This window comes from Agrobacterium sp. H141 (assembly GCF_057158725.1).
Genome location: NZ_CM169893.1, coordinates 1,190,857 through 1,247,139, shown reverse-complemented (window position 1 = coordinate 1,247,139; position 56,283 = coordinate 1,190,857). Strand labels below are relative to the sequence as shown.

The following is a 56,283-nucleotide window of genomic DNA, read 5'->3' as shown; positions in this document are numbered from 1 at the left end:
GTTCTCGGGCAAACCAGTCTGCCTCTTCCGACAGGTTCAGGCTCCAGACGAAGAACTCCGGATCTGTCGCCTGCAGGATGCGCCGCGCCCAGTCCCGCCTGAAGCCTCTGGCCGACAGGAAAAAGGGCATATAGCGAAATTGACGCCCGGGAAATGCCGCCTCCAGAAACGGCCGTTTCCAGCCATTCATATGAAAGGTAAAGGTGGGCACGGGCAAAAGCGGGTCATCCTTTCAGCTCATTCGGCTCGAAACCGCCGGGCGGGCGGAAAATGCCACAGATGCATGCCTGTGCCTACCACCGAATCCGCATGCAATCGCCCCGAAAAGGTCACATTCAAAAAAGGTTTCGTTAAATTTTAATCAATACTCTGATCGTGAGTATGAGGTTTTGCGATGCGTAGCGTATTTGTCGTAGCCCTTCTCGCTGTTGGTCTTGCCGGTTGCGCCACTGCACCCAGCAATACGCGCAATGCATGCGCGATCTTCGAGCAGAAGGATGGACTGTTTAATAACTGGCGCCGGGCGGCGGAAAAGACGGAGCGCGAATACGGCGTGCCGGTTCCGATTCTGATGGCCACAATGTATACCGAGTCAGGTTTCGAGCAACGGGCGCGACCGCCCCGCAAGAAACTGCTGGGCTTTATTCCGTGGAAACGACCATCGACCGCCTATGGCTATTCGCAGGCGCTGGACGGTACCTGGGAAGGGTATCAGCGCAGCACAGGTCGTTATACCGCGCGCCGTACCAATTTTGCCGATGCGATCCGTTTCATCGGCTGGTATCACCAGCAGAGCCATATCAAGAACGGCATCGACTACAACGACCCCTATAACATGTATCTGGCCTATCATTCCGGCCACAAGGGCTATGAACGTGGCGCCTGGCGCGCGCGCCCCGAGGCAACGCGCGGCGCCAAGCGCTTTACCGAAATCACCTACAATTACGCACGCCAGCTCCAGCAGTGCCCTTGAGCGGGCAGCCTGAGCTGCAGGCGGATCGATCCATGCGGATTGCCGGCACCGCCCAGGCAAAGCCTATCCCGGCGTGAACGCCGGGATAATGCGAGATCAGCCAGCGTTCTGGATGGCGGAGACTTTCCATGCGCCGCCGTTCTGGCGGGTAAAGGTCCAGACCTCGACGGAATCGCTGACACTATCGGGATTGCCGCTCACCACGGCACCACTTGTCCGGTCGATCATGTAGTCGATGCTCTCATAGCGCATGGCAACGGTGGCATAATCGGTATTGCCCTCGCTCCAGGCCTCGGAAATATCGCCCTCAACAAGCCTGACATCGCGCACCACATTCTTTTGTCCCTGGGTGGCACTGTCACTCAGTTCTTCCGCGAGATAGGACATCGCCTCTGGTGTGGTCAGCTCGCGAAGGGCCGAATAATCCTCATCGGCATAGGCTGCCTGCACATCCTTCAGCATCGCCTCGAACCGGTCGAGGTCGCCCTCGCCGACTTCAATATCCTTGATCGCCGGCGCTGAGCCGCCAAAGCCGCTGCCCATCCCGCTGCCCATCTTGGGAATGCCGAAACCGCCGCCGCTGCGCATGGCGGTATTGTCGCCACTTGCGTTGGCACGCGAACCGGCAGCGCCACCGGTCGCTGTTGCCTGCTGACCGCCAAAGCGGCGCAAAAGCCAGGAGCCCAGCATCACCAGCAGAATGATCTGCAACAGCATGCCGATAAATCCGAAACCGCCGCCAAAGCCGCTGCCGAGCAACATACCGAACAGGCCACCCATCAACAGGCCACCCAGAATGCCGCCACCCAGACCGCCGAACAGGCCATTGCGCTGAAAGCCGCTACTGTTTTGACGCGCCGCAGTGCTCTGCGGTGTCATGCTGCGCTGAATGCCGGTTGCAGCGTTCGGCGCCGTGCGCGTTACCGATGGCGAACTGAAAGTGCGCGTTCCTCGGCTGCCAAAGCTTGAAAACCCGCCGGCCCGTCTCGCCTCGGCAAAATCGACCGTTGCCATCATCACAATGAGGCCGACCGCCAAAATCGAAAACACCTTACCCAATCGCTGCATCTTTCCATCCCATATCTTTGCCTGTCCTTGGTGACAGGCTTTGGCCTCCATATGAGGATGCTGAGACCGGATTGAAAGAGGAAATAGCGAAGAGTTCGGTCAATGATTGGTGATTGTGGCTGGCCGGCGCTTATGCGCCGAGCCAGAATTTGATGATACCGCCGACAATGGCAACTGTCGCCACGCCGGCCACCCACAAGCCGACGAACCACATAAGCCGTTTGGCGGTTTGCGCGACACGACCTGTCAATGGTAGCCCTCCTCTGGATCGACCTTGCCGCGGAACACCCAGTAAGCATAGCCGGTATAGATGAGAATGATCGGCACCAACACGGCCGCACCGACCAGCAGGAATGCCAGGCTTTCATCCGGAGCGGCCGCCTCCCAGATCGTCAGCGAACCCGGCACGATATAGGGGTAAAAACTGATACCGATACCGACATAGCCCAGCACGAACAGACCGAGTGCGGCCACAAAGGGCTGCACCTGATGACCGCGTTTCAGCCCCGTCAGGATCAGGTAAAGGCAGGCCAGAACCAGGAGCGGCACGATGACGGAAAAGACAATGGTCGGATAGCCGAACCAGCGCTCCAGATAGACAGGCTTCAGGAACGGTGTCCAAAGGCTGAACACGCCCATGGCGGCAATCGTTGCAAATGTCAGCGGCAGCGCCAGACGCTTCGCCTTGTCGTGCAGATCGCCAGTCGTTTTCATCACCAGCCAGGTTGAGCCCAAAAGCGTGTAGCCGATGACCATCGCGACGCCCGTCGCAATCGAAAATGGCGTCAGCCAGTCCCACCAGCCGCCGGCATAGGCACGGTCAACGACGTGGATACCCTGAACCAGGGCCCCAAGCGCAATGCCTTGCGAAAATGCTGCCAGAAACGACCCGCCGGCAAAGGCATAGTCCCACAGGAATTTGCCGCGCTTTGTGCGCCAGCGATATTCGAAGGCAACCCCTCGAAAGATCAGTCCCAGCAGCATGGCGATGATCGGCGCGTAAAGCGCAGGCAATATGGTGGCATAGGCAAGCGGAAAGACTGCCAGCAAACCGCCACCGCCCAGCACCAGCCAGGTTTCGTTCCCGTCCCAGACAGGGGCCACCGAGTTCATCATGACGTCGCGGTCACGCTTCTGCGGAAAGAAGGGAAACAGGATGCCCACACCCAGATCGAAGCCATCGAGAATGACATAGGCCAGCACGGCAAAGGCAATCAGAGCTGCCCAGATAAATGCGAGATCAATGTCCATGATGGGCTCCGTGATGCGGTGTGGCTGGTGTGATGCCGGATGTCCGGATCGGCCCCTCGTCGAGTTCCGGCGTCGGATCTCTCGGCAGGCGTGCCATGAGACGCAGCAGGTAGAACGTGCCTGCCCCGAACACCAGGAAGTAGACGATGACAAAGGCGATCAGCGACGCGGCAACTGCCGGCGCGCCGATCGCCGACATGGATTGCGATGTCAACAGATGGCCGTAGACCGTATAGGGCTGACGCCCGACTTCTGTCGTGACCCAGCCGGCAAGCACGGCAACGAAACCGGCCGGCCCCATGACGACCGCCACCCGGTGCAGCCAGAAACTGGTGTAAAGTGTCCCTCGCGAGCGCGCCCACAAGCTCCACAACCCGACACCCAGCATGGCAAAGCCGAGCGCGACCATCACGCGGAAGGACCAGAACACGATGAACACCGGCGGCTGCAGCTCTTCGGGGATCGTGTCGAGACCGGCCAGAGGTGCATTGATGTCGTGCTTGAGGATCAGGCTCGATAGCTTGGGTATCTGGATTGCATAATCGACCCGCTTTTCCTTCTCATTGGGAATGCCGAACAGGATCAGCGGTGCGCCATCGGGATGACTTTCGAAATGGCCCTCCATGGCCATCACTTTGGCAGGCTGGTGCTCAAGCGTGTTGAGACCATGCATGTCACCGGCAAAGATCTGGATTGGCGCAACGATGGCGGCCATCCACATGGCCATGGAAAACATCTTTCCTGCCCGCAACGGAGCCGTCCGCTTCAACAGATGCAAGGCACCGACAGCGCCGACGACAAATGCGGTGGTGAGGTAGGCGGCTATGACCATGTGGACGAGGCGATAAGGGAAAGACGGATTGAAGATCACCGCCCACCAGTCGACAGGAATGAACTGGCCGACATCGTTGATGGCAAAGCCGGCCGGCGTCTGCATCCACGAATTCACAGCGAGAATCCAGGTCGCTGAAATCAGCGTGCCCAGCGCCACCATGGATGTGGCCAGGAAATGCAGACCGGCGCCGACCCGGTTGCGGCCGAACAGCATCACCCCGAGGAAGCCGGCTTCCAGGAAGAAGGCGGTCAGAACCTCATATCCCATCAATGGCCCGATCACGGGGCCTGCCTTGTCCGAAAAAACGCTCCAGTTGGTGCCGAACTGATAGGCCATGACCAGACCGGAGACGACGCCCATGCCGAACGCCACGGCAAAGATCGTCTTCCAGAAATCGAACAGTTCCAGATAGACCTTGTCCTTCTTCCACAGATACAGCCCCTCCAGCACGAACAGATAACTGGCAAGTCCGATCGAAAACGCTGGGAAGATGATGTGGAAGCTCACGGTGAACGCGAATTGCGCTCGCGCCAGTATCTCGGCGTCGAAGGTGTCAAACATGATCTGCATTTCCCGGTTGAAACCGAAGTTGAATATCTGCTTATGGAAATAGACCCAAGCGCTGCATGATCAATGCGACATTGCGTCCTTTCGCTGCGTCAGGAGCGCACAGTGCGGCCTAATGTCCCTCATGGCAACCTTAAACGAGAAGGCCCGGCGCGAACAATCCGCACCGGGCCCTGCAACTTTTAGCCGTATTGAGTGATCAGTCGACGTTGAAGACCAGCGGCTTGGCCTGGCGGATCGCCGCATTGGCCAGAAGGTCATCAAGCACATTCTGCTTCAACTTCTCGTCGACATAGAGAAGTGCGATGGCATCTCCACCTTCGGTACCGCGACCAAGCTGGAAGTTGGCGATGTTGACGCCGGCAGCACCCAGCGTCGTGCCCATGAAGCCGATCATGCCGGGAACGTCGGTATTGGCGATATAGACCATGTTGGCACCGACTTCGGCGTCCATGTTGATGCCCTTGATCTGGATGAAGCGCGGCTTGCCGTCGGAAAAGACCGTCCCGGCAACGGAACGGGTCTGGTTCTGCGTGGTGATGGTCAGCTTGATATAGCCGTCATAGACACCGGTCTTGTCGCGCTTGACCTCGGAGAGCACGATGCCCTTTTCCTTGATCATGATCGGGGCGGACACCATGTTGACGTCGGCCACCTGGTTGCGGATCAAGCCGGCCAGAAGAGCCGAGGTGAGCGCCCTCGTGTTCATGTTGGCCGTCGCACCGTCGTAGAGGATCTCGATTTCCTTGATCGGGCTTTCCGTCACCTGACCGGCAAAGGAGCCCAGAACATCGGCGAGGCGGATGAAGGGCTTCAGGATCGGCGCTTCTTCCGCCGTGATCGAGGGCATGTTGATCGCGTTGGAAACAGCACCCTTTACCAGATAGTCCGACATCTGTTCGGCAACCTGGAGCGCCACGTTTTCCTGGGCTTCCGTGGTGGCGGCACCCAGATGCGGCGTGCACACGACATTGTCGAGGCCAAACAGCGGGCTCTCTGTGGCAGGTTCGACTTCGAACACGTCGAAACCGGCACCGGCGACATGACCGGACTTCAGCGCTTCGGCAAGAGCTGCTTCATCCACCAGACCGCCACGGGCACAGTTGATGATACGTACGCCCTTCTTGGTCTTGGCCAGCGCGTCCTTGTTGAGGATGCCGCGGGTCTTGTCGGTCATGGGCACGTGAAGCGTGATGAAATCGGCTTGGGCCAACAGCTCGTCCAGCTCGACCTTGGTCACACCCATTTCTTCGGCCCGTTCCTTCGACAGGAAGGGGTCATAGGCAATGACATTCATTCTGAGGCCAATGGCCCGCGAGCAAACGATCGAACCGATATTGCCGGCACCGATCACACCGAGTGTCTTGCCGGTGATTTCGACACCCATGAACTTCGACTTTTCCCACTTGCCGGCCTGGGTGGAGGCGTCGGCGGCGGGCAACTGGCGGGCCACGGCAAACATCAGCGCAATGGCGTGTTCGGCCGTGGTGATGGAATTGCCGAAGGGCGTGTTCATGACAATGATACCGCGCTTGGAAGCGGCAGGAATATCGACATTGTCGACGCCGATACCGGCGCGGCCGATAACCTTCAGATTGGTCGCAGCCGCGATCAGCTTTTCGGTTGCCTTGGTGGCCGAACGGATCGCCAGACCATCATAATTACCGATGATCTCGGCAAGCTTTTCCTTGTCCTTGCCGAGCTTCGGCTGGAAATCGACTTCGACGCCACGGTCACGGAAGATCTGGACGGCGGTTTCCGACAGTTCGTCGGATACGAGTACGCGAGGTGCCATGGGAGGCCTCCTTCAAGAGATGAACAGGTATGATCAGGGAAAGGGACCCCGCCCTTGGGCGGAGCCGCAATAAGCCTCAGGCAGCAGCCTTGGCAAGCGTTGCCTTCTGCGCCTCGAAGGCCCAGGCAAGCCACGGCATCAGCGCTTCCATGTCGGACGTCTCGACCGTGGCGCCGGCCCAGATCCGCAAGCCCGAAGGCGCGTCACGGTAAGCGCCGATGTCGAAGGCAATGCCTTCCTTGTCGAGCGCGGAGACCATGCCCTTGGCGAAGGCCGCCTGCGCATCGTTATCGAGTGCTGCCACGTCCTTGTCGACGATGGTGAGGCAAACGGACGTATTCGAGCGCGTGGCCTCAACCTTTGCAAGATTGGCCAGCCAGTCTGTCTTGGCTGCAAAGTCGAAGATGACCTTTGCATTGGCATCGGCGCGTGCCATCAAGGCTTTGAGGCCACCGATCTGCTTGGCCCACAGCAGCGCATCGAGATAGTCTTCGACGCACAGCATCGACGGCGTATTGATGGTCTCGCCCTTGAAGATGCCTTCGATCAGCTTGCCGCCCTTGGTCATGCGGAAGATCTTCGGCATGGGCCAGGCCGGTGTGTAGCTTTCCAGCCGCTCGACGGCGCGGGGCGACAGGATCAGCATGCCGTGACCACCCTCGCCGCCCAGGACCTTCTGCCAGGAGAAGGTGACGACATCGAGCTTGGCGAAGTCGAGATCCTGCGCAAAGGCAGCAGATGTCGCGTCGCAGATGGTGAGACCCTTGCGGTCTGCCGGAATGAAGTCGGCATTGGGAACGCGCACACCGGAGGTGGTGCCGTTCCAGGTAAAGACCACGTCACGGTCGAAATCGACGGCGGAAAGGTCGGGCAGTTCGCCATAAGGCGCTTCGAACTTGCGAGCGTCGATCTTCAACTGCTTGATCACATCGGTGACCCAGCCAGCGCCGAAGCTTTCCCAGGCCAGCATATCCACACCGCGCTCGCCCAACAGCGACCAAAGCGCCATTTCGACAGCGCCGGTGTCGGAGGCAGGCACGATGCCGATGCGGTAATCCGCCGGCACGTTCAAGACTTCACGGGTAAGGTCGATGGCCTGCTGCAGCTTGGTCTTACCGATTTTGGCGCGGTGAGACCGTCCCAGTGCGGCATCGGAAAGCGCTTCGAGCGACCAACCGGGACGCTTCGAGCAAGGGCCAGAAGAAAAATTGGGATTGGCCGGACGCAATGCCGGCTTAGCGAGCTCTGTCATGATCTATCCTTCCAGATAGTTAGCCTCTCGTTGGGGAGAGGTGTCCCGCCGTCGTGAATATGCCTGTCCGAATTTTCCGTCAAGCGAATTTCACGTCGCTCTCGGAAAATCTTGTGACGCATCCGAACCGGTGAATACCGGCATCGAAGCATCAGCAAACACGATCGAGACAGATGCAGAGCCTCCTATCCCGTTGACCTCAAAACAAAAAAGGCCGCCCCGAAGGACGACCTTTCAAGATCCCGACTGGAGAGGGATTACTTGTAGACGAGTGGTTCCGGCTCAGGCGTGTAGACAGGCTGATCGCAACCGCCGAACGAGTAACGTGCGCCGGCGTGAATTTCGTGGCTGTAGAAACCCTTGTCACGACCCGGACCGCCATTCTCGGCGTAACCGAACATGCCGCCGGCCAGCGTATGACGGAAGCGATAGCCGACATCGGCCTTGACGTTGCAGGTCAGGTCGACGGAAGCACCGGCCATCAGCTGATAGGCAAAGCGCCAGTTGCCACGACCGCCATGGGTAACGGTATCATCGCAGGCACCACCGCCGTCTGGGCATGCGGTGTTGTTCAGGTTTTTCCACTTGACGTAGGAGCCGCCAAGGCCGCCACCGACATAGGGTGTAAAGTAGCCATAGGTGCCAAGATCGACATAGGCATTGGCCATCAGCGTGTAGGCGGTCAGAGACGAATAGTCTGAGGATGTACAGGCAACCGGCCCGGCACCGCACTCACCGTTTGTCGAACCGCGGAAGTCGCTCTTTGTCATGTAATCGAATGTCAGGTCGCCGCGCAGATAATTGTTCATCTGGTAACCGACACCGGCCCCGACCGTGTAGCCGTTCTTCAACTTGGCACTGCCGAAATCGACAAGGTTGCTATTGCTCCCCTGGAAATATTCAGCGCCCCGCAAATCGTTGAACGAATAGCCAAGATCGCCGCGCAGATACCAGCCAGAGGCTTCGCTGACGGTGACTTCCGGTGCATCGATAAATGGTGCAGGCTCCGGCTGATAAACGTCGGCCGCAAAAGCGGACGTGCTTGCAAATAATACGGCGGCTGCACCGAAAAGGCTCATCTTCATGATTTGAAACTCCAAAATCCGTTGTGATCCCGGCCGCCCCAACAGAAGGCGCTGTTATGATCCGTCATGGATAATAGAAGGGAAAGGTTAAGTAGCGCTTAACCACGTATCTTTACCAAGTTTCATCCCGCGGGGCCGGGTCTGACATCAACGAAATCAAGTGACTATACTGATTTCGAGTACAAAAAATGCCCCGAAACGGGGCACTTGAAAGTAATCGCAACTGAGTAGAAACACCCGACCCAGGTTCGTGATGTGGCGCTATTGCTATTCCGCCGCCTGCGCCATCTGGCCAAGGCCCGAGAACAACTCGACCGAATGGAGCCGCGCCTTCACATCGTGGATCGGCATCGAGACGATGACCTCGTCGGCTTCCGTCTCGGCGAGGAAGCTGGATAGCGTCTTGCGCGCCGTCTCGGGCGAACCGATGATGGCATAGCGAAGCGTGTGCTCCACACCCATCCGCTCCATCGGCGTCCCCAGCTCATCGACATTGTCGACCGGGCGCGGGAACGGCACACGAACATCTCGCCGCAGGTTGAGGAATTGCTGGGTGAGCGAGGTGGACAGATACCGAGCCTCTTCATCGCTATCGGCGAGCACCGCCATGACACCCGCCATGACCTTCGGCTTTTGCAACCGTTCCGACGGCTGAAAGCGATCGCGATAAATGGCAATCGCATCCATCAGAGAATCCGGTGCGAAATGCGAGGCAAAGGCGTATGGCAGCCCGAGTGCCGCTGCCAGATGAGCGCTGTAGTGGCTTGAGCCCAAAAGCCAGACAGGCACATGACTGCCCGTGCCGGGATAGGCGCGGATCGGTTGCTCCGGATCGGCATCTCCCATCAGGATCTGCAATTCCATGATATCGCGCGGGAAGTTCTCCGCGCCGGCCTCCAGATTGCGTCTCAACGCCATGGCAGTGCGCATATCTGTGCCCGGCGCCCTGCCGACCCCAAGATCGACACGTCCGGGATAGAGCGCGGCAAGCGTGCCGAACTGTTCGGCGATCACCATGGGTGAATGATTGGGCAGCATGATGCCGCCGGAGCCGATGCGGATCGTCTTGGTGGCAGCTCCGACATGACCGATCAGCACAGAGGTCGCGGCACTGGCAATTCCCGGCATGCCGTGATGCTCGGCAAGCCAGAAGCGGTTGTAGCCACAGGCTTCTGCCTTCTGCGCCATCAGGCGGGTGGCCTCCAATGCTTCCGACACCGTCTGTCCGTCGCAAATCGGGGATAGGTCAAGAATGGAAAACGGAACCATGGGGAACGTCACTTTCGGGCTTTGATGATCTTTTCACTCATATAGGCGCTGATCTGCCCAGTGCCAGCGGTGCGGTAAAATCGAATTGCCGCCTTCACAGTTTTGTTTTTGTTTTGTTCACTTATCGCTGGCAGGTTTCAAGCCCGAAAGCTAGGATGACTCATGACCAACACGATTCGTATCATCGGCATAGATCCGGGCCTCAGACGCTGCGGCTGGGGCATTATCGAAACCCTGGGAAACGCGCTGCGCTTCGTCGCCTCGGGCACAGTGACATCCGACGGCGATATGGATCTCGCCTCCCGCCTTTGCCAGCTTCATGATGGTCTGGCAGAGGTGGTGCACAGCTATCAACCGCATGAGGCAGCCGTCGAACAGACCTTCGTCAACAAGGACGCCGTCGCCACCCTCAAACTCGGTCAGGCCCGCGGCATCGCCATGCTGGTCCCTGCCCGCGCAGGATTGCAGGTTGCCGAATATGCGCCGAATGCCGTCAAGAAATCCGTGATCGGCGTCGGCCACGGTGACAAGAAACAGATCCACATGATGCTGAAAATCCTGATGCCCAAGGCTGAATTCAAGGGCAACGATGCCGCTGACGCACTGGCCATTGCCATTTGCCATGCCCATAATCGCGGTGGCGATCGCATGCGCAAGCTGCTGGCCGCCAGCTAATTCGTTCTTGACTTGTTCTCATCGTCGATCTAAGTAATACCGCAGAGGTATTACAATGCGCGTCACCATCAAGGGCCAAGTCACGATCCCGAAGGAAATCCGCGACCATTTGAAGATCGGTCCAGGTTCGGAGGTGGAATTCGTTCCCTCGGATCATGGCGTACTTCTGGTAAAGACCGGAGATTTCAAGCCGGACTTCGAAAGTTTCGATGACTGGGCCAAAAGCGTAGAGGGCACCCTCGATACTCAAGGCATGACGACAGACCAGTATATGGATTGGCTAAGGGGGGCCGGTGATGACCTCGACCGTCGTTGATACCAATATCCTGATCGACGTGCTTGGACCGGCGTCACCGTTTCGAAACTGGTCACTTGCGGCGTTGAAGCGTTGTCGAGACGAAGGCGACCTGATTTTGAATCCGATCATCTGGTCGGAAATATCAGCCTCCCCTTTAAGCGAAAACGATATCAACCGGGCGATTGGCTGGCTCAGCTTCAAGCGAGAGCAACTCTCTTACGAGGCAGCCTATCGTGCGGGAAAAGCGCACTTCGATTACTGCAGGACTGGCGGATTGAAAGAACGCACCTTGCCGGATTTTCTAATCGGCGCCCATGCCAATATCAATGCCCACAGACTTTTAACGCGGGATGCAGCACGCTATCGCAGCTACTTCCCGTCTCTCGTTATGATCACTCCCGAAACCCATCCCTGACGGAACCAACACCATGATCGGCAAGCTGAAAGGCACTATCGAGGAAATCGGCGATGACTATGTGCTCGTCGATGTACACGGCGTCTGCTACGTCGCCTATTGTTCCGCCCGAACACTGTCGCGCATGGGCTCCGTTGGCGAAGCCGTCGTGCTCTTCATCGAGACCTATGTACGGGAAGACCAGTTGAAACTGTTCGGTTTCACGAGCGCGCTGGAGCGTGAATGGTTCAACCTGTTGCAAAGCGTGCAAGGTGTGGGCGCCAGGGTCGCACTTGCTGTGCTCTCCACCCTCACCCCATCGGAATTGGCCAATGCCATCGCGCTTCAGGACAAGACCGCCGTCTCCCGCGCACCGGGTGTCGGCCCCAAAGTGGCAGTGCGGATCGTGACCGAGCTGAAGAACAAGGCGCCGGCCTTTGCGGGGGAAGCCTCAGGCTCTATCGGCCTCAAACAGGAACTGGGCGAAGGCGTGGCCTCCGCTCCCGTGTCCGACGCGGTGTCGGCGCTCACCAATCTTGGCTATTCGCGCGACCAGGCCGCCAATGCCGTCTCCGCGGCCATGAAGACTGCAGGCGAGGACGCCGACAGCGCCAAACTGATCCGCCTGGGGCTGAAGGAGTTGTCCAGGTGAACTCGTATCGACCCCAGGGCGACAGGATTTATCGACGGGTGAAAAACAAGAATGCCCTGGATTTGGCAGAATTTCTGCACGACCCGGAGCAATTCGCACTGGCGAAAACGTTCATCGCCGCCCGCTCTTTGAATGTCCCTTCATACGCACCCTTTAAGGGTGTCGCAGAGACAGCATCGGTGTTGGAACGTCGATCCCCTTGCCAAAACCAGATCTTTGCCCAGACATTGCAGAAGCGTCTTCCCGCAGAGCGATTTTTGGTCGAAGATGAAGACTTTCTCGACGACCTGCCGGAAAGCGGTCGTGCCGCCACCGCAGATCTCTTGGACTGCATAATTGCCGATATGGCCACCGGGGCAGGATGCAGCGTGACAAAGACCTTTGACCACAAAGCCACGGCCCGCCCGCCCGGCATGGAACTGCTTGCATGAATACACCCAATCCCATTCTGTCGCCGGAAAAGAAGGGCGAGGACATCGACGCCACGCTGCGCCCGCAGTCGCTGGACGAGTTCACCGGCCAGGCAGAAGCGCGCGCAAACCTGAAGATTTTCATCGAAGCCGCCAAAAACCGTGGCGAGGCCTTGGATCATGTCCTGTTCGTTGGCCCACCGGGCCTTGGCAAGACCACGCTCGCGCAGATCATGGCCAAGGAACTGGGCGTGAATTTCCGCTCGACCTCAGGCCCGGTGATCGCCAAGGCTGGTGACCTCGCTGCCCTTCTGACCAATCTTGAAGAGCGTGACGTCCTTTTCATCGACGAGATCCACCGCTTAAGCCCGGCGGTCGAGGAAATTCTCTACCCGGCGATGGAGGATTTCCAGCTCGACCTCATCATCGGCGAAGGCCCTGCTGCCCGCTCGGTCAAGATCGACCTGTCCAAGTTCACGCTGGTGGCGGCAACCACACGCCTGGGGCTTCTGACGACGCCGTTGCGCGACCGCTTCGGCATTCCGGTCCGCCTCGCCTTCTACACCGTCGAGGAACTGGAATTGATTGTCCGTCGCGGTGCAAGGCTGATGGGCCTTGGCATGACCGATGAGGGAGCCCGCGAAATTGCCCGCCGCGCCCGTGGTACACCGCGCATCGCCGGTCGCCTGCTGCGCCGCGTTCGCGACTTTGCCGAAGTCGCGCGCGCCGACGCGGTCACCCGCGAAATCGCGGATGAGGCTCTGACCCGCCTGCTGGTCGACAACATGGGTCTCGACCAGTTGGACAAGCGTTATCTCAACATGATCGCCGTCAATTTCGGCGGCGGCCCGGTCGGCATCGAAACCATCGCCGCCGGACTTTCGGAACCCCGCGACGCGATCGAAGACATCATCGAGCCCTATATGATCCAGCAGGGATTCATCCAGCGAACCCCGCGCGGCCGCGTTCTCACCGGCAATGCCTGGAAGCATCTCGGCATGCAGCCGCCCAAGGATCTGGAGGCGGCTCAGTTCAGGCTGACGCTGGAGGACGAATAGAATGTCCGGTGACGGTTACGACCCAAGCCGTGTTTTTCGCAAACTCGCCCGCAACAACCGCCTTGCCAATCTGCGCCTTCACGCGGCCTGCGCAAAACTTGGCGTCGGGGAATTTGAAGCCCCGCGCACTGGCTTCTTCCCCTCCATTCGGGCGACCCTGAACCACATTCTCGTGGTCGACTGGTTCTATGTCGACGCACTGGAAGGTGGCACACTGGGACCGAAGGCATGGGCGAACGAGGAGCCATATCTCGAACTGAACAACCTGACGCGCGCACAGGCCGAGGTCGATATACGCCTTCTGGCTCTCTGCGACAGCGCCAGTGCGAGCGATCTTGGCAGACCATGCCAAGTCCATCGCGGCAATCGCATTCAGACAGAGCGCAGGGACGATATCCTCACCCACCTCTTCCAGCATCAGACGCATCACAGAGGACAAGTACATGCCATGCTGTCCGGCACAGGCATCAAACCGCCACAGCTCGATGAATTTGTCGTTGGCGACGATGCATCGGCACGGGCCGATGACATGGCAATGCTCGGCTGGCACGAAGACGAATTGATGCGCTAATTGGGGCTTGGGATTACGTCTGCGACCGAGAAACGGCCACAAAGAATACACTTTCAAATAATTGAATTCATTACAAAATCGTAACAAATACGTTCACTTCCCATTCATGTGACGCGCCCTATGTTGTTATCACAGACAACAAAAAGGAACCGTCATGAAAAAAGCACTCTTGATCTCGATTGCAGCAATGTTGATGGCCGCCCCGATGGCGCAGGCGCAAACGCATGGCGATCACAAACAGCCGCAGCAGCAATATCTGATCAACAAGCACCCGGCCAAGAAGGTCGTAGTGAAGAAGCATTGGCAAAAAGGCCAGCACATGAGCAATTGGAACAAGCATTCCAAGGTCACAGACTACAAGCGTCACGGCCTGCGCAAGCCCGGCCCCGATCAGCGCTGGGTCAAGGTCGATAATGACTTTGTGCTGATCAGCATCGCATCCGGTGTGATTGCCGGCATAGTTGCCGCGCATTAGGTTCTGCGGATCTCCCTTGCCGCGAGCGGGGGAGATCTATTTTTGCAGATAGCGCGCAGACAAGTCGTCAATAGTGTCGCGCAGCAATGCCGTTCCGCCCGGTTGCCAGCCTAGCGCAGAGATTTTGTCGGTTGTCATCCGGGCAATCCGGCTCTTGGCAGCAGGCTTCGGCAACGGTTGCTTCGAGCCGATCGCATCGCGAAAATGAGACAGGATATCGCGGTTATCCGTGACGATGTCGGAGATATTGAAAGCCTGTCCACTGACCCTTGCGGTGTCAGCCTCTAGCACCAGCCGCAAAGCGGCCGCGACGTCTTGCCCATGAACTTCGGAGCCAGCGCGTGCTGCAACAGGACGGCCTGCAAGATAGTCGCGAAACATCCCGTCCCATTTGTTCGGAAAGAGATTGCCATAGACGCCGGTCGCTCTGAGACTAACGCCGGCAAATCCCGGCGATGACAGTTCAGCCAGTACCTGCTCGGCCATAAGCTTGACTTCTCCATAAAGCGATGTCGGCTTTGCGGCAGCCTCTTCGTGAAGCACGGTGCCATCCGGCAATCCGTCATAGACGGCGCGGCTGGAGACAAACACACAACGCCGAACGCCAGCCCGCTTGGCACTTTCGAATAACCTGACCGTTCCATCCAGATTGCGGCGACGAAACCCTTGGGGATCATCGCCCTCCCCGCCACGATAGCGCCCCGGCACATGATCGAAGGCTGCGTGAACGAAATGGTAGGCGTCGTCGAAGGCGCAGGAGTGGTCTGCATCGGGATCGAGCGACAGCGGTATGAAGTCGACAGGCAAGGGAAAGAGCGTGTCATGTGGCGCTGTTCTGCCACCCACGGTCACCTGATAGCCGGCGGTCAGCAGCCCTTCGACCAGATAGCGCCCGACAAGCCCCGCTCCCCCGGAAACAAGGACCTTCATGCGGCCTCTGCTTTGCCGGGATTGTGCAGCGATGCGATATCGGGGATGTCCCGCCCGTCATGAAAGGCGTACCAAAGATCGATCAGCGGCTTCAGCTTTGCGGCCTTCGGATGGTCTTTCTCCCAAGGCTTTTCATATTGGTAATGGAGAACGCCAATCTGGTTCCAGTCCCACAGCTCCGGCAGGTTGAACCACACATATTGCAGCATGTTCATGAACACCGGCAGGCCCTGCCAGTCGGGAAAAAAGTTCTCCAGAAATGTCTGATCCGTACGCCGCCAGAACATGCCATGCTCGTCAAGGCGCTCCAGCATGGCGTTGTAAGTTCGAAGCGATGGCTTGGCGACAAAGACACCGGAATTCAGTCGGTGGAAATCGGCAAGGCTCTCATAGACATTGGGCGCCGCAGAGAATTCCGGATAGTCAAACAGCTTGTCGATATTGCGAAGTACGATCGCATCGGCATCGATGAAGACGCAGGTTTCGTAATCGATCAGCTGCCACAGCCGGAGCTTGCAGAAATTGTCGAGCGGCGAGTGGAAATCCGGCTTTCGACCCTTGGTAAAAGGGGCCGCCGAATGGAGATTGCCGCGCGCATGGCGCTCGTTGAAACCATCGGACATGGGCAGGTGTTCCACCTCGACCAGCCGGCAACCGAGTTCCGACAGCGGCGCCAGCACCGCTTCGTCCACGCCCCCCGTATGCAGCACGACGATATCGGCAGAGGTGTAGCTGTGCATGATCGAACGCGCGAGCGCTGTCGCACCCATGGCATAATCGGCATTGGTCACAAGCGTCACAAAGGCCTGTCGCGAACGGGCGGTCGTCGCGGGCCTGATGCCCTTCAATGTCTCAGAGCCAAAGATCATGACACCGATTTCAACCTCTTGCCTTCCGGGTCCCGGTCGATGGTCTGGGCAATGTCCTTGGTCCATGCCGAGACGCACGGCACGCGAGAGCGATCCACGCGATAGGCAAACTTCTTCGCCACCTCGACGATCTCGTCCAGCAATCCCTCTTTCAAGGTTATTGGCTCAAGACCAAGGCCGAGGAATTTCTCGTTCTTCACCACCAGCTCGTTTTCGGCGGCCTCCTTGCGCGGGTTCGGCAGCCAGGCGATCTGTGCTCCCGTGAGCCTGGAGATCATTTCGGCCAGATCCCGCACCCGGTGTGTTTCGGTCATCTGGTTGAAGATCTCGACGCGGGATCCCCGCTCGGGCGGGTTCTTGAGCGCGATTTCGATGCAGCGCACGGAATCCTGAATATGGATGAAGGCGCGCGTCTGACCGCCAGTCCCGTGTACTGTCAGCGGATAGTCGATCGCCGACTGGATGAGAAAGCGGTTGAGCACCGTGCCGTAATCGCCATCATAATCGAAACGGTTGACCAGTTGCGGGTGACGGCGGGTCTGTTCGGTATGGGTCCCCCAGACAATGCCCTGATGCAGATCGGTGATGCGCATGCCGTCATTCTTGGCATAGAACTGGAACAGCAACTGATCCAGGCACTTGGTCATGTGGTAGATCGAACCGGGATTGGCCGGATAGAGGATTTCCTGGCTTGCCGTCTCACCCGAGGTGGTTTCGATCCCGACCGGCAGATAGCCTTCCGGGATCGCAGCACCCACAGTCGAATACCCGTAGACACCCATTGTGCCGAGATGGACAAGGTGCGCATCCAGACCCAGTTCGACCACCGCGTTCAACAGATTATGCGTGGCACTGACATTGTTGTTGACGGTGTAATTCTTGTGACGGTCGCTCTTCATCGAATAGGGGGCGGCACGCTGCTCTGCAAAATGCACGATCGCATCCGGACGCTCGTCTGCCAGCCAGTTCTTTAAGAGCTCATAGTCCCTGGCAAGGTCGATCAGGTGGAAATGGATGCGCCGTCCGGTTTCCGCATGCCAGATACGGGTCCGTTCCTGGATCGAGTCCATCGGCGTCAGCGATTGCACGCCAAGCTCGGTATCGATCCAGCGTCGGGAGAGATTGTCGAGGATATGGACTTCATGTCCAGCATCGGAGAGATGGAGCGATGTCGGCCAGCCGACAAACCCGTCACCACCCATAATGGCTATCTTCATGGAATCAACTCCTGGTCTTTGAAACCTTCAACACGTGATAATGCCACTATATGACAGTACGACAACGTGGCATGACTGGGGCCGTTCCCCGACATTCAACGCACAAGTGAACCAAGGCAAGCATATGACGGATATTCAGTTTTCAATTTCAGGTCGACTGGCACAACGGGGTCATGAACTCGTCCAGCGGGTCTATTATGAAGATACTGACTTTTCAGGCGCCGTCTATCATGCCCGTTACCTGCACTTTATGGAGCGCGCCCGTACCGACTATCTGCGCTGCCTGGGCATCAATCAGAGCACCCTCTACGCCTCACCCGAAGAGAGCCTGTCCTTCGTCGTTCATCGCATCGAGATCGACTTCAAGCGCCCTGCCCGAATGGACGACATTTTGACCATCCGGACCACGACGGAACAGGCAGGCGGCGCACGAACGATCATGGTGCAGGAGATTTTCCGGGGCGATCAACCCATTGTCTGTGCCAGAGTTGTTATCGCCTTCATAAATCGCGAGGGTCGCCCCCGCCGTCTGCCGGATGGTCTGGCCGAAAAACTGCTGGCGTAGGACAGTCTTTCCGTAGGCAGCACCTTTATCCTAACACTTCGTTAACCATAATGTAGTCTTACTCTACTAACGCTTTTTTGTGCGGCGCACGCCTTCCTTTCACCAAAATTGAAGGCAAGAAGGCTGGATAAGTAGCTTGAGGCGAAGTGGGCGTTGGTCATCAAAACGCACAAATCGAGCAGGTAAGCCGTAAACCGCCCGGTCTTGTGCCGGGCGTTTGGATTTCGGGGGCAGGTAAGCATGGAACAAGTTGGATTGGCCGCAGCGACAGAGGTTAGCCTTTGGTCCCTGTTTCTGCAGGCTGGCATCGTCGTGAAACTGGTCATGCTCGGTCTGATCGGCGCGTCGATCTGGACCTGGGCAATCGTCATCGACAAAGCCGTCAGTTACGGTCGCATTCGTCGCCAGTTCGACCAGTTCGAACAGGTGTTCTGGTCCGGGCAGTCGCTCGAGGAACTCTATCGCACGCTTGCCGAACGCTCCAACAAGGGCCTCGGCGCGATCTTCGTTGCCGCCATGCGCGAGTGGAAGAAGAGCTTCGAACGCGGCGCCCGCTCTCCGATCGGCCTGCAGATGCGTATCGACCGCGCCATGGATGTGACGCTGGCGCGAGAAGCCGAACAGCTTGAATCGCGTCTGGGGTCTCTTGCCACCATCGGCTCTGCCGCACCCTTTATCGGCCTTTTCGGTACGGTTGTCGGTATCATGACCTCCTTCCAGGCAATCGCCGGATCGAAGTCGACAAACCTTGCCGTCGTGGCTCCCGGTATTGCCGAGGCACTTCTGGCAACGGCAATCGGTCTTGTCGCCGCTATTCCGGCGGTCATTGCCTACAACAAATTCTCTGGCGAGGCCGGCAAGCTGTCGGCCCGTATGGAAGGCTTCGCGGACGAATTTTCCGCCATCCTTTCGCGCCAGATCGACGAAAAGCTGCAGCCGCGCCAGGCCGCGCAGTAACAGCTTTGCCCGTCGCAAACGACACACCGGAGCAAGTCCATGGGAATGTCAGCTGGGTCACAGGGTAGCGGAGGCGGACGGCGCGGTCGTCGGTCGCGTCGCGGCAATCGTGGCCTTGTCAGTGAAATCAACGTTACGCCGCTCGTCGACGTCATGCTCGTGCTGCTGATCATCTTCATGGTCGCCGCCCCCATGATGACCGTTGGCGTTCCGATCGACCTGCCGGAAACGCAGGCAAAGGCAATGAACGCCGATACGCAGCCGATCACGATCTCGGTCAATCCTGCCGGTGAAATCTACCTGCAGGAAACGGCCATCGCGCTCGACGACATCGTGCCGAAACTCGAAGCCATTGCCACAACCGGCTATAATGAACGCATCTATGTGCGCGGCGACACCGCTGCTGCCTACGGTACCGTGATGAAAGTCATGGCCCGCATTTCGTCTGCGGGCTTCAAGAATATCGGTCTGGTAACGCTGCAAGAACAGGGCAATTGATCCGTCAGATGAAGGGCAGTCTTGTCACATCTGCTATCCTGCACACCCTCGTGCTCGTCGGGGCACTGGTGAGCATCAGTGCGCCCAAATCCTTCGATGTCGCTGACGTCGAGGCTTTGCCGGTCGACATTGTGCCGATCGAGGAAATCACCCAGATCCAGCAGGGCGACAAGAAGGCAACCGCACGCGAATTCGCAGCGCCCGTCCCGACCACGCGACCTGACATAGTCGAGAACGCCCAGAACGTCGGTGATAACAAGGTCGACGTCGAGGCGCCGCCGACACCGGACAAGCGCCCGGATAGTGTCGAGATTGCCGCCGCCCCTGAAAAGGTCGAAAAGCCGACGCCGAAGGTCGACAACGAGACCAACGATATCGAGCAGATCATCAAGGAAGAAACCGACACCGCTCCGGCAACCGAAGTGGCAGCGAAGGCCGAACCGCCACGCGAAGTGACGCCGCAGCCGACGGCTGACGCCGCACCGGAAGCGCCTGCCGAGCAGGAGACCGCCGAGGAAATCCCGCTACCCGATTCCGTTCCGGTGCCACAAGCCAAGCCGAAGCCTGCACCCAAGCCTAAGCCGGAAGAGCAAAAGAAACCCGAGCCTGAAAAAGCCGAGGCCCAGACTGCCAAGACGCCCGACCGCAAGCTGGATGAAAAGAAGCAGGAAACCGCGAAGTCGAAGACGTCGAAGGACAGTGACTTCAACCTCGACAGTGAGGTTGCAGCTATCCTCAACAAGCAGGCACCGGCCAATGGCGGTGCCAAGCGGTCGACGGACGAAGCAGCGCTTGGCGGCAAGAAGACCACATCCGGTTCCAAGCTCAGCCAGAGCGAGATGGATGCCCTGCGCGGCCAGATCCAGAACAACTGGACGATCATCCCCGGCATTGCCGACAGTGCGGACGTTCGTATCCAGGTGAAGTTCCAGCTGGACGAGTCCGGCGCCATTGTCGGCGAACCCGTGGTGACCGCCAGTGGCGGCTCGGACTCGGCTCGTCAGGTTCTTATGGGCGGTGCACGTCGTGCCGTTCTCAAATCCTCGCCATTCAAAAACCTTCCGCGCGATAAATATGATGCCTGGTCGGAAGTCGTCGTCAATTTCGATCCCAGTGACCTGGCTCTTTAATGCTGAAAGGCCTCAAGATGATCAAATCAGCCCTCATTCGCATTCTCGTTGCAGCCGCAGCGCTGGCGGGGGTGTTTGCCACTCCGGCTTTCGCCCTGGTGGAGATCAACATCAACAAGGGTAATGTCGAGCCTCTACCGATTGCGGTGACGGATTTCGTCTCCAACGGCGATGTTGGCGCAAAGATCTCGGCGGTCATCGAGGCCGACCTGAAACGCTCCGGCCTGTTTGCGCCCATCGGCCACCAGGCTTTCATCGAAAAGATTTCCAATCCGGACCAGGCACCGCGCCTTGAGGACTGGAAGGTCATCAACGCCCAGGCACTTGTCGTCGGTCGCGTCACCCAGGAATCGGATGGCCGCCTGCGCGCCGAGTTTCGTCTGTGGGACACGGTCGCAGCCCAGCAGATGACCGGTCAGCAGTTTTTCACCCAGCCGGAAAACTGGCGCCGGGTCGCCCATATCATTGCCGATGCCATCTACGAACGCATTACCGGCGAAAAGGGCTATTTCGACACCCGCATCGTCTTCGTCTCCGAACAGGGCACCAAGCTCGACCGCAAACGCCAGCTCGCCATCATGGACCAGGACGGCGAAAACGTTCGCATGCTGACCGACAGCAAATACATCGTCTTGACGCCGCGTTTCTCGCCGAGCCGTCAGGAAGTCACCTACATGTCCTTCGAAGGCCAGCAACCGCGCGTCTACCTGCTCCAGCTTGAGACAGGCCAGCGCGAAGTGGTCGGCAACTTCCCCGGCATGACCTTCTCGCCACGCTTCTCGCCCGATGGCCAGCGTGTCATCATGAGCCTGCAGCAGGACGGAAACGCCAATATCTACACCATGGACCTGCGTTCGCGCACGACCACGCGTCTGACCAATACAGCCGCCATCGACACCTCGCCTTCCTATGCACCGGATGGCACACGGATCGTTTTCGAAAGCGACCGCGGCGGCCGCCAGCAGCTATACACGATGAACGCAGACGGCTCCGGCCAGAAGCGCATCTCCTTTGGCGATGGCTCCTATTCGACCCCGGTCTGGTCGCCACGCGGCGACCTTATCGCCTTCACCAAGCAGTCGGGTGGCAAATTCTCCATCGGCGTGATGAAGCCGGACGGCTCTGGTGAGCGTATCCTCACAACCGGCTTCCATAACGAAGGTCCGACCTGGGCACCCAATGGTCGCGTCATCATGTTCTTCCGCCAGGCCGCCGGCGCCGGTGGTCCGCAGCTCTATTCCATCGATCTGACGGGCTATAACGAACAGCTGATCCGCACCCCGGCATATGCTTCCGACCCGGCCTGGTCACCGCTCCTCGAATAGGCCTCAAGATCGCCGCTTTTTCGCCGCAAAATGCGGCGAATCAAGGGGTTTGAGGGTTCATTTCACGATCTGTTAACCATGTTTCTTCGCGGTCGATTAACCGAGTACGGTTACTCTCCGGAAACCCTGACGATAATGCCCCGACGATATCAAGGAGACCGGCCATGAGCCGCACTATTTCCCCGGCAAAAAGCCGTATGCAGAAGCTGGCGACCAATCCAGCCATCGTCGCCCTGGCCATGACATTGGCTCTGGCGGGCTGCGCATCCAAGAAAAACCTGCCCAACAGCGCATCCGAGCTTGGCCTTGGCGGCGCGGGTTCGGCAACGCCTGGTTCAACCCAGGACTTCACCGTCAATGTTGGCGACCGCATCTTCTTCGACACCGACAGTTCGTCGGTTCGCGCCGATGCCCAGCAGACGCTCGATCGTCAGGCCCAGTGGCTGATGAAGTATCCGCAGTATCCGATCACGGTCGAAGGCCACGCCGACGAGCGTGGTACCCGCGAGTATAACCTTGCGCTTGGTGCCCGCCGCGCAGCGACAACCCGCGACTACCTTGTTTCGCGTGGCATTCCGGCCAACCGCATCAAGACGATCTCCTACGGCAAGGAACGTCCGGTCGCCGTTTGCGACGATATTTCCTGCTGGTCGCAGAACCGCCGCGCCGTTACCGTTATCGGCGGTGGCGCCGGTCTCTGACACCCGGCATAGTCTATGACGAAAAGGCGGTCTTCAAAGGCCGCCTTTTTGCATTTCTCCACACTTTGGCCGAACTTCGGTTGCTTTTTGCCAACAATTTGAAAAACTCTGGCGAGAGCGCCATTTGCGCCACGACTCAAGGAACGACAGGATTTGAGAGACATGAAAAGACTTGTCATGGCAGCGTTGATCTCGTTGGCCCCGCTGGCAGGAAGCTATAGTGCCGCGGCCGCGTTTCAGCTGTTTCCGCACGGTCTGTTTGGCGGGCATCACGAGGCAAGGCCGGCCGCTGATCAGCCGACGGTTCATCTGGCCCAGGCAGCCGATCCTGCAAGCGTGACCCAGCTTCAGGAAGAGATCCGCAACCTCAATGGCCGGATCGAGGAAATGAGCTTCCAGTTGCTGCAAATGCAGGAACAGTTGCGTAAATATCAGGAAGATAACGAATTCCGCTTTCAGGAGCTGGAAGGCGGCGGCGTAAAGAAAAGCGGCGCCCTGGATAAACCCGTAGACGGCGGGCAGACCCAGAGTTCCGTGGCAGACGCAGGCTCCCTACCGAATTCTGGCGACTCCGGCCTTGGCATGCCGGAGCAAACGCTGGGCTCGATCGAATTGGATGCCAACGGCATGCCCGTCGGCACCACCTTGAACGAGGGCTCGCTTCAGACGGAGAACCAGGAAGCAGCGATCGACAGCAGCACCCTGCCCGGTGTCGACGCCGGACCGGAAGCACATACCGCCTCACTCTCCGGCGGCGATGACATTTATCAGGCAGCCTATAGCCACGTTCTCTCCGGCGATTACGGCGTCGCGGAAAAAGAGTTCACCAAGTTCATCGGCGAATATCCCGATAGCAAGAAAATCGCCGACGCCCATTTCTGGCTCGGCGAAGCCCAGTATTCCCAGGGCGACTTCAACGCCGCGGCCAAGACCTTCCTGAACGCGCATCAGGCCTATAGCATGTCGCCAAAGGCACCGGAAATGCTCTTGAAGCTTGGCATGTCGATGGCACAGCTCGACAACAAGGATACGGCTTGCGCGATTTATACCGAAGTCGGCAAACGCTATCCCCAGGCCTCGCGCGCCATCACCAACAAGGTTGCAAGCGAGCGCAAGCGTCTGAGCTGCTGATCGCGGCGCGACGTCTTAGATGACTGACGCACTTGCGCCCAACCTTGCAATCCGGCACTTCCTCGACAAGCTAGAAAAGCCCACCCGGCTTCTTGTCGCCATATCAGGCGGAAGCGACTCCACCGGCCTTCTTCACATTCTCCACAAAGAGATTTCCCAAGCACCATTTCCCCATGTATCCTTGGCCGCTGCCACGGTTGACCATGCGCTGCGCCCCGAAGCCGCTGACGAAGCGCTTGAGGTCGCCAGTCTCTGCCGCACACGCGGTATTTCCCATGTCATTCGCCGGTGGGACGCGGATAAGCCACCGACCGGCATTTCTGCCGCGGCGCGCGAAGCACGATATGCTCTGCTTGCCGATGCGGCCCGCGAACTGCAGGCTGACGCCATTGTCACCGGCCACACCCTGGATGACCAGATCGAAACCATTGCGATGCGCGCGACCCGCAGCAGCAGGCAAGACGATACCGGTCTGGCCGGAATGGCAGACGCCATGCTGTATAACCGCAGCATCTGGATCCTGCGTCCCCTGCTCAACTGCCGTCGCGTCGACATCAGGAATGTGCTGCGCGCGGACGGCATGGGCTGGATCGACGATCCGAGCAATGACGATCGCCACTACGAACGCGTGCGCACCCGCCAGGCAATCGCTGACGACGCCGACACCAACATCGATCAAAACGCCGGCGAACGGCGCAGGATGCTGGGAAAATCTGCGGCTGAACTTTTGCACCGCCATGCGACTGCTTATGCCCAGACCGTCTTCCACCTGTCGCCCGACATGCTGCAATCCGACGCAACCGCTCTACGCCACGCCCTGGCGGCCCTGCTTTCTGTGACGGGTGGACGCGCTTATCTGCCCGGCCGCGAGGCGATGGATAAAGTCATGCGTTTCATCGCCTCGACTGAGAGCGGACGGATGACCGCCGCACGAACATTGCTGGTTCGCCACAAGAGCGGGCTGTTCCTGATGCGCGAGAGGCGCGGCGTAAAGTCGCTGGTCTTGCAACCCGGGGAGAACGCCATCTGGGATGGGCGCTTTCACATCACCAATAAGGGGTCAAAGCCGGTCACGGTCTCCGCCGACCGCACAGCGGAGATCCCGGACGACTGCGACACGCTGCCGCCGGGCATAAAAGCCCATATTACCGGCATTCTGCCGCATTTCTCGCATACGGCTGTACTTTCAACCTCAAGCGCATCGTTGAATGTCGATATCGAGTGCCGCCCGGTGCTCGGTGCTTATGATCGTTTCATGCCTGTTTTCGAGCTCGAACTCGCCAATGCCCTGGCGCAGTTGATCGGTGTGGAAAGCTGTTTGACGCCGCCTCTTTAGAGGTTATTGACGGAAAACACATTCGTGTTGCTGTTTACCTTGGCAAGGCGACAGTGCGAACCTATGTTAGGGACGATATCAGCGGCGCATTACTGCATGCCGCGCATGCTCCGGGGAGTTCAATGAACCCAAATTTTAGAAACTTCGCGCTCTGGGCGATAATCGCGCTCCTGCTGATTGCACTTTTCAGCATGTTCCAGACGACACCGTCCACGTCCAGCTCCCGTGAGATTCCGTATTCGCAGTTCCTGCGCGAAGTGGATTCCGGTCGCGTTCGCGACGTCACTGTAACCGGCAACAAGATCGCCGGCACCTATTCGGAAAACGGCACCGCTTTCCAGACCTATTCACCGGTCGTGGATGACAGCCTGCTGGAACGCCTTCAGTCCAAGGATGTGATGATTGTCGCACGTCCGGAAACTGACGGTTCCTCAGGCTTCCTGAGCTATGTCGGCACGCTTCTGCCGATGCTGCTGATCCTCGGTGTCTGGCTGTTCTTCATGCGCCAGATGCAAGGTGGATCCCGCGGTGCCATGGGCTTTGGAAAATCCAAGGCCAAGCTTCTGACCGAAGCGCATGGCCGTGTGACGTTTGAAGACGTCGCAGGCGTGGATGAAGCCAAGCAGGACCTGGAAGAAATCGTGGAATTTCTGCGCGACCCGCAGAAGTTCCAGCGCCTCGGTGGTCGCATTCCACGCGGTGTTCTTCTGGTTGGCCCTCCCGGTACCGGTAAGACGCTTCTGGCACGCTCCGTTGCTGGCGAAGCCAATGTGCCCTTCTTCACGATTTCCGGTTCGGACTTCGTTGAAATGTTCGTCGGTGTCGGCGCAAGCCGTGTCCGCGACATGTTCGAACAGGCCAAGAAGAACGCACCTTGCATCATCTTCATCGACGAAATCGATGCTGTCGGTCGCCATCGTGGCGCAGGTCTGGGCGGCGGCAATGACGAGCGCGAACAGACGCTCAACCAGTTGCTGGTCGAGATGGATGGCTTCGAGGCCAATGAAGGCATCATCCTGATCGCCGCGACCAACCGTCCCGACGTGCTCGACCCAGCGCTTTTGCGTCCGGGCCGCTTCGACCGTCAGGTCGTCGTGCCGAACCCGGATATCGTTGGACGCGAGCGCATCCTCAAGGTCCATGCCCGCAACGTGCCGCTGGCACCGAATGTCGACCTCAAGGTTCTGGCACGCGGCACCCCCGGCTTCTCCGGTGCGGATCTGATGAACCTCGTCAACGAAGCAGCCCTGATGGCCGCCCGCCGCAACAAGCGTGTTGTCACCATGGCCGAATTCGAAGATGCCAAGGACAAGATCATGATGGGTGCGGAGCGCCGCTCGTCCGCCATGACCGAAGCCGAAAAGAAGCTGACTGCCTATCACGAAGCCGGCCACGCAATCACCGCACTCCACGTGCCGGTTGCCGATCCGCTTCACAAGGCGACCATCATTCCACGCGGCCGGGCACTCGGCATGGTCATGCAGTTGCCTGAGGGCGACCGCTACTCGATGAGCTACAAGTGGATGGTATCGCGCCTCGTCATCATGATGGGTGGACGTGTTGCGGAAGAGCAGACCTTCGGCAAGGAAAACATCACGTCGGGTGCATCCTCGGATATCGAGCAGGCGACCAAGCTCGCACGCGCCATGGTCACCCAGTGGGGCTTCTCCGATATCCTCGGTCACGTTTCCTATGGTGAAAACCAGCAGGAAGTGTTCCTCGGTCATTCGGTCTCGCAGTCGAAGAACGTGTCGGAATCGACCGCTCAGAAGATCGACAGCGAGGTTCGCCGCCTGATCGATGAGGCCTATACGGAAGCGACCCGCATCATCACCGAAAAGCACGACGAATTCGTCATTCTGGCCGAAGGCCTGCTCGAATACGAAACTCTGTCCGGTGACGAAATCAAGAAGCTGATCGCTGGCGAAAAGCCAACGCGCGACAACGGCGACGATTCCACGCCGACCCGTGGTTCCGCTGTCCCGTCTGCCGGTGCCAAGAACGATACGCCAAAGGGTGGCGAAGCCGAAGGCGGTCTGGAACCCCAGCCGCACTGAGCCTAAGCTTCACGCCACAATCGAGGCCGTCCGTCGTTTACCGACGGGCGGCCTTTTTCTTGACAGCTGTCATCTCATCCGGAAACCAGTCGTCCTCAGTAACGGGATGTAAGCAGAGTTTGCGCGAATTTACGTGCCGACGAGTACAATTTGTGGCATGAGCGGCCTTATAAAAGCCTGCTATATAGGCGGAACAACACACGCTGCCGCTCGACAGGGCCGCGGCAGCGCAGACAAGACAATAACGGGAGTGCACATGACACGTCGCTATTTCGGAACCGACGGTATTCGCGGAGAGTCCAACCTGTTTCCGATGACGCCGGATATTGCCATGCGCGTCGGCATCGCCGTTGGCACGATTTTCAGGCGCGGCGAACACCGCCATCGCGTTGTCATCGGCAAGGACACCCGCCTGTCCGGTTACATGCTGGAAAATGCGCTCGTGGCCGGTTTTACCGCAGCCGGGCTTGATGTCTTCCTCCTCGGCCCGATCCCGACGCCGGCCGTCGCCATGCTCACCCGTTCGCTGCGCGCCGATGTGGGCGTTATGATCTCCGCCTCGCACAATCCCTTTGCCGACAACGGCATCAAGCTTTTCGGCCCAGATGGTTACAAGCTGTCGGACGAAATCGAGACGACAATCGAGGACCTGCTCGACCAGGACTTCCAGGCGCAGCTCGCCCCTGCCCACGAGATCGGCCGGGCCAAGCGCGTGGAAGGCGACATCTATCGCTATATCGAATTCGTAAAGCGCACGCTGCCGCGCGACGTGACGCTGCATGGCCTGCGCGTGGCGCTCGACTGCGCCAATGGTGCAGCCTACAAGGTCGCCCCGCTGGCTTTGTGGGAACTGGGTGCCGAAGTGGTGACCATCGGCAATGAGCCGAATGGTACCAATATCAATTTCGAATGCGGCTCCACCCATCCCTCCGCGCTGCAGAAGAAGGTCCATGAAACCCGCGCCGATATCGGCATTGCGCTGGACGGCGACGCCGACCGCGTGATCATCGTCGATGAGAACGGTGCCATCATCGATGGCGACCAGTTGATGGCCGTGATTGCCGAATTCTGGGCCAATGACCAGTTGCTGAAAGGCGATGGGATCGTTGCGACGGTGATGTCCAATCTCGGCCTCGAACGCTTCCTCGGCGACAAGGGCCTGTCTTTGGCGCGCACCAAGGTGGGCGACCGTTATGTCGTTGAGCATATGCGCCGCAACAATTTCAATGTCGGCGGCGAGCAGTCCGGCCATATCGTGCTGTCGGACTTCGGCACCACCGGCGACGGTCTCGTGGCAGCGCTGCAGATCCTGGCCGCCGTCAAGCGCACGGGCAAGACAGTCAGCGAAATCTGCAACCGCTTCGAGCCCGTTCCGCAGCTCTTGCGCAATGTACGCTACGCCGGCGGAAAGCCGCTGGAAGACAAGCAGGTCAAACAGGCGATCAAGGATGCTGAAGCCGAACTGGCAACCTCCGGTCGCCTCGTCATCCGTCCATCCGGCACGGAGCCGCTGATCCGCGTGATGGCCGAAGGTGACGATCGCAGCCAGATCGAGCGGATCGTCAACGATCTTGTCGGCGTTATTGCAGGTGCCAAAAGCGCGGCAGCCTGACAAAAAAGGAGGTGCGCAGCATGAGCTGTCAAACGGAGCGCCCCTCCCCTCCAGATCTGCCAGCGACCATGCAAGCCATCGTCACCACCGGCACCGGCGGCTACGACAAGCTCGAACTTCAGACCGTGCCGATCCCTGAGCCGGCAAGGGGCGAAGTCTTGCTGCGGGTTCTGGCAGCCGGGGTCAACAACACCGAAATCAATACGCGCCTGGGCTGGTATTCCGCATCGGTGCGCACCGGTACGGAGGGCGCAGGTAAAGATCCACCGACACCCCGCGACGATGGCGGTTGGAACAAGACCACGCCCTTTCCCTTCATCCAGGGAACCGATTGCTGCGGCGAAGTCGTCAAGGTCGCCGCAGACGGTGACAAGAGCCTGATCGGCGCAAGAGTGCTGGTGCGCGCCTGCATGCGCCCGAAAGGTTTTGCCTCCATGGACAACATCTGGATGGGGTCCGATTTCGACGGAGCCTTCGCGCAATTCGTGAAAGTGCCGGCGCAGGAAATATTCCCCATCGAGTGTCCGTGGACGGATGCCGAGCTCGCAACCATTCCCTGCGCCTATGGCACCGCTGAAAACATGGTTCACCGCGCCGGTATCTCCAAAGATATGCGCGTGCTGATCACCGGCGCCTCCGGCGGCGTGGGCTCGGCTGCGGTTCAACTGGTCAAACGTCGCGGTGCGGAGGTGGTCGCCATCTCCACCAAGGCCAAGCACGATGCGATCCGGGCAATCGGTGCCGATCGCATGATTGATCGCAATGCGGATGCTGTTGAGCTTCTGGGCGAAGAAAGCATCGACGTCGTCATCGACAATGTCGCCGGCTCCGGTTTCGGTGCCATGCTCAAGCTGTTGCGGCGCGGCGGCACCTATGTGTCTTCGGGCGCAATCGCCGGTCCGCTGGTCGAGCTGGATATGCGCATCTTCTATTTGAAGAACCTGATGCTGATCGGTTGCACGGCCTGGGACGAAGCGGTCTTTCCCAACCTTGTCTCCTACATCGAGCGCGGCGAGATCCGTCCTCTGCTGGAGCGCACCTATCCGCTCGAGCAGATCGCCGATGCCCAGCGCGACTTCCTGCAGAAACGCCATGTCGGCAAGATCGTTCTCATTCCGCCAGCCTGACAGGGACGAGTGACTGTGAAAGCAGTCAGGCAGACACGAAAAAGCCCGGCATCCTGTGACACCGGGCTTCGGCATTCATGTCATATCAAGGCTTAAGCCGAAAGCTTGGCCATGACTTCATCGTCGACTTCGAAGTTCGAATAGACGTTCTGCACGTCATCATCGTCTTCCAGCGTATCGATGAGCTTCATCAGCGAAATTGCTTTTTCTTCGTCGACAGGAATAGTGTTCTGGGGACGCCAGATGGCCTTCACCGACTCAGCTTCGCCAAGAGCTTCTTCAAGCGCCTTGGAAACCTCTCCGATATCCTCAAACGCGCAATAGATGCTGTGGCCGTCCTCGCTGGAGGCAACGTCTTCGGCACCGGCCATGATGGCAGCTTCCATGACAGCATCAGCATCGCCAACCTCTTCCTTGTAGACGATTTCGCCCACATGGTCGAAGGAGAAGGAAACAGATCCGGTTTCGCCCAACGCACCGCCGGCCTTGGAAAAGGTCGAGCGCACCGAGGATGCGGTCCGGTTGCGGTTGTCCGTCAGCGCCTCAACGATGACAGCAACGCCGCCCGGTCCATAGCCTTCGTAGCGGATCGCATCATAAGTCTCGGCATCCGCACCCGACGCCTTCTTGATGGCACGGTCGATGTTGTCCTTGGGCATGGACTGCGCCTTGGCGTTCTGGACGGCCAGACGCAGCGCCGCGTTCATGGACGGGTCGGGCAAGCCTGACTTCGCAGCAACGGTGATTTCGCGCGCAAGCTTGGAGAACATTTTGGAACGGATACCGTCCTGCTTCCCCTTGCGATGCATGATATTTTTAAACTGTGAATGGCCAGCCATGGCACCCCTGATCACGTCTCTGTTTTGAATGAGCGCCTTATAGAAGTGATGGAGCCTTCATTCAAGGGCATCGGGCAAATCGGTCGATTTGGAATGGTGCAAAGTTACTTGTCCCATCCGTGGAACATAGACGGCCCGCTTCCGTTTTTGTGGTGAAACTCCGCAAGAAGAAGGAATTTGAAATGGTCAGTCTGTCAAAGGCACGCGAAGAACCGGTAAAGCAGCTCTGGGAAGAGATCGACGGCGTTCATGCCGGTATGTTGGGTCTGTCAGGCACCGACATGCACATGCAACCCATGGCGCCGTTTGCCGATCCTCAGGCCAATACGATCTGGTTCTACGTCAAGAAAGATTCCGATCTGATGCAGAAGCTGCGCCCCGGCGCCCGCGCACATTTTTGCGTCATCGGTAAGGACCACGATTATCACGCCTGCCTGAGCGGTACACTGACCGAGCGCAAGTCCAAGGACAAGATCGATGAATACTGGAGTTCGGTCGTTGACGCCTGGTTTGAAGGCGGCAAGCAAGATCCGACGCTCACGATGATCGCGCTTCACATTGACGATTGCGAATTCTGGGCTTCGACCGGAAACCCGTTGCGCTTCGGTTGGGAAATCGCCAAGGCCAATCTCAAGGACGAAGCGCCCGATGTCGGCGTCCACAGCAAGCTGTCCTTCGCCTGAGATCGATACCGATCCATCAACAAGGCCCGCGTGGAAGTTCCGCGCGGGCTTTTCTACATCATGCCGCGCAAGACCAGGATGAGTGGCTTGTCCGGCAAGTTCCGCATGGACACAGTGACCGCAGCGCTGTCGGAAATGCTCACATCGAACTTGCCGTCGAACATGGCAAGAAAGCTTGCAAGCGGCGGTCCCGGCCTGTGCATGGGCAGGATCAGCGCTGAACGCAGACGCTGAATGACAAGGCTCATGCTTTGCGCGCCCATCGTCAGGCCGCCATCGACCGGAACCATCACGATGTCCAGACGGCCAATTTCGGCATAATGCGCATCCGTCAGTTCGTGGTGCAAATGGCCGAGATGACCGATGCATAACCCGGCAATCTCAAATATGAAGATCGAGTTTCCGTTCTCCTCGAACCCGCCATAGGAGCGGATGTCTGTGGAGACATTCCGGATATAGGTGTCGCCAAGTGTCAGATGATGACTGGCCTTCTCGCCCGGCACATCGGCCCAGCCATGCAGCACATGACGGATACCCGGATCGGGGTTGAGCGTGAAATGGCTGGAATGCGCCTTGTTCATGGTGACCACATCGGGTCTGAGCGGCGAACGAAGCCAGCCATTATAGTCGGTGGCGATAGACACTCCGCCCGGGCTTTCAATCAAAAACGTCGAATGCCCGAGAAAGGAAATCGTCACATCTTCAGCGAAGTCCACGGGCAGCGCAGACGTCTTCGGCCTGAAGTTCGCAAACATCACGTTCGGCAGGTTTTGCGCAATAAGCTGACATTGGCTGACGGGCGGACGGTCCTCCTGAGCTGCCACTGGGACAGCCAGTATCATCAGACCCGTAAAAGCCAAGGCAAGTATCCGCAGCATCATGCCGCTCCCGCGCCGTCAACCAATGGCCTACAGGATGCGGGAGCGGCGCACATCGGTAAAGGTGCGACGCGGAAAGTTATCCTCACATTTTTGTCATCCGCATCGCATGACGTTTGCGAAGCTGGATCAGCGCCAGAAAGAGGGAATGTTCTCCGCGAGCCTCGGCCCGATCCGGAGCGGCTCGATTTTCTCGGCCAGACCTGTCCTGTCGGAGATCTCCACGCCGACACCGCAAATGGTGGCAGGCCCATTGGCCGCCTCGAACCGACCTTTCGGCATTTTCGAGATAAAGCGGTTGAGCGGCTCTTCCTTGTCCATCCCCAGCGACGAGTCATAATCGCCGCACATGCCGGCATCCGACATATAGGCCGTGCCGCCGTTCAGGATCTGGTGATCTGCCGTTGGAACATGCGTATGGGTTCCAACGACAAAGCTCGCACGGCCATCGACGAAATGGCCGAAGCACTGCTTTTCACTCGTGGCTTCCGCATGAAAATCGAACACGATGGCATCGGCCTGTTCCTTCAGCGGGCATGCGGCCAGAATGGCTTCAGCTGATTTGAAGGGGTCATCCAGTTCCGGATGCATGAAGACGCGGCCCATGATATTGGCCACCAGAACCCGCGCACCGTTGCGGGCGTAATACACGCTGGAGCCGCGGCCGGGCGTGCCTGCGGGATAATTGGCCGGACGCAGGAACTGGTCATGGCGTTCGCAATAGGAAATCGCTTCCTTCTGGTCCCAGACGTGATTTCCCGTGGTCACCACATCGGCACCGGCATTGATCGTTTCGAGAAAAATATCCTCGGTGATACCAAAGCCACCAGCGGCATTCTCACCATTGACGATCACGAAATCGAGCTTCAGGTCGGACACCAGACCCGGCAGACGGTTCCAAACCGCTGTACGTCCGGTCTTTCCAACCATGTCACCCAGGAATAGCAGCCTCATTTTCAGCCCCGTTAAATCGAAAGATTGCGCAATCCGCTTTCGGTCAGGATCGCGTCGAGGCCAACGTCATGCGGTTCAAACGGCACTTCTGGCACTTCCTGGCAGTCAAATGCAACGCCGATCAGCACCGGATTGGCACCTTTTGCTCTTAAACGGGCAATGGCGCGGTCATAATGACCGGCTCCATAGCCAATTCGATTGCCCCTCGCGTCGAATGCGGCAAGCGGCATCAGCATGATCTCGGGATCGAGAACCTCAGCCTCCGGTCCCGGACCACGCGTCCCGAAGCCGGTGGACACCAGTTCTGCACCCGGCAACAACGCGCGAAACACAATCGTCTCCCGGTCAATGACAACCGGTAAACAAAGGCGCGCGCCCCGCGCCTTGAGCTTGCCCATCAATGGCCGCACATCGACTTCAGAGCGGATCGGGAAAAAACCGGAAATGATGGCACCGGGATCGAACGCGATTGCGTCGCCCGCGTGATCGGCCATGGCAAGGCTGGCCTCGATGCGGACTTCCGCATTGATTGCATCTCTGAGCGCCAACCGTTCGGTGCGGATCAGAGCCTTGGCTTGCCTGTTGTCCATCTCATCATTCCCCTGAAAGACTGGTGCCCTTATCCAATGGCACACATTTCTTTGCAAGGATGCGACGAACGAAAGGCCAATGCGATGCAACAGGGCCGTGTAATTAATATGTACGCACACTCAAATTTAACGAATGAGATTTATTATTCCGACATCGAATTCAACGTTGGGGTTTTTGCAGATGAGGGTTTTCTCCCGCTTCGGACTGGTCAGCACCATTACGGCCACCGCAATCATCATTTTGATGGCCGCACTTGGCGCGGTCGCGATCGCCATTTCAGGCAGCATCGACGACCGCATTGCCCAGCAGGCGATTGACGGGCAGAATGCCAGCTTGCGCACAGCCGCGACGATCGCCGAACGCGACCTGCCGGGCACCAAGGTGACCTGGGGTCAGGACGGCAATGTGGAGAAGATCGTTGCCGAAAGCATTCCGGCATCCTTCGAAAACCACGACATGATCGACACGGTTGGTCGTATGACCGGTCAGACCGCCACGATCTTCGGTTGGGACGAAGAGAGCAAGGATTTCTGGCGCCGCACCACCAACATCGTCAAGCCGGACGGAAAACGCGCCGTCGGCACGCCGCTCGGCCAGACGGGTGCCGTTTACCCGGTCCTGACGCAGGGCAAGACATTCCGCGGTCAGGCCGTCATTCTGGGCACACCCTATTATACAGTATATGAGCCCATCTTCTCGCCGGCCGGCAAGGTCATCGGCATTCTCTACGCCGGTGTCGGCGCAGCCGAGATCGATAGTGTTGCCCACCAGATGGCCCTGGTCATCGGGGTGACCGCGTTGATCACGCTGATCGTCGCTGCCGGCATCATGACCTTCGTCGCCCGCAAGGTCATGGGCCCATTGCCGAAGCTGACCGGTGTTGCCAGCAAGCTGGCGGATGGCCGTCTCGACATCGAAATTCCGCATCAGGACTACCGCAACGAAATCGGTGCGCTGGCGCGTGCCCTGTCGGTCCTGCATGAAAACACGCTGCAAAAGAAGCAGCTTGAAGAACAGGCCGCCACCAGCCGTGACGAAAACGAACAGGCTGCACGCGACCGTGAGGCCGAGAAGGCTGAAGAAGCAAGCCGCACGGAGGCAGCTGTTTCTGTGCTGGCAAACGGTCTTAACCGTCTGAGCGAAGGCGATTTGACCGTCCGCATCAATGATCCTTTCAGCGGCGGTCTCGAAAAGCTGCGCATCGACTTCAACAACTCGGTCGAAAAGCTCAACGACACACTGGCCCAGCTCAATCAGGAAAGCAGCGGCATTCAGGCCAATGCGTCGGAAATGCGCTCTGCAACCGAGGATCTGTCCAAGCGCACAGAACAGCAGGCAGCATCTCTTGAGGAAACATCCGCAGCGCTCGACGAAATCACGTCTACCGTGAAGAGTTCGTCCGAACGTGCCGAAGAAGCCTCTGAAATGGCGCAGGCTGCCCGCAAGAGCACCGAAAACTCGAGCAAGGTCGTATCCGACGCCGTCGAGGCCATGGGCCGGATCGAAAACGCCTCCAACGAGATTTCCAAGATTATCAACGTGATCGACGAAATCGCGTTTCAGACCAACCTTCTGGCCCTGAATGCCGGTGTTGAAGCTGCCCGCGCTGGCGAAGCCGGCAAGGGATTTGCAGTCGTCGCCCAGGAAGTTCGCGAACTGGCTCAACGCTCTGCCAACGCGGCCAAGGACATCAAGGCGCTCATCACCAAATCCGGTGAGGAAGTGTCAGGCGGCGTCTCGCTTGTGCGCGCCACCGGCGAAGCCCTTGGCACAATCTCTCAGCAGGTGGCCAGCATCAACGACCATATCGGCTCCATCGCCCGCGCTGCCCGCGAACAGGCAACCGGCCTGCAGGAAGTCAACACCGCGGTCAATCAGATGGATCAGTTCACCCAGAAGAACGCAGCCATGGTTGAAGAGACAACAGCCGTGACCCACCGTCTGGCCGACAGCGCAACAGCGCTTGCGACACTGGTCAATCAGTTCTCCACGACGGGCGGAACGTCCGCACCGAGCGCGGGCTTCGCACCTTCGCGCCCGGCACCGGCCCCTGTCTACCGCTCTGCCCCGGCTGCACGCGGTCCGGTCGCAGCTCCGGTCAATGCAAAGCCGAAATCCTCTCCGGCGCGCAACATGGTCAATAGCCTTGCCAAGGCTTTCACCCCCGCCAAGAGTTCCGGCGGTAGCGCTGCAGCCGACTGGGAAGAATTCTGATCCCGTAAACCACCATTTGAACCTCTCATAACAAAGGCCCCGTATCCACGATACGGGGCCTTTGTTATGGGTCTGCGAGCACAAACCCGACAGACTGAAGATTCTCATCCGAAGAGCGAGCCACGCTATTATGGCGACGGCGCCGGAATGTAGCGGTTCTGTCGCGACGCGCGGCACCAGCCTGCCAGGTCGATGCAAAAAACAAGGGAAGTACGATCCACGCAACCGATGGAGTTTTACGATCCTGGGTGCCTACAAAGTAGGTGGGCGCCGTGTAACCAAGCCCACGGGCCTGATCAGGGACAGCTCCCAATGGATCGAGTATGGCCCCAGGGATTGTTTTTCCTGTCGAGAGGCGCAGACCGCATAACCGATATAGGCTTATTCGAAGCCGCATACCAGAGGCGGCCCCACTGAGCGCGATAATAAATTCGCGCCGAGAGCGGGCGTCAGCTTTCGACCGTTTCCGTCTTGTCGACACTTGCCTGACCGTTAAGCTTGCGCGTCAGGCTGTTCAGTCGTGCGGTGAGTTCTGTTACCGCTTGTGTCAGCGCCTCTTCCTTGCGCGCATATTCTTCGGCAGCGCCGTCCTGACCGCTGCGCAAGCTTGCCAGTTCCGTTTCAAGCCCTGAAACCTTTCTGGTGACTTCAGACAGCTCGTCCATGACCATGATGCCGGCCATGACGGTAATGCGCAGATCGCCAATCTCGCCAAACTGGCTTTTCAGATGGCCGACATAGCGATCGAAATCGGTTGCCAGAGAGATCAGGTGATCTTCCTGGCCCTCCTCGCAAGCCATTCGATAGGCTTTTTCATCGATCGTGACTGTAACTTGCGCCATTCTTCCATCCGCATTCCGCCGCCGCACGGCCGATTTACTTGTCGAGAACCGCCCGGATTGTTTCCATCGCGGTCACCAGTCGCCGCGAAACCTCGCGATTGACCTCTTCCAGTCGGTTGGCCCGAAACTCGGATTGATCCAGTTCCTGGGCAAGCCGGGCGCGATCGACATGCACACGTTTGATCTCGCCTTCGGCCTCACCGTTTTCACGGCGGATCTCAGCGCGCATATCTATTGCGTTTTCCAGACCTGAAATGGCCTGTGCCAAGGCGCCAAGCGCCGCGTCAACCTTGCTCTGTGTCGGCATTCGTTAGCCCGGCCCTCGTGAAAAAGGTCACCGAATCGACCCGTAATGATGGTGTGGTGGTATATAAGAGTAGCTGTGGCCAACCGCGTGCGTCAACAAAACCTGAGGTCCATTCGGGTGTGTTATCTGTGGACGGAGGCCGGAAAGTGGCAAACGACAAATTCAGGCGGTGGTATTCACATTTCCATAATCTAACCTACCTCTAACAGGAGGTGCATCATATCGAACCGGCACAGCGCCGCGACGCGCCCTTTTATTGACTTGGCTGCCCTACCTGCTATGGATCAGCCGCCTTAGACGGTCCACGGTTGGGGCCGCCATTCTACGATCAGAAACAAGCGGAAAAGCCATGATTTCTCCTGAAAAATACCAAAGGATGGCGAATGCGATCCGTTTCCTCTCAATGGATGCAGTGGAAAAGGCCAATTCTGGCCACCCAGGCATGCCAATGGGGTGTGCAGACATCGCGACGGTTCTCTTTACTCGATACCTGAAATTTGACCCCAAGGCGCCCAACTGGCCAGACCGCGACCGTTTCGTGCTGTCGGCAGGCCATGGCTCCATGCTTCTCTATTCTCTCCTCTACCTCACAGGTTATGAGGATATGACGATCGAGGACATCAAGCAGTTCCGTCAGCTCGGCTCCAAGACAGCCGGACACCCCGAATACGGCCACGCATCCGGCATCGAAACCACGACAGGTCCTCTGGGCCAGGGTATCGGCAATGCTGTCGGCATGGCCATTGCCGAGCGCAAGCTCGAAGCCGAATTCGGTAGCGACCTGCAGAACCATTATACCTATGCGATCTGCGGTGACGGCTGCCTTATGGAAGGCATCAGCCACGAAGCGATCACGCTCGCCGGTCACCTGAAGCTGAACAAGCTGGTGCTCATCTGGGACAACAACTCCATCACCATCGATGGCGCTGTCAGCCTTTCCGATTCGACCAACCAGATCGCCCGTTTCAAAGCGGCAAACTGGAACACCATCGAAATCGACGGCCACGATCAGGACGAGATCGCATCCGCGATCGAAACTGCTCAAAAGTCCGACCGCCCGACATTCATCGCTGCCAAGACCACGATCGGTTTTGGCGCACCCAACAAGGCCGGCACGCACAAGGTGCATGGTTCACCGCTGGGCGCAGACGAAATTACAGCCGCCCGCAAGGCGCTGGACTGGGATGCAGAAGCCTTCGTCGTTCCAGCTGACGTTCTCGACGCCTGGCGTCTGGCGGGCCTTCGCTCGACCAAGGCCCACAAGGAGTGGGAAGAGCGCCTGGCCGCCACACCTTCGGAGACCAAGGCAGAATTCCAGCGCCGCTTTGCCGGTGACCTGCCCGGCGGTTTCGATACCGCCATCGACACGCTCAAGAAGAAGATTGCCGAAGACAATCCGACTGTTGCAACCCGCAAGGCGTCGGAGAATGTTCTCGAACTCGTCAACGGTCTTCTGGCGGAAACGCTGGGTGGCTCTGCCGACCTGACACCGTCCAACAACACCAAGACAAGCCAGATGGACTCGATCACCCCGACGGATTTCTCCGGTCGCTATATGCATTGGGGCATTCGCGAACACGCCATGGCGGCGGCCATGAACGGCGTCGCCCTTCACGGCGGCCTCATTCCTTACGCCGGTGGCTTCCTGATCTTCTCCGATTACTGCCGTCCATCCGTTCGTCTGGCGGCCCTGATGGGTATTCGTGTCATCCATGTCTGGACTCATGACTCCATCGGGGTTGGCGAAGATGGCCCGACCCACGAACCGGTTGAGCAGATGGCATCGCTGCGCGCCATTCCGGGGCTGGTGATGTTCCGTCCGGCCGACGAAACCGAAACGGCCGAGTGCTGGCAGCTGGCGCTGAAGCAGCATGACCGTCCCTCGGGCCTGGCGCTCACCCGCCAGAACCTGACACCGGTACGCAAGGTCTACGAAGAAAAGAACCTTTGCTCCTACGGCGCCTACGAGCTTGTATCGGCAAGCGATGCCAAGGTCTCGATCTTCGCCTCCGGATCGGAAGTGGAAATCGCGGTCAAGGCGCAGGAAATGCTGTCGCAAAAGGGCATCGCTGCCCGTGTCGTCTCGGTACCGAGCTTCGAACTGTTCTTTGAACAGTCCAAGAAGTACCAGGAAGCCATCATCGGCACCGCACCGGTCAATATCGGCATCGAAGCGGCTGTGCGCGAAGGCTGGGATCAGATCATCGGTCGCGATGGCATCTTCATCGGCATGAAGTCCTTCGGCGCCTCTGGCCCCGCCAAGGAACTCTACAAGCATTTCGGCATCACCGCCGAGGCTGCTGTCGAAGCAGCTCAAGCCAAGCTGGCTTGATTGTTGATCTGCCGCAAGGACTGATGTCCTTGCGGCCCTTATTCATAAACAAATATCCGTCTATTCCGGGAGACACTGCAATGACTGTAAAAGTTGCCATCAACGGTTTTGGCCGTATCGGCCGTAACGTCCTGCGCGCCATCATCGAGTCGGGTCGCACCGACATCGAAGTCGTGGCCATCAACGACCTCGGCCCGGTCGAGACCAACGCTCACCTGCTGCGTCATGACAGTGTCCACGGCAAGTTCCCGGCTACGGTCAAGGTCGAAGGCGAAAGCATCGTCATCGACGGCGGCAAGCCGATCAAGGTAACGGCGATCCGCGACCCCAAGGACCTGCCATGGGCCGACGTCGATATCGCCATGGAATGCACAGGCATCTTCACCTCCAAGGAAAAGGCATCGCTGCATCTTGCCAACGGTTCCAAGCGTGTTCTCGTCTCGGCTCCGTCTGATGGCGCCGACAAGACCATCGTGTTCGGCGTAAACCACCAGTCGCTGACCAAGGACGACCTCGTTGTCTCCAACGCGTCTTGCACCACCAACTGCCTGGCACCGGTCGCCTATGTCTTGCACAAGGCATTCGGCATCGAAAAAGGCTACATGACGACCATTCACTCCTACACGGGTGACCAGCCAACGCTGGATACGATGCACAAGGATCTCTACCGAGCCCGCGCCGCAGCGCTCTCCATGATCCCGACATCAACTGGCGCCGCCAAGGCTGTCGGCCTCGTGCTGCCGGAACTGAAGGGCAAGCTCGACGGTTCCTCGATTCGCGTGCCAACGCCGAACGTTTCGGTCGTTGACCTGAAGTTCGTGCCATCGCGCAATGTCACCGCCGAAGAAGTCAATGCTGCCATCAAGTCCGCTGCCGAAGGCGAGTTGAAGGGCATCCTGGCCTATTCCGACGAGCCGCTGGTGTCCGTCGACTTCAACCATGACGCTCACTCGTCGAGCTTCGCCTCCGCCCAGACCAAGGTGCTGGACGGCAACTTCGTGCGCATCCTGTCCTGGTATGACAACGAGTGGGGCTTTTCCAACCGCATGGCCGACACAGCTGTCGCCATGAGCAAGCTCATCTAATTGTTTCTGGCCTGAAAAGGTCGGTATTTTAAAAAGATCGGAAGGCGGCGCGGAGAACTTCGCGCCGCCTTTTTATCGTCTCAAGACAGGGGAGAACCGGAACGACACACCGGACCAAGACCGATAGCGGCAGGCATTGAAAAAATGCGTTGGAAATAACGTATTGTTGACAGCTGCCTCAACACTGCCAAGCTTGACGTCTAAGGGTACGGAAACGACACTTACCCGCCTTGATGTGACTCGCGCCCCCTGTTCGGGAGAGGCGGAGCACTTCCACCCCATACTGCAGAGGTTACCGGATTGGACGCATTTTATCTCATCACACTTGTGTTGACCGCGCTGATCCTGCTTGCCGCCTTTTCAAGCCTGCTCGCCTTTCGTTTTGGCGCACCTTTGCTGCTTCTTTTCCTGCTGATCGGCCTTCTGGCCGGGGTGGATGGGCTGGGTATTGATTTTTCCAGCAACGAGACGGCCTATGCAGTCGGCTCCATTGCCCTCTCCGTCATCCTGTTCGATTCCGGGTTCAGAACCTCGCTGCAGTCCTTCAGGATTGCAGCCTTCCCGGCAATCACCATGTCGAGTGTCGGGGTCCTTTTGACGACTGGCCTTTTTGGCCTGTTGGCAAGCTATCTGATTGGCTTCTCGCTACTCGAAGGCATGCTGCTGGGTGCCATCGTCTCGTCCACCGATGCGGCGGCTGTGTTCTTTCTGCTGCGTATCGGCGGCATTCATATTCGTGAGAAAGTGCGATCCACGCTGGAGGTGGAATCCGGCACCAACGACCCCATGGCGATCTTCCTGACGATTGCCATCGTGTCGCTTCTGTCTGAAGGCGGGGCTGAAGCAGACTTGAACTTCGGCCTGGTAAAGCTGTTCATCCAGCAGATGGGCATGGGCCTGCTGCTGGGTCTGATCGGCGGCTACATTATCGTTTTCATCGTCCGTCACCTGCGCATAGAGCGCGGTCTGCTGCCGATCATCGTGCTGGCACTCTCGCTCGCAGTGTTCTCATACACCGGTGCAGTCGGCGGCAGTGGCTTCCTGGCGGTCTATGTCGCGGGCATTTTCACCGGCAACAAGAAGATCCCCGCAAACTCGTCGATCTCGCGATTTCAGGATGGCATGACCTGGCTTGCACAGATCGTCATGTTCCTCATTCTGGGGCTTCTGGCAACGCCGTCACAATTCACCGTGATCCTCTTGCCCGCAGTGCTGCTGGCCCTGTTCCTCGTCTTCATCGCTCGCCCTCTTGCCGTCTGGCTCTGCCTTTTGCCTTACGACTTCACCCAGAAGGAAACGACCTTCATAGCCTGGGTGGGCCTGCGCGGCGCGGTCTCAATCCTACTTGCGATCCTGCCCATCCTCGGCGGCCTCGAAAATGGCCAACTATACTTCAACATCACCTTCATTGTGGTGATGATGTCACTGGCGATCCAGGGCTGGACCATCAAGCCACTGGCCAAGGCCCTGCGCCTCATCATCCCGCCGCGCATGGGTGCGGTGGAGAAGTACGAGCTCGACCTTCCAGGTGCCGCCAATCACGAACTGATCTCCTACCGCGTTGCGCCCAACAGCCCGATCTTGAGTGGTGGCCGCATTCCGCGCTGGTCCATGCCCTCGCTTGTCATTCGCGACGGCAAGTCCATGCGCTACCAATATGCCGGTCGGCTGCGCGAAAACGACCAGGTCTATCTGTTCGTCGCCCCCGGCTATTCCCATCTGCTCGACCGTCTGTTTGCCGAAAAGGCAAACCTCAACGCGGACGACAACGAGTTTTTCGGCATGTTTGCAATCTCGCCGGCAAGACCTGTCGAGGAGCTTGAAGCGGCCTATGGACCGGGCCTGATCGGCGAAGGCGACAAGGGCAAGACTGTCGGGGAGTTCTTTGAAGCCAAGCTTGGCGGACGCCCGGAATATGCGGATCGGCTGCGCGTTGGCAATGTGATCCTCATCGTGCGCGATACCGATGAAAATGGCCATGTGGCCTCCGTCGGCATATCGCTCGAGGCCGTGACCCGGTCGACCAACGTGCCGATATTCCTCAACATGCGCGAACTGGTACACAGTTTTCGTGACGCAGTACGCCGCTACCGCGCCCGCCGTCATAGGGATGTGCCGGACGAAAAATCCTCCTGATTCCCTTGCACCGGAATATGAGCGGTGTAAGGTCCGCCCCGTTTCGACCAATACAGAGCAACCATCATAACGACGGGTATTTCCATGCCGGCTTTCAAGACACTTGACGACCTCTCCGACATCGCGGGCAAGCGCGTGCTCGTCCGTGTGGACCTCAATGTTCCGATGAAAGACGGAAAGGTGACCGATGCAACCCGCATAGAGCGCGTGGCCCCCACCATTCAGGAACTGTCGAACAAGGGCGCAAAGGTCATCCTGCTTGCCCATTTCGGCCGCCCGAAGGGTGAAGTCGTCGCCGATATGTCGTTGAAACTGGTTGCGCCAGCCGTCGAGGAAGTGCTCGACCAGCACGTTGCCTTCGCCAGCGATTGCATTGGCGCTCCCGCCACTGACGCCATCGCGAAAATGGGCAATGGCGATATCCTGCTGCTGGAAAACACCCGCTTCCACAAGGGCGAAGAAAAGAACACGCCTGAATTCACAGCCCGTCTGGCAGAAAATGGCGACCTCTATGTGAATGACGCCTTCTCCGCAGCCCACCGTGCCCACGCCTCGACCGAGGGGCTTGCGCATCATTTGCCAGCCTATGCAGGGCGCACCATGCAGGCTGAGCTTGAAGCCCTGGAAAAGGGCCTCGGCAAGCCTGAGCATCCGGTTGTGGCCATTGTCGGCGGCGCCAAGGTTTCAACCAAGATCGACCTGCTGCAAAACCTCGTCACGCGGGTCGATGCGCTCGTGATCGGTGGTGGCATGGCCAATACCTTTATCGCCGCACAGGGCATTGATGTCGGCAAGTCGCTCTGCGAACACGATCTGGCAGACACCGCAAAGGCAATCATGGCCGAAGCCGAGAAATCCGGCTGCGCCATTGTTCTGCCGCTGGACGGCGTTGTCGCGCGCGAGTTCAAGGCAGACGCCGACAATGAAATCGTCGACATTCACGCCATCCCGGCCGACGCCATGATGCTGGATGTCGGACCGAAATCGGTAGACGCCGTCAACGAATGGATCTCCAAGGCAGCAACACTCGTCTGGAACGGTCCGCTCGGCGCATTCGAGATTTCCCCCTTCGACAAGGCAACGGTCTCAGCCGCCAAACACGCAGCAGAACAGACAAGGGCCGGCAATCTGGTGTCCGTCGCCGGCGGCGGTGACACTGTCTCTGCACTCAACCATGCAGGCGTCGCAGACGACTTTACCTATGTCTCGACAGCCGGCGGCGCCTTCCTCGAATGGATGGAAGGCAAGGAACTTCCAGGCGTCGCCGTCCTCCACGGCTGACTGGGTTTTGAGGCGGGTTGGACATGTTTTCGGCCTGCCTCGCACCAAGCTTGAAAAATACTTGTAGACTTTCAAACGATTGAAACGATTTCAATCGTTTCAATAACTTAGCCCGCCATTTTCCTGCCGCTAAACTTCTGGTATCGCGCTTGTATCTTGGATGTGGAGAAAGCTATGAGTGAACGTCTCGAAGACATTGCCGAAAAGATGATGGCCGACGGCAAGGGATTGCTGGCCGCAGACGAGTCCACCTCGACGATTAAGAAACGTTTCGACAGCATCGACCTTGAATCCACCGAAACCTCGCGTCGCGACTATCGCGAGATGCTGTTTCGTACGGACGAAGCGATGAAGAAGTGCATCTCAGGCGTCATCATGTTTGAAGAGACGCTGTTTCAAAAGGCAGCCGACGGCACTCCCTTCGTCGATCTCATCAAGGCAGCCGGCGCGATCCCCGGCATCAAGGTCGATACCGGCGCAAAGCCCATGGCAGCCTTTCCCGGAGAGACCATCACGGAAGGCCTCGACGGTCTGCGCGAGCGTCTTGGCGACTATTACAAGGCCGGCGCCCGCTTTGCCAAATGGCGCGGCGTGATCACCATCTCCGAAGGCCTTCCGACCTGGGGATCGATCAAGGCGAACTCCCAGGCACTGGCCCGCTATGCGGCGCTCTGCCAGGAAGCCGGCATCGTGCCGATCGTCGAACCGGAAGTCCTGATGGACGGAAAGCCCGGCACCCACTCCATCGAGACCTGCTACGAAGTCACCGAAAAGGTGTTGCAGACGGTCTTTGCCGATCTTTTTGATGCACGTGTCATGCTCGAAGGGATGATCCTGAAGCCCAACATGGTCATCGACGGCAAGAATGCCCGCAAGGCATCTATCGATCAGGTTGCCGAAATGACGGTAAAGCTGTTGAAGCGCAACGTCCCCTCTGCCGTACCCGGCATTGCCTTCCTCTCCGGCGGCCAGAGCTCGGAAGAAGCGACGGCGCATCTCTCCGCCATGAATTCCGGCTACGATCTTCCCTGGGCGCTGACCTATTCCTATGGCCGTGCTCTGCAGGAAGATGCACTGAAAGCCTGGGGCGGCAAGACGGAAAACGTCGCCGCTGGACAGCGCGCCTTTAACCACCGCGCCCACATGAACAGCCTGGCTGCCAAGGGGAACTGGAAGAAGGAACTGGAAAAGGCTGCCTGAACGCACCAGTCCGGTCCGGATTTATTGTTGTGATGACAAAAAGCCTCGTTCGAACGGGGCTTTTTTCATTGTAGCGTCAAAAGCCTGACCCCGGGAAAGAGCCGATGCCGCATTATCCCTTCACAACTGTCGATGTCTTCACCACCAAGCGCTTCGGCGGCAATCCGCTGGCGGTCATCACCGATGCCCGTGGTTTGACCAGCAAGGCGATGCAGGCAATCGCAGCGGAATTCGGCTATGCGGAAACCACCTTCGTCTTGCCACCGGAAAACCCAGCGCATTCCGCTCAAATACGCATTTTTACGCCAGTGACAGAAGTCCCCTTTGCAGGTCACCCCAATGTCGGAACTTCATTCGTCCTCGGCCATCAGAGGGACATCTTCGGCAAGCCTCCCGGCGAACGACTGATCTTTGAGGAGGCTGCCGGACTGGTGGAGATCGACCTTGTCCGCGAAGGCGGCAGGGTGAGCAGCAGCATTCGCGCGCCAAGACAGCTCTCCCTCGGCAGCAGCGTTGATGTCGATCTTGTTGCGCGCTGCGCATCATTGGCGGTCGGCGACATCGACTTGACCAATCATGCCCCCCTCTTCCTCTCTGTGGGCCTTAAATTCGTGGTAGCCGAGGTGACAGATCTGGATGCACTCGGCAGGGCACAGCCGGTAAAATCGGTCTTTCTGGAGGGTGTACAGCGCTATCCTCATGAAGAAAGCGATTTCGCCCTTTTCCTCTACACGAGAATAGAGGGCGACAGCCACTTGCGCGCCCGCATGTTTGCACCGCTCGACAACGTGAGCGAAGATCCCGCGACCGGAAGCGCCTCGGCTGCGCTTGCCGCCTTCCTCTCAACGCTTCGCGAGCCCGGAAAAGAGTGCATGGACATTCTGATCGAACAGGGTGTGGAAATGGGACGACCGAGCGAGATCCGACTATCTGTTCGCAAGCGCGAAGACGGAGATCGCGATGTGCGCATCTCCGGCAACAGCGTGTACGTGATGTCCGGGACGATTGAAGTGTGAAGGCGTCAGGGCCGCAGCAGCAGTGTCAGTGACCAGATCAAAAAGGCGATCAACGCGATTTTCCAGAAGTCGCTTCGCCGTCTAAGCCCGGGAAACCCGAGCGGTTTTATAATCTGCACGGCCATGGCAAGGATAAGAAACAGGCCTATTACTTTGGTCATGAATGTCCTTCGCTCTTGGCCTTTTCCGTAGACCGGATACAGTCCCGGGTCAAAATGAACCCCGCAAAAGATTCGCCAAATCGATCCTATAGTGCAACAATCGCACTGCAACAAAACATGCGCATAGACGTTTCACCGGTAGCCTCCGTCACTTCTTCCCACATCGAATAGACGAAAAAATCCTTCATGAAACGAAATCTTCTTCCTGTTCTCGCCCTTCTGTCAGGCGTCTTGTTCCTGTTTCTGGGCAACGGTCTTCATAGCCTTCTGCTCCCCGTTCGCGGTTCGCTTGAGGGCTATTCCAACGAAGTCCTCGGTCTTCTCGGTACATCCTGGGCATCGGGCTTCGTTGCGGGCTGTTTCTTTGCGCCAAAACTTGTTCGCCGCATAGGCCATGTCAGGGCATTCTCCTGCTTCATCGCCATGATCGCCATCATCGCCCTGACAACGGGTGTCCTGATCGATCAGTATTCCTGGGTTCTATTGCGCGCACTCACCGGCTTCTGCACCGCCGGTACGACGATGATCATTGAGAGCTGGCTGAACGAGCGCGCGACCAATGAAAGCCGCGGCACCATTTTCTCATTTTATACGACCGTGACGCTCGTTGGCGTCGTCGGCGGCCAGATGCTGGTCGGATTGGGCAATCCGTCGACAACGATCCTCTTCATGATCTGCGGCATTCTCTATTGTTTCGCCATGCTGCCGACCACGCTGTCGAATGCAGCCTCCCCGCAGCCGCTCAAATCCGTGAAGCTCGACCTTCGTAGTCTCTATCGCAATTCGCCCGTCTCTTGCGTCGGCATCCTGCTCATCGGCATCGCCAATGGCGCCTATGGCACGCTTGGCGCGGTATTCGCCTCACGGGCGGGCCTGACACCGGCTCAGATCGCCATCATGCTCGGCATCACCATTGCCATGGGTGCGCTGGCACAGATGCCGGCCGGCAAGGTCTCGGATATGACCGACCGTCGTTATGTGCTGGCAGCGCTCGCCACCGTATCGGCTGTCGCCGCCCTGCTGATTGTCGCCATCGAGCCGTCCAATGTCATCATGATGATTGTGTTGGTGGCCCTATACGGAACAGCTGCAAACGCGCTCTATCCGATCGCGGTTGCCCACGCCAACGACTTCGCCTCCTCGGACGAATTCGTTAAAGTTTCCGGTGGCCTGCTGCTCTTGTTCGGTATTGGTACAATCATTGGCCCGACGGTTGGCGGTCCCGTGATGACGATATTGGGACCCTATATGCTGTTTGCGGTGACGGCCGTTGCCCATATATCGCTGGCTGCCTATGCCATCTTCAGAAGCCGCGTCCGCGCAGCGATCCCCGTGGAAGATCGCGAACTCCGCCCTGCGATGACGAATGGCACTCAATACAGCACGCCAGAAAGCCTCCAGCTTGACCCGCGCTCTATGCCGAAGCAGGATCCTGCCAGACAGGCAGCGGGATAGCATCGGGAGGACACTATGGCATTTATGGATGAAGAACGGGCCAAGAAGCCGGCAGCCCACGAACTGGGCTGCGACCTCTCCATGATCTCGGCAGATGAGTTGCAGATCCGGATTTCTCTATTACAAGAGGAAATCCAGAGACTGGAAGCAGAGTATGTGCGAAAGCAGGCAGGCCGCAGCGCAGCTGAAAGTCTGTTTCGTTCCTAATTGATACATAAATATTACTTGGGAATCAGCCATATCGCCTGTTTATCGCGTCTTTTAAGGACTTCGTTAACTTGCCGTTAACTGTTTAAAACCATGATGTGCATGTCCGGATCTTTCTGGACTCAGGCAGTTTCACCTTCTGGCGAATTGGTCTGATTTTTCTCCCTGTTTTACCTTGAGAGCCGCTTTTGCGGCTCTTTTTTTCGTCGCCACAATGCTTACATGAAATTGTGGGAATTAACCCTTTCTTAAGAATCGGCTTGCGCATTTCAGGTATTGATATCATCGTATTTATCAACGAATGGAACCCGGACATATCATCGTCCGTTAATGTATTAAGTTTTGCGTAGAACAGGGAATCAATCTCGATGTCGGAACTTGGAATGAACACGATCAATTTTGCCGGCCACGCCGCCGCATCGTCCCAGTTCAAGGCGACCTACGCTGAAGGTATGGGTCTGGTGGAAGAAACCGCAGCTTATCTGGACGGCCCCGGTCGTGCAGCTGCGAAAGTTCTGCCCCGCATGGCTTCCGTTCTATACGCTGCTGAATCGATGCGCCTGACAACCCGTTTGATGCAGATGGCCTCGTGGCTGTTGCTGCAACGCGCTGTAAACAATGGCGAAATGAGCCGGGATCAGGTCATTTCCGAAAAGAGCAAGGTGCGCCTCGACGGCTTCAACGTCGACCGCTCGGCTCCCGGTTGGAACGATCTTCCAGAAGGCTTCCGCGATCTTGTCGAACGCTCGCTGCGCCTGCAAAACCGCATCGCCCTTCTCGACCGCGAAATCTATCGTCCTTCGGATGACCTGGTGGCGGCCAATACCGAGAATCGAGTTCAGGCCCAGCTTGATCTGCTGCGCACCGCTTTCAGTGGCACCTGATCGACTAGGATAATTGTTTTTCGAAAGCCCGGCTTGCTGATTCGCAAGCCGGGCTTTCGCCATTTTGGCACTGTTTGCGCGCGAAAAGTTATTTATCCACAATTATTGAGTGTGTTATCTTCTCTCCATCAGAGGGAGGGAACCATGACGAAGTTCATTCTGTCGATCGACGGCGGCGGCATACGCGGAATCATTCCAGCCGTCATTCTCCGTGTCTTGCAAAAGAAGCTTGCTGACAAGAACAAGAGATTACCGCTTCACCGCTACTTCCACATGATTGCCGGCACATCGACCGGCGCGATCATTAGCGCCGGCCTCACCTGCCCCAAGCCTGGAAAACCGGAGGAAAGTGCTGCAGATCCCGATACGCTGGTTGAGGTTTACCGCAACAGGGGAAAGGAGATCTTCGACACATCGATCTTTCGCAAGCTCGCCAATCTCGGTGGGATTGTCGAAGAGCGCTATGACGCGCGCCCGCTGGAGAACATCCTGATCGAAATGCTTGGCAAGAACACCGAGATCGGCCATGCGCTCAGCACCGTTCTGATAACCGGCTATGATATCAAGAACCGTTCTGCGGTGTTCATGACCAATGCCGACAAGAAAAACGAGCGCTTCCGCTTCTGGCAGGCCGTGCGCGGTTCATCGGCAGCACCCACATATTTCGAGCCGGCTCTGGTTGAGGACCTTTCGGTTCCAAAGAGCAGCGCGGACCGCCTGATCGCCATGATCGATGGCGGCGTCTTTGCCAATGATCCAGGCATTGCAGCCTATGTGGAGGGCAGCAAGCTCGGCTGGCGCGACAATGGCAACAAGATGGTGATTCTGTCCATCGGCACCGGCTCGGCCAACCGGCCGATCCCCTATCAGGAAGCCAAGAACTGGGGCGCTGCCGGCTGGATAAACCCCTTCAACAACACGCCGCTCATTTCGGTCCTCATGCAGGGACAGGCCAGCACCGCCTCCTACCAGCTCAACAAACTGCTGAACGGCGATCAGGGCGGTTTTCGGCATGGAGGCACCACGGTCACCAAGGACAACCGGGCGGACCTGCATTATTTTCGGATAGATGCGCCACTCACAGGTGTTAGCGACGCGCTGGACGATGCGACGCGCGACAACATTGACAAGCTTGAAAGCTTCGCCAAAACGCTGGCCAGGACCTATGATATGGCGCTTGACGAGATCGCCGAACGTTTGTCGGCAACCTGAAACCCCAGACGGTCAGCCATAAAAAAAGCCCGGCAAACCGGGCTTTTTTCGTAAACCGTATCGACAGACGATATCAGAGGCCGAGGCCGCCGAAGCGCTTGTTGAACTTCGACACGCGACCACCACGGTCCAGCATCTGCTGGTTGCCGCCGGTCCATGCCGGATGCGAGGTCGGGTCGATTTCGAGGTTCATGACGCCGCCTTCAGCGCCCCAAGTCGAAAATGTTTCGTACTCGGTGCCGTCGGTCATGACCACTTTGATCTTGTGGTAGTCGGGATGGATATCAGCCTTCATAACGATCTTCCTGATCTTGCCAGGGTCCATTTGACGCAATTGCGTCACGGGACCTTATTCAATAAATGAAGCCGCAGTCCGATCAGGCCACGGCTTCCCAATTCGATGCGGTGCCTATACATGAAGGTCGCGAGGATAACAAGAGCCGATGAACGACAAGCGCGGCGGATATGAACAGAGGTATTGAAGTGAGCGAACAAGATGGCAAAGAAACCACAAAAAAGCGCTCTCTCAAGCCACTCTCGCATCTGATACCCTTCATCATGCGCTATCGCGGCATGGTCGGCGGCGCGCTTTTCTTTCTGGTTCTGGCAGCCGCCGCCACTCTGACGCTGCCGCTTGCCATACGCCGCATGGTCGATCACGGCTTCAACGCAGCCGACAGCGCCTTCATCAACGCCTATTTCGCCATGCTGATCGTCATCGCCATCATTTTGGCCATCGCCAGCGCCATGCGCTACTACTTCGTCATCAGCATCGGCGAGCGAATTGTCTCGGACCTGCGTCAGGATGTCTTCTCCCATGTCGCCTCGCTGTCGCCGGAGTTCTTTGACGTCAATCAGTCGGGCGAAATTGTCTCGCGGTTGACCGCAGACACAACCCAGATCAAATCGGCAGTCGGCGCCACGGCCTCGCTGGCGCTGCGCAATTCCATCCTCTGTCTCGGCGCCATCGGCATGATGATCTATACCAGCCCGCGCCTTGCCGTCCTGGTTCTGGTTGCAATTCCCCTCATCCTGTTTCCGATCATCGCCTTCGGTCGCAAGGTCCGCCAGCGCTCGCGCATTGCACAGGACATGCTGGCCGATGCTTCAGCCTTCGCCAGCGAGACGATTGCCGCCACCCGTACGATCCAGGCCTTCAATGGTGAGAAAGTCGCCGCAGCCCGTTACGGCGGCGCAGTGGAGACCGCCTACAATGCCGCGCGCGCCGCCATACGCTCCCGTGCACTGCTGACAGGCGTGGCCATCACCCTGGTGTTCGGAAGCGTTGTCGCCATCCTCTGGGTCGGCGCACAGAGTGTTCTGTCCGGCACCATGACCGCGGGAACGCTTGGCCAGTTCCTGCTCTATTCCGTGATTGCCGCAGGCGGCCTTGGCGCTCTCTCCGAAGTCTGGGGTGAACTGGCACAGGCCGGCGGTGCCGCGGAGCGCCTGAGCGAACTCCTGCAGGAAGTCCCCGCCATCCGCGCCCCGGATAAGCCAGTCGCCCTGCCCGCGCCGGCCCGCGGCGAGGTCGAGTTCGACAATATCCGCTTTTCCTACCCGTCTGCCCCCACGAGGTCCGCGCTGAACGGCCTCTCCTTCAAGATCGCGCCCGGTGAAACCGTGGCCATCGTCGGGCCGTCGGGAGCCGGCAAGAGCACGATTTTTTCGCTTATGCTGCGCTTTTACGATCCGGTATCGGGCGCAGTCCGCCTCGACGGTATCGACATTCGCGATACCGATCCCCTGTCGGTGCGCGAACGCCTTGCCATCGTCCCGCAGGATACCACCATTTTCGCAGCCTCCATTCACGACAACATCGCCTTCAGCATGCCGCATGCCAGCCGCGAAGCGGTGCAACGCGCCGCAAAGGCCGCCCGCGCCGATGAATTCATCGACCGCTTGCCTGAGGGCTATGAGACCCAGGCCGGGGAACGTGGTGTCACGCTCTCAGGCGGTCAGCGCCAGCGCATCGCCATCGCCCGCGCAATCCTGAAAGATGCACCCGTCCTGCTCCTCGATGAAGCGACCTCGGCTCTGGACGCTGAAAGCGAAACCCTGGTGCAAAAGGCGCTCGACGAGTTGATGACCGACCGCACAACCATCGTCATCGCCCACCGTCTTGCAACGATTCTCAAGGCTGATCGAATTCTGGTCCTGGAAAATGGCCGTATCGCCGAAGAAGGCACGCATCAAAGCCTCATTCAGCAAGGCGGCCTTTACGAAAAGCTGGCCCGCCTCCAATTCGAAACCGGTGCCCGGGATTTCCTCACCCCGGCGCAATGACAGGGTGTGTGCACGGGACGTCATTCCGCAACTCTCAACCGCTGCTTTAAGCGCGGAAGAGAAACGGCATGTGATTGCAGCCTACCGGATCAGCGCTCGGTCAACTTGAGTTCGATGCGTCGGTTCTGATCGCGCGCTTCAGGCGTGTCGCCCGCCACGATTGGCTGGAACTCTCCAAATCCCGCAGCAACCAGACGATTGGCTGGCACACCCTGCGAGATCAGATACTTGACGACCGCAATGGCGCGCGCGGCCGAAAGCTCCCAGTTGTCGGCATAACGGCCGGTGCCGGATAGCGGGACATTGTCAGTGTGGCCATCGACACGCAGGACCCAATTGATTTCAGGCGGAATTTCCTTGGCCACGTCCAGCAGGGCGCTGGCAAGTTTTGCCATTTCCTGCTGGCCTGCAGGATTGATGTCGCTGGCACCGGAGGAAAACAGAACTTCGGACTGGAATACGAACCGGTCACCGACGATGCGGATATTCTGCCGGTCGGACAAAATTTCGCGCAGACGTCCAAAGAAATCGGACCTGTAGCGGTTCAGTTCCTGCACGCGCTGCGCAAGCGCGACATTCAGCCGGCGGCCAAGATCCGCAATTTTGGTCTGCGAGGACTTGTCCTTGGCCTCCGACGCCTGCAGGGCATCTTCGACGGCCGCGATCTGCGCGCGCAGAGCCGCGATCTGCTGGTTCAGCAGATCGATCTGGCTCATCGCCCGTGCACTCACCTGCTGCTCCGCTTCCAGTTGATCGGTCAGCGCACCCACGCGGGCATTGGCTGCATCGGCGGACCCGGCGCCCGATGCCAGCAATTGCTGCAAGCGCGTCCGCTCGCTTTCAGACGAAGCGAGCGAGCTTTGCAGGTTGGCCAGATTGTCTTCCAGATCCTGCTTGCCGCTCTTTTCCAGTGCCAGAAGCTGCGTCAGTTCCGCAATCTGGCTGTTCAGCCGATTGAGCACTTCATCCTTGCCGCTGATTTCCCGACTGAGGATGAACTGCCCGAGCACGAACACGATGAGCAGGAACATGATGGCCAGCAAAAGTGTGGACAGCGCATCCACGAAGCCTGGCCAGTAGTCAACACTCCTGTCGCGGCGACGATTTCGCGAAAGTGCCATTATTTGGCATCTCCAGCTGGCTTCCTGACGGGTTTTTCAGCTGGCCTATCCGCCGGCTTCTCGACCAGTTTGTCCATCGCCTTGTCATTCAGCTTGTCGTTCAGGCGATCCAGCGTCTTGCGCATCGCGCGGGCATCTTCCTGCTGGGCTTCGATCCAGTCGCGCAGCATCTGCTGTTCATTGCGCATGTTCTTGACCAGTCCTTGAATGCCTTCGGCAAGCCCCGCCATCGAGTTGGAAGACCTGGAGCCAGCGCCGCCGGACTGCTCCGCCATTGCAGACATCTTGTCCAGAAGCGTCTGCAGGTCGGCAGAGCTGATGCCGCCGCCATTCGTCGAGCCGATCTCCGAACCGACATCCGTGACTGACGACAGCCAGTTTTCCAGCTCGGTATAGAAACGGTTCTGCGCCCTGCCCGCCTGCAGGTCGAGGAAGCCCAGGATCAGCGATCCCGACAGACCGAGAAGCGAGGACGAGAATGCCGTTCCCATGCCGCTCAACGGGCCGCTGAGGCCGTTCTTGAGCGCCTGCAACACGTCGCTGTTGTCATTGGAGGCTGGATTGAGCGACTGGATGACCGTGCTGATCGAACCGATGGTGCCAAGCAGGCCCCAGAAGGTGCCGAGCAGACCGAGAAACACCAGAAGCCCGATCAGATAGCGCGATGTGTCGCGCGATTCATCCAGACGTGTTGCAATCGAATCGAGAATGGAGCGCAAGGCGGCCGTTGAAATGTTGACGGTGTTGCGATTGCCGATCAGCGAACGCATCGGCGCCAGCAGTTTCGGATCGCGACCGACCTTTTCAGCACTGCCGGCAGCACGGAACGAATTGAACCACCGTACCTCGGGAATGAGCGCCAGCACGTGATTGAAAACAAGAATGATACCGACAACCAGCACACCCAGAATCAGGCCGTTAAGGCCCGGATTGGTGACGAAGGCGGCATGCGCCTGCCGGTAAAGAATGGCTGTAATAAATCCGACAATGATCAAAAAGATCAGCATCGTCGAGAAAAAAGGGATCGGGCTTGAAAGCTTGTATCCGTATCCGCCGCTTTCCTCCCCAGCTACTTCCAGGTCCGCGAGCTTCACTTTCGCCATATTGTCCTTAACCTCCGGTATGCGCGACACGGAGGCTAGTGGAAAATTGCGAAGATTTGAAGAGGTAAGCCGGGCTCACCGAAGCTTCGTACAGATTTGCTGCTCAGGCCTTGGGAACAGGCCGATGCAGCACTTCCATCAGGGCTTTCTGGATATATTCATTGCCTGCGAGCACATTACCGCTGGTGAACATATCGCTGCCGCCGTTCATATCGCTGGCAAAACCGCCCGCTTCACGAATCAACAGAATGCCGGCTGCCATATCCCATGGCGACAGGCCGGTTTCCCAGAATCCGTCCAGGCGGCCGGCTGCAACATAGGCCAGATCGAGAGCCGCCGCACCCATGCGACGCATGCCCGCGACTTCGCCCATGACATGGCGAAGCTCGACCAGGAACTTGCCGTGATGGCCGCGACCCAGATGCGGAACGCCGCAACCGACGACACAGTCTGACAAAACCTTGCGGGCTGCCACACGAATGCGACGGTCATTGAGGAAGGCCCCACCGCCACGCTCGGCGGTGTAGAGTTCATCCGTTGCCGGATTGAAGATCACGCCAGCGACCAGTTCGCCATTGCGTTCAAGCGCAATGGAAACCGCAAACATGGGAATGCCGTGCAGGAAGTTGGTGGTGCCATCCAGCGGATCGACGATCCAGCGATGCGCGCCATCGGTCCCCTGGATCTCTTCGCTCTCCTCACCGAGGAAACCATAGGTCGGACGAGCCTTCAGCAATTCTTCCATGACAATACGTTCGGCACGCAGATCGGCCTGAGAGACGAAATCGCTTGGTCCCTTGACGGAAACCTGCAGGTTCTGCACCTCGCCAAAATCGCGCGCGAGTGACTTGCCGGCCTTGAGGGCGGCCTGAACCATAACGTTAAGAAGAGCTGAGCGGGCCATCTGGCAAATATCCCTGGATTTTCGGCGAGTGGTCCGGTCTTTTGATCCCGGACAAAATAATAGCGGTCGAGCCGCTTGGTCGGCGGGTTCAAGACCACAAAATCCGCTGCAATTCAAGGGGCAAGGCTATGCGCATTGCCTGAACAGGCATATGGGGTCGGCAATTGACCCGACTTAGCTGACGCGAAAGCGGTTTGCGCGATCAATCGCCTGCTTCTGCTGATCGTCGGTCAGGCCCAGATAAAAGTCCTCAAGCGAAGTGTCCTTCAAGCCGGCCCGGCGCGACAGCACATACCATTTCGCAGCCTCAACCGGATCGGGCCGCGTGCCAAGCGCATTGATATAGAGATGCGAAAGCCGGTTTTGCGCGACCACATTGCCCCGGTTGGCAGCAATACTCAGCCAGCGAAATCCTTCATCATAGTCTTTCTCCCCGCCAATGCCGTTGACCAGCCAGATGCCCATGTCGAGCTGGGCCGTGTCGAAGCCGGCCTTGGCCGCGCGTGCGA

At 58.4% G+C, this 56,283-nt stretch carries 56 protein-coding genes and 1 other RNA gene (2 of these 57 cut by a window edge); 33 read left to right on the top strand and 24 right to left on the bottom strand.

Annotated features, from left to right (window positions below):
- A protein-coding gene (locus ACWPM9_RS05615; protein ID WP_484757042.1) for a capsular polysaccharide export protein, LipB/KpsS family crosses the window boundary here: on the bottom strand, positions 1-211 show its start. 1,040 nt of this gene lie to the left of the window's left edge; only the first 211 of its 1,251 coding nucleotides appear in the window; its start codon is at positions 209-211; its stop codon lies beyond the left edge, outside the window.
- 183 nt (positions 212-394) lie between these two features.
- On the opposite strand from ACWPM9_RS05615, the gene ACWPM9_RS05610 reads away from it, so the two are divergent.
- The gene (locus ACWPM9_RS05610) at positions 395-973 is read left to right on the top strand and encodes a transglycosylase SLT domain-containing protein (protein WP_428187965.1); all 579 of its coding nucleotides are present in this window, start codon (positions 395-397) and stop codon (positions 971-973) included.
- A gap of 96 nt (positions 974-1,069) precedes the next feature.
- On the opposite strand, the gene ACWPM9_RS05605 is transcribed toward ACWPM9_RS05610, so the two are convergent.
- The 7 genes from ACWPM9_RS05605 to ACWPM9_RS05575 all read right to left on the bottom strand — a co-directional run bounded on the left by ACWPM9_RS05605 (position 1,070) and on the right by ACWPM9_RS05575 (position 10,095).
- Positions 1,070-2,041 (bottom strand): Tim44 domain-containing protein, encoded by a 972-nt coding sequence (locus ACWPM9_RS05605; protein WP_484757041.1) that lies wholly within the window; start codon positions 2,039-2,041, stop codon positions 1,070-1,072.
- Positions 2,042-2,287: 246 nt separating this feature from the next.
- A complete protein-coding gene (gene cydB / locus ACWPM9_RS05600; protein WP_484757040.1) occupies positions 2,288-3,292 on the bottom strand; it encodes a cytochrome d ubiquinol oxidase subunit II in 1,005 nt (334 codons plus the stop codon).
- Positions 3,282-4,688 carry a cytochrome ubiquinol oxidase subunit I gene (locus ACWPM9_RS05595; RefSeq protein ID WP_484757039.1) on the bottom strand — a complete coding sequence of 469 codons (1,407 nt, stop codon included), beginning with the start codon at positions 4,686-4,688 and terminating at the stop codon, positions 3,282-3,284. Before ACWPM9_RS05595 ends, cydB begins: the two co-directional genes overlap by 11 nt.
- Positions 4,689-4,893: 205 nt before the next feature.
- The gene (serA, locus tag ACWPM9_RS05590; protein ID WP_428187961.1) at positions 4,894-6,489 is read right to left on the bottom strand and encodes a phosphoglycerate dehydrogenase; all 1,596 of its coding nucleotides are present in this window, start codon (positions 6,487-6,489) and stop codon (positions 4,894-4,896) included.
- A gap of 76 nt (positions 6,490-6,565) precedes the next feature.
- Entirely contained in the window at positions 6,566-7,741 is a 1,176-nt protein-coding gene (locus ACWPM9_RS05585; protein WP_484757038.1) for a phosphoserine transaminase, read from the bottom strand.
- Between the two features lie 257 nt (positions 7,742-7,998).
- Positions 7,999-8,826 (bottom strand): outer membrane protein, encoded by an 828-nt coding sequence (locus tag ACWPM9_RS05580; RefSeq protein WP_484757037.1) that lies wholly within the window; start codon positions 8,824-8,826, stop codon positions 7,999-8,001.
- Between the two features lie 267 nt (positions 8,827-9,093).
- Positions 9,094-10,095 (bottom strand): LLM class flavin-dependent oxidoreductase, encoded by a 1,002-nt coding sequence (locus tag ACWPM9_RS05575; protein WP_484757036.1) that lies wholly within the window; start codon positions 10,093-10,095, stop codon positions 9,094-9,096.
- Positions 10,096-10,257: 162 nt separating this feature from the next.
- Here ACWPM9_RS05575 and ruvC point away from each other — a divergent pair, with 162 nt between their 5' ends.
- From ruvC to ACWPM9_RS05535, 8 genes are all read left to right on the top strand, one after another.
- Positions 10,258-10,770 carry a crossover junction endodeoxyribonuclease RuvC gene (ruvC, locus tag ACWPM9_RS05570; RefSeq protein WP_484757035.1) on the top strand — a complete coding sequence of 171 codons (513 nt, stop codon included), beginning with the start codon at positions 10,258-10,260 and terminating at the stop codon, positions 10,768-10,770.
- A 55-nt stretch (positions 10,771-10,825) separates the two neighbouring features.
- Entirely contained in the window at positions 10,826-11,086 is a 261-nt protein-coding gene (locus ACWPM9_RS05565) for an AbrB/MazE/SpoVT family DNA-binding domain-containing protein (RefSeq protein ID WP_484757034.1), read from the top strand.
- Positions 11,064-11,483, top strand: a complete 420-nt coding sequence (locus ACWPM9_RS05560; RefSeq protein ID WP_484757033.1) for a type II toxin-antitoxin system VapC family toxin — start codon at positions 11,064-11,066, stop codon at positions 11,481-11,483. The genes ACWPM9_RS05565 and ACWPM9_RS05560 overlap by 23 nt, the downstream gene beginning before the upstream one ends.
- A gap of 13 nt (positions 11,484-11,496) precedes the next feature.
- Entirely contained in the window at positions 11,497-12,114 is a 618-nt protein-coding gene (gene ruvA, locus ACWPM9_RS05555; RefSeq protein WP_428187954.1) for a Holliday junction branch migration protein RuvA, read from the top strand.
- 38 nt (positions 12,115-12,152) lie between these two features.
- The gene (locus ACWPM9_RS05550; RefSeq protein ID WP_484757032.1) at positions 12,153-12,545 is read left to right on the top strand and encodes a hypothetical protein; all 393 of its coding nucleotides are present in this window, start codon (positions 12,153-12,155) and stop codon (positions 12,543-12,545) included.
- Positions 12,542-13,582, top strand: coding sequence for a Holliday junction branch migration DNA helicase RuvB (gene ruvB, locus ACWPM9_RS05545; RefSeq protein ID WP_428187952.1), 1,041 nt, complete (start codon positions 12,542-12,544; stop codon positions 13,580-13,582). Before ACWPM9_RS05550 ends, ruvB begins: the two co-directional genes overlap by 4 nt.
- Position 13,583: 1 nt before the next feature.
- On the top strand, positions 13,584-14,153 hold the full coding sequence (locus ACWPM9_RS05540) for a DinB family protein (RefSeq protein ID WP_484757031.1): 570 nt from the start codon (positions 13,584-13,586) through the stop codon (positions 14,151-14,153).
- A 154-nt stretch (positions 14,154-14,307) separates the two neighbouring features.
- On the top strand, positions 14,308-14,628 hold the full coding sequence (locus tag ACWPM9_RS05535) for an RcnB family protein (RefSeq protein WP_484757030.1): 321 nt from the start codon (positions 14,308-14,310) through the stop codon (positions 14,626-14,628).
- A gap of 36 nt (positions 14,629-14,664) precedes the next feature.
- Here ACWPM9_RS05535 and ACWPM9_RS05530 read toward each other — a convergent pair whose 3' ends face one another.
- The 3 genes from ACWPM9_RS05530 to ACWPM9_RS05520 are packed head-to-tail and all read right to left on the bottom strand — an operon-like array spanning position 14,665 to position 17,644.
- Entirely contained in the window at positions 14,665-15,558 is an 894-nt protein-coding gene (locus ACWPM9_RS05530; RefSeq protein ID WP_484757029.1) for an NAD-dependent epimerase/dehydratase family protein, read from the bottom strand.
- Positions 15,555-16,427, bottom strand: coding sequence for a glycosyltransferase (locus ACWPM9_RS05525; RefSeq protein ID WP_484757028.1), 873 nt, complete (start codon positions 16,425-16,427; stop codon positions 15,555-15,557). The genes ACWPM9_RS05530 and ACWPM9_RS05525 overlap by 4 nt, the downstream gene beginning before the upstream one ends.
- Complete coding sequence (locus ACWPM9_RS05520) at positions 16,424-17,644, bottom strand: NAD-dependent epimerase/dehydratase family protein (protein WP_484757027.1); 1,221 nt, start codon at positions 17,642-17,644, stop codon at positions 16,424-16,426. The genes ACWPM9_RS05525 and ACWPM9_RS05520 overlap by 4 nt, the downstream gene beginning before the upstream one ends.
- A gap of 124 nt (positions 17,645-17,768) precedes the next feature.
- Between ACWPM9_RS05520 and ybgC the strand changes: the two genes are divergently transcribed.
- From ybgC to ACWPM9_RS05465, 11 genes are all read left to right on the top strand, one after another.
- Positions 17,769-18,209: a tol-pal system-associated acyl-CoA thioesterase gene (gene ybgC / locus ACWPM9_RS05515; RefSeq protein WP_484757026.1), complete on the top strand. Its 441-nt coding sequence runs from the start codon at positions 17,769-17,771 to the stop codon at positions 18,207-18,209.
- Positions 18,210-18,449: 240 nt separating this feature from the next.
- Positions 18,450-19,166: a protein TolQ gene (tolQ, locus tag ACWPM9_RS05510; protein ID WP_428187945.1), complete on the top strand. Its 717-nt coding sequence runs from the start codon at positions 18,450-18,452 to the stop codon at positions 19,164-19,166.
- A 39-nt stretch (positions 19,167-19,205) separates the two neighbouring features.
- A complete protein-coding gene (gene tolR / locus ACWPM9_RS05505; protein ID WP_428187944.1) occupies positions 19,206-19,664 on the top strand; it encodes a protein TolR in 459 nt (152 codons plus the stop codon).
- Positions 19,665-19,672: 8 nt separating this feature from the next.
- The gene (locus tag ACWPM9_RS05500) at positions 19,673-20,794 is read left to right on the top strand and encodes a hypothetical protein (protein WP_484757602.1); all 1,122 of its coding nucleotides are present in this window, start codon (positions 19,673-19,675) and stop codon (positions 20,792-20,794) included.
- A gap of 17 nt (positions 20,795-20,811) precedes the next feature.
- On the top strand, positions 20,812-22,119 hold the full coding sequence (tolB, locus tag ACWPM9_RS05495) for a Tol-Pal system beta propeller repeat protein TolB (RefSeq protein ID WP_428187943.1): 1,308 nt from the start codon (positions 20,812-20,814) through the stop codon (positions 22,117-22,119).
- 164 nt (positions 22,120-22,283) lie between these two features.
- Positions 22,284-22,820: a peptidoglycan-associated lipoprotein Pal gene (pal, locus tag ACWPM9_RS05490; protein WP_428187942.1), complete on the top strand. Its 537-nt coding sequence runs from the start codon at positions 22,284-22,286 to the stop codon at positions 22,818-22,820.
- A 162-nt stretch (positions 22,821-22,982) separates the two neighbouring features.
- On the top strand, positions 22,983-23,951 hold the full coding sequence (gene ybgF, locus ACWPM9_RS05485; RefSeq protein ID WP_484757025.1) for a tol-pal system protein YbgF: 969 nt from the start codon (positions 22,983-22,985) through the stop codon (positions 23,949-23,951).
- 19 nt (positions 23,952-23,970) lie between these two features.
- Positions 23,971-25,287: a tRNA lysidine(34) synthetase TilS gene (gene tilS / locus ACWPM9_RS05480; protein WP_484757024.1), complete on the top strand. Its 1,317-nt coding sequence runs from the start codon at positions 23,971-23,973 to the stop codon at positions 25,285-25,287.
- 122 nt (positions 25,288-25,409) lie between these two features.
- Positions 25,410-27,344: an ATP-dependent zinc metalloprotease FtsH gene (ftsH, locus tag ACWPM9_RS05475; RefSeq protein ID WP_428187939.1), complete on the top strand. Its 1,935-nt coding sequence runs from the start codon at positions 25,410-25,412 to the stop codon at positions 27,342-27,344.
- 256 nt (positions 27,345-27,600) lie between these two features.
- Positions 27,601-28,956, top strand: coding sequence for a phosphoglucosamine mutase (glmM, locus tag ACWPM9_RS05470; RefSeq protein ID WP_484757023.1), 1,356 nt, complete (start codon positions 27,601-27,603; stop codon positions 28,954-28,956).
- Between the two features lie 20 nt (positions 28,957-28,976).
- Complete coding sequence (locus ACWPM9_RS05465; protein WP_484757022.1) at positions 28,977-30,083, top strand: alcohol dehydrogenase family protein; 1,107 nt, start codon at positions 28,977-28,979, stop codon at positions 30,081-30,083.
- Positions 30,084-30,175: 92 nt separating this feature from the next.
- Here ACWPM9_RS05465 and ACWPM9_RS05460 read toward each other — a convergent pair whose 3' ends face one another.
- Positions 30,176-30,922: a YebC/PmpR family DNA-binding transcriptional regulator gene (locus ACWPM9_RS05460; RefSeq protein WP_428187936.1), complete on the bottom strand. Its 747-nt coding sequence runs from the start codon at positions 30,920-30,922 to the stop codon at positions 30,176-30,178.
- Between the two features lie 182 nt (positions 30,923-31,104).
- On the opposite strand from ACWPM9_RS05460, the gene ACWPM9_RS05455 reads away from it, so the two are divergent.
- On the top strand, positions 31,105-31,605 hold the full coding sequence (locus ACWPM9_RS05455; RefSeq protein WP_428187935.1) for a pyridoxamine 5'-phosphate oxidase family protein: 501 nt from the start codon (positions 31,105-31,107) through the stop codon (positions 31,603-31,605).
- Positions 31,606-31,658: 53 nt separating this feature from the next.
- On the opposite strand, the gene ACWPM9_RS05450 is transcribed toward ACWPM9_RS05455, so the two are convergent.
- From ACWPM9_RS05450 to ACWPM9_RS05440, 3 genes are all read right to left on the bottom strand, one after another.
- The gene (locus ACWPM9_RS05450; protein ID WP_484757021.1) at positions 31,659-32,486 is read right to left on the bottom strand and encodes an MBL fold metallo-hydrolase; all 828 of its coding nucleotides are present in this window, start codon (positions 32,484-32,486) and stop codon (positions 31,659-31,661) included.
- A 126-nt stretch (positions 32,487-32,612) separates the two neighbouring features.
- On the bottom strand, positions 32,613-33,437 hold the full coding sequence (locus tag ACWPM9_RS05445; protein ID WP_428187933.1) for a TIGR00282 family metallophosphoesterase: 825 nt from the start codon (positions 33,435-33,437) through the stop codon (positions 32,613-32,615).
- An 11-nt stretch (positions 33,438-33,448) separates the two neighbouring features.
- Positions 33,449-34,027, bottom strand: coding sequence for a 5-formyltetrahydrofolate cyclo-ligase (locus ACWPM9_RS05440; protein ID WP_484757020.1), 579 nt, complete (start codon positions 34,025-34,027; stop codon positions 33,449-33,451).
- A gap of 181 nt (positions 34,028-34,208) precedes the next feature.
- Here ACWPM9_RS05440 and ACWPM9_RS05435 point away from each other — a divergent pair, with 181 nt between their 5' ends.
- A complete protein-coding gene (locus ACWPM9_RS05435; protein ID WP_484757019.1) occupies positions 34,209-36,242 on the top strand; it encodes a methyl-accepting chemotaxis protein in 2,034 nt (677 codons plus the stop codon).
- Between the two features lie 210 nt (positions 36,243-36,452).
- Here the strand turns inward: ACWPM9_RS05435 and ssrS are convergent.
- The 3 genes from ssrS to ACWPM9_RS05420 all read right to left on the bottom strand — a co-directional run bounded on the left by ssrS (position 36,453) and on the right by ACWPM9_RS05420 (position 37,391).
- Positions 36,453-36,609: non-coding RNA, 6S RNA (ssrS, locus tag ACWPM9_RS05430), on the bottom strand.
- Between the two features lie 82 nt (positions 36,610-36,691).
- Complete coding sequence (locus tag ACWPM9_RS05425; protein WP_484757018.1) at positions 36,692-37,084, bottom strand: cell division protein ZapA; 393 nt, start codon at positions 37,082-37,084, stop codon at positions 36,692-36,694.
- Positions 37,085-37,118: 34 nt separating this feature from the next.
- Positions 37,119-37,391, bottom strand: a complete 273-nt coding sequence (locus ACWPM9_RS05420) for a DUF4164 domain-containing protein (protein WP_428187929.1) — start codon at positions 37,389-37,391, stop codon at positions 37,119-37,121.
- 349 nt (positions 37,392-37,740) lie between these two features.
- On the opposite strand from ACWPM9_RS05420, the gene tkt reads away from it, so the two are divergent.
- The 6 genes from tkt (at position 37,741) to ACWPM9_RS05390 (ending at position 46,441) form a co-directional block, all read left to right on the top strand.
- Positions 37,741-39,723 (top strand): transketolase, encoded by a 1,983-nt coding sequence (gene tkt, locus ACWPM9_RS05415; protein ID WP_428187928.1) that lies wholly within the window; start codon positions 37,741-37,743, stop codon positions 39,721-39,723.
- An 80-nt stretch (positions 39,724-39,803) separates the two neighbouring features.
- Complete coding sequence (gene gap, locus ACWPM9_RS05410; RefSeq protein ID WP_484757017.1) at positions 39,804-40,808, top strand: type I glyceraldehyde-3-phosphate dehydrogenase; 1,005 nt, start codon at positions 39,804-39,806, stop codon at positions 40,806-40,808.
- 300 nt (positions 40,809-41,108) lie between these two features.
- Positions 41,109-42,944, top strand: a complete 1,836-nt coding sequence (locus ACWPM9_RS05405) for a potassium/proton antiporter (RefSeq protein WP_484757016.1) — start codon at positions 41,109-41,111, stop codon at positions 42,942-42,944.
- Positions 42,945-43,028: 84 nt separating this feature from the next.
- Positions 43,029-44,225 (top strand): phosphoglycerate kinase, encoded by a 1,197-nt coding sequence (locus tag ACWPM9_RS05400; protein WP_484757015.1) that lies wholly within the window; start codon positions 43,029-43,031, stop codon positions 44,223-44,225.
- Between the two features lie 174 nt (positions 44,226-44,399).
- Entirely contained in the window at positions 44,400-45,425 is a 1,026-nt protein-coding gene (locus ACWPM9_RS05395) for a class I fructose-bisphosphate aldolase (protein ID WP_484757014.1), read from the top strand.
- 104 nt (positions 45,426-45,529) lie between these two features.
- The gene (locus tag ACWPM9_RS05390) at positions 45,530-46,441 is read left to right on the top strand and encodes a PhzF family phenazine biosynthesis protein (protein ID WP_484757013.1); all 912 of its coding nucleotides are present in this window, start codon (positions 45,530-45,532) and stop codon (positions 46,439-46,441) included.
- Between the two features lie 5 nt (positions 46,442-46,446).
- On the opposite strand, the gene ACWPM9_RS05385 is transcribed toward ACWPM9_RS05390, so the two are convergent.
- Positions 46,447-46,602: a hypothetical protein gene (locus tag ACWPM9_RS05385; protein ID WP_428187922.1), complete on the bottom strand. Its 156-nt coding sequence runs from the start codon at positions 46,600-46,602 to the stop codon at positions 46,447-46,449.
- Positions 46,603-46,788: 186 nt separating this feature from the next.
- Here ACWPM9_RS05385 and ACWPM9_RS05380 point away from each other — a divergent pair, with 186 nt between their 5' ends.
- The 4 genes from ACWPM9_RS05380 to ACWPM9_RS05365 all read left to right on the top strand — a co-directional run bounded on the left by ACWPM9_RS05380 (position 46,789) and on the right by ACWPM9_RS05365 (position 50,360).
- Positions 46,789-48,057 carry an MFS transporter gene (locus tag ACWPM9_RS05380; protein WP_484757012.1) on the top strand — a complete coding sequence of 423 codons (1,269 nt, stop codon included), beginning with the start codon at positions 46,789-46,791 and terminating at the stop codon, positions 48,055-48,057.
- A gap of 15 nt (positions 48,058-48,072) precedes the next feature.
- On the top strand, positions 48,073-48,264 hold the full coding sequence (locus ACWPM9_RS05375; RefSeq protein ID WP_484757011.1) for a DUF1192 domain-containing protein: 192 nt from the start codon (positions 48,073-48,075) through the stop codon (positions 48,262-48,264).
- Positions 48,265-48,632: 368 nt separating this feature from the next.
- Entirely contained in the window at positions 48,633-49,148 is a 516-nt protein-coding gene (gene rcdA / locus ACWPM9_RS05370) for a protease adaptor protein RcdA (RefSeq protein WP_484757010.1), read from the top strand.
- A gap of 144 nt (positions 49,149-49,292) precedes the next feature.
- A complete protein-coding gene (locus ACWPM9_RS05365) occupies positions 49,293-50,360 on the top strand; it encodes a patatin-like phospholipase family protein (RefSeq protein WP_484757009.1) in 1,068 nt (355 codons plus the stop codon).
- Positions 50,361-50,433: 73 nt separating this feature from the next.
- Here ACWPM9_RS05365 and rpmE read toward each other — a convergent pair whose 3' ends face one another.
- Positions 50,434-50,655, bottom strand: a complete 222-nt coding sequence (rpmE, locus tag ACWPM9_RS05360; RefSeq protein WP_428187917.1) for a 50S ribosomal protein L31 — start codon at positions 50,653-50,655, stop codon at positions 50,434-50,436.
- A gap of 170 nt (positions 50,656-50,825) precedes the next feature.
- Here rpmE and ACWPM9_RS05355 point away from each other — a divergent pair, with 170 nt between their 5' ends.
- Positions 50,826-52,646 (top strand): ABC transporter transmembrane domain-containing protein, encoded by a 1,821-nt coding sequence (locus ACWPM9_RS05355; protein ID WP_484757008.1) that lies wholly within the window; start codon positions 50,826-50,828, stop codon positions 52,644-52,646.
- Between the two features lie 89 nt (positions 52,647-52,735).
- On the opposite strand, the gene ACWPM9_RS05350 is transcribed toward ACWPM9_RS05355, so the two are convergent.
- The 4 genes from ACWPM9_RS05350 to ACWPM9_RS05335 all read right to left on the bottom strand — a co-directional run.
- Positions 52,736-53,767, bottom strand: a complete 1,032-nt coding sequence (locus ACWPM9_RS05350; protein WP_428187915.1) for a peptidoglycan -binding protein — start codon at positions 53,765-53,767, stop codon at positions 52,736-52,738.
- Positions 53,767-54,870, bottom strand: coding sequence for a flagellar motor protein MotA (locus ACWPM9_RS05345; RefSeq protein ID WP_484757007.1), 1,104 nt, complete (start codon positions 54,868-54,870; stop codon positions 53,767-53,769). Before ACWPM9_RS05345 ends, ACWPM9_RS05350 begins: the two co-directional genes overlap by 1 nt.
- A 103-nt stretch (positions 54,871-54,973) precedes the next feature.
- The gene (locus ACWPM9_RS05340) at positions 54,974-55,774 is read right to left on the bottom strand and encodes an inositol monophosphatase family protein (RefSeq protein WP_428187913.1); all 801 of its coding nucleotides are present in this window, start codon (positions 55,772-55,774) and stop codon (positions 54,974-54,976) included.
- 174 nt (positions 55,775-55,948) lie between these two features.
- Positions 55,949-56,283: the 3' end of a tetratricopeptide repeat protein gene (locus ACWPM9_RS05335; RefSeq protein WP_484757006.1), read on the bottom strand. The gene runs 814 nt beyond the window's last position; 335 of the gene's 1,149 nt are visible here — the last part of the coding sequence; its start codon lies off the right edge, out of view; it ends in the stop codon at positions 55,949-55,951.

Coding starts and splice junctions, on each gene's coding strand:
- ACWPM9_RS05610 (WP_428187965.1), top strand. CDS start 395: ATGCGTAGCGTATTTGTCGTAGCCCTTCTCGCTGTTGGTCTTGCCGGT.
- ACWPM9_RS05605 (WP_484757041.1), bottom strand. CDS start 2,041: ATGCAGCGATTGGGTAAGGTGTTTTCGATTTTGGCGGTCGGCCTCATT.
- cydB (WP_484757040.1), bottom strand. CDS start 3,292: ATGGACATTGATCTCGCATTTATCTGGGCAGCTCTGATTGCCTTTGCC.
- ACWPM9_RS05595 (WP_484757039.1), bottom strand. CDS start 4,688: ATGTTTGACACCTTCGACGCCGAGATACTGGCGCGAGCGCAATTCGCG.
- serA (WP_428187961.1), bottom strand. CDS start 6,489: ATGGCACCTCGCGTACTCGTATCCGACGAACTGTCGGAAACCGCCGTC.
- ACWPM9_RS05585 (WP_484757038.1), bottom strand. CDS start 7,741: ATGACAGAGCTCGCTAAGCCGGCATTGCGTCCGGCCAATCCCAATTTT.
- ACWPM9_RS05580 (WP_484757037.1), bottom strand. CDS start 8,826: ATGAAGATGAGCCTTTTCGGTGCAGCCGCCGTATTATTTGCAAGCACG.
- ACWPM9_RS05575 (WP_484757036.1), bottom strand. CDS start 10,095: ATGGTTCCGTTTTCCATTCTTGACCTATCCCCGATTTGCGACGGACAG.
- ruvC (WP_484757035.1), top strand. CDS start 10,258: ATGACCAACACGATTCGTATCATCGGCATAGATCCGGGCCTCAGACGC.
- ACWPM9_RS05565 (WP_484757034.1), top strand. CDS start 10,826: ATGCGCGTCACCATCAAGGGCCAAGTCACGATCCCGAAGGAAATCCGC.
- ruvA (WP_428187954.1), top strand. CDS start 11,497: ATGATCGGCAAGCTGAAAGGCACTATCGAGGAAATCGGCGATGACTAT.
- ruvB (WP_428187952.1), top strand. CDS start 12,542: ATGAATACACCCAATCCCATTCTGTCGCCGGAAAAGAAGGGCGAGGAC.
- ACWPM9_RS05540 (WP_484757031.1), top strand. CDS start 13,584: ATGTCCGGTGACGGTTACGACCCAAGCCGTGTTTTTCGCAAACTCGCC.
- ACWPM9_RS05535 (WP_484757030.1), top strand. CDS start 14,308: ATGAAAAAAGCACTCTTGATCTCGATTGCAGCAATGTTGATGGCCGCC.
- ACWPM9_RS05530 (WP_484757029.1), bottom strand. CDS start 15,558: ATGAAGGTCCTTGTTTCCGGGGGAGCGGGGCTTGTCGGGCGCTATCTG.
- ACWPM9_RS05525 (WP_484757028.1), bottom strand. CDS start 16,427: ATGATCTTTGGCTCTGAGACATTGAAGGGCATCAGGCCCGCGACGACC.
- ACWPM9_RS05520 (WP_484757027.1), bottom strand. CDS start 17,644: ATGAAGATAGCCATTATGGGTGGTGACGGGTTTGTCGGCTGGCCGACA.
- ybgC (WP_484757026.1), top strand. CDS start 17,769: ATGACGGATATTCAGTTTTCAATTTCAGGTCGACTGGCACAACGGGGT.
- tolQ (WP_428187945.1), top strand. CDS start 18,450: ATGGAACAAGTTGGATTGGCCGCAGCGACAGAGGTTAGCCTTTGGTCC.
- tolR (WP_428187944.1), top strand. CDS start 19,206: ATGGGAATGTCAGCTGGGTCACAGGGTAGCGGAGGCGGACGGCGCGGT.
- ACWPM9_RS05500 (WP_484757602.1), top strand. CDS start 19,673: ATGAAGGGCAGTCTTGTCACATCTGCTATCCTGCACACCCTCGTGCTC.
- tolB (WP_428187943.1), top strand. CDS start 20,812: ATGATCAAATCAGCCCTCATTCGCATTCTCGTTGCAGCCGCAGCGCTG.
- pal (WP_428187942.1), top strand. CDS start 22,284: ATGAGCCGCACTATTTCCCCGGCAAAAAGCCGTATGCAGAAGCTGGCG.
- ybgF (WP_484757025.1), top strand. CDS start 22,983: ATGAAAAGACTTGTCATGGCAGCGTTGATCTCGTTGGCCCCGCTGGCA.
- tilS (WP_484757024.1), top strand. CDS start 23,971: ATGACTGACGCACTTGCGCCCAACCTTGCAATCCGGCACTTCCTCGAC.
- ftsH (WP_428187939.1), top strand. CDS start 25,410: ATGAACCCAAATTTTAGAAACTTCGCGCTCTGGGCGATAATCGCGCTC.
- glmM (WP_484757023.1), top strand. CDS start 27,601: ATGACACGTCGCTATTTCGGAACCGACGGTATTCGCGGAGAGTCCAAC.
- ACWPM9_RS05465 (WP_484757022.1), top strand. CDS start 28,977: ATGAGCTGTCAAACGGAGCGCCCCTCCCCTCCAGATCTGCCAGCGACC.
- ACWPM9_RS05460 (WP_428187936.1), bottom strand. CDS start 30,922: ATGGCTGGCCATTCACAGTTTAAAAATATCATGCATCGCAAGGGGAAG.
- ACWPM9_RS05455 (WP_428187935.1), top strand. CDS start 31,105: ATGGTCAGTCTGTCAAAGGCACGCGAAGAACCGGTAAAGCAGCTCTGG.
- ACWPM9_RS05450 (WP_484757021.1), bottom strand. CDS start 32,486: ATGATGCTGCGGATACTTGCCTTGGCTTTTACGGGTCTGATGATACTG.
- ACWPM9_RS05445 (WP_428187933.1), bottom strand. CDS start 33,437: ATGAGGCTGCTATTCCTGGGTGACATGGTTGGAAAGACCGGACGTACA.
- ACWPM9_RS05440 (WP_484757020.1), bottom strand. CDS start 34,027: ATGGACAACAGGCAAGCCAAGGCTCTGATCCGCACCGAACGGTTGGCG.
- ACWPM9_RS05435 (WP_484757019.1), top strand. CDS start 34,209: ATGAGGGTTTTCTCCCGCTTCGGACTGGTCAGCACCATTACGGCCACC.
- ACWPM9_RS05425 (WP_484757018.1), bottom strand. CDS start 37,084: ATGGCGCAAGTTACAGTCACGATCGATGAAAAAGCCTATCGAATGGCT.
- ACWPM9_RS05420 (WP_428187929.1), bottom strand. CDS start 37,391: ATGCCGACACAGAGCAAGGTTGACGCGGCGCTTGGCGCCTTGGCACAG.
- tkt (WP_428187928.1), top strand. CDS start 37,741: ATGATTTCTCCTGAAAAATACCAAAGGATGGCGAATGCGATCCGTTTC.
- gap (WP_484757017.1), top strand. CDS start 39,804: ATGACTGTAAAAGTTGCCATCAACGGTTTTGGCCGTATCGGCCGTAAC.
- ACWPM9_RS05400 (WP_484757015.1), top strand. CDS start 43,029: ATGCCGGCTTTCAAGACACTTGACGACCTCTCCGACATCGCGGGCAAG.
- ACWPM9_RS05395 (WP_484757014.1), top strand. CDS start 44,400: ATGAGTGAACGTCTCGAAGACATTGCCGAAAAGATGATGGCCGACGGC.
- ACWPM9_RS05390 (WP_484757013.1), top strand. CDS start 45,530: ATGCCGCATTATCCCTTCACAACTGTCGATGTCTTCACCACCAAGCGC.
- ACWPM9_RS05385 (WP_428187922.1), bottom strand. CDS start 46,602: ATGACCAAAGTAATAGGCCTGTTTCTTATCCTTGCCATGGCCGTGCAG.
- ACWPM9_RS05380 (WP_484757012.1), top strand. CDS start 46,789: ATGAAACGAAATCTTCTTCCTGTTCTCGCCCTTCTGTCAGGCGTCTTG.
- ACWPM9_RS05375 (WP_484757011.1), top strand. CDS start 48,073: ATGGCATTTATGGATGAAGAACGGGCCAAGAAGCCGGCAGCCCACGAA.
- rcdA (WP_484757010.1), top strand. CDS start 48,633: ATGTCGGAACTTGGAATGAACACGATCAATTTTGCCGGCCACGCCGCC.
- ACWPM9_RS05365 (WP_484757009.1), top strand. CDS start 49,293: ATGACGAAGTTCATTCTGTCGATCGACGGCGGCGGCATACGCGGAATC.
- rpmE (WP_428187917.1), bottom strand. CDS start 50,655: ATGAAGGCTGATATCCATCCCGACTACCACAAGATCAAAGTGGTCATG.
- ACWPM9_RS05355 (WP_484757008.1), top strand. CDS start 50,826: ATGAACAGAGGTATTGAAGTGAGCGAACAAGATGGCAAAGAAACCACA.
- ACWPM9_RS05350 (WP_428187915.1), bottom strand. CDS start 53,767: ATGGCACTTTCGCGAAATCGTCGCCGCGACAGGAGTGTTGACTACTGG.
- ACWPM9_RS05345 (WP_484757007.1), bottom strand. CDS start 54,870: ATGGCGAAAGTGAAGCTCGCGGACCTGGAAGTAGCTGGGGAGGAAAGC.
- ACWPM9_RS05340 (WP_428187913.1), bottom strand. CDS start 55,774: ATGGCCCGCTCAGCTCTTCTTAACGTTATGGTTCAGGCCGCCCTCAAG.